Genomic DNA, 57,671 nt, shown 5'->3' on the forward strand with positions numbered 1-57,671 from the left:
TCTCATCGGCAGCCGCGACAAAATCTTTACACAATTATAGGTTAATAAGAATATTCCCATCAGAATCGACGGTTCCACTCACGATTTGACCCGATGTCATGCGCACGCGCGCATTTTGCGCGACGGCGGCATTATTCATCGCCTGACCTTCCGCATTGACGCTAAACCCCTCGCCATTGGCGATGACCTGTACTCGTTGCCCCGCTTTGACGCGCCAGGCCTGACGTATCATCGTAAGCTGTACCGGCTGCCCAGGAGCGAGATCGCGCAAACTGACGGCATCCTGAATCTGACGGATATCCAGTACCGTCCGCGGCGGTAACTGATCCAGCCTGCCACGTTTTAGCGTGACGTTGGCCGGCGTCAATTTTCCGCCGCGCGCGACGGGCGCGGCAACGGCGACATAATTGCCGGTCGCTTGCACATTCACCTGCAAATAACGTTTTTCATTGGCGCAGCGCGCCACCACATTGACGTTGCCCCACAGCTTCGCGCTGCCCGTCATGCTGAAGGCTGGCTGCTCGCAGCTCGGCAGCAGATTAGGCGATGAACGGAGCGTGACAACCACCTCATCGCTGAAGCCAGCCAGACGCTGGGAAAACCACGTGGTCAATTGGGCGTTGATGTCCTGCGCCATTGTCAGGGGGCTGAACAGCAAAGCCGCCACGGCGAATCCTCGTTTTAACGTTTGCATGGTACTTCCCCCTGGTTGATGTCATGACAGGATTCTACCCGTGTGAAGCAAGCATCAACGCAATAAATAGCGACGCATTTTGCGTTTATTCCGGCGATAACGCGCGCGTGAAGGCATTTAAGCTGTCGGCTGAATTTTGCCATTTGCGGAGGAGATATGCTCGACAGGCTCGATGCCGCCTTACGATTTCAGCAGGAAGCGCTAAATCTGCGCGCGCAACGTCAGGAAATATTAGCGGCGAATATCGCCAATGCCGATACGCCGGGGTATCAGGCGCGCGATATTGATTTTGCCAGTGAGTTAAAAAAGGTGATGGTGCGTGGACGGGAAGAAACCGGCGGCGTCGCGTTAACGTTGACTTCCTCTCACCATATTCCCGCTCAGGCGGTCTCTTCTCCCGCAGTGGATCTGCTTTACCGCGTACCCGATCAGCCTTCTTTGGATGGTAACACCGTAGATATGGACAGGGAACGTACGCAGTTTGCGGATAACAGTCTCAAATATCAGATGGGGCTTACCGTTCTGGGTAGCCAACTCAAAGGCATGATGAATGTGCTACAGGGAGGAAACTAATTCGTGGCGCTGTTAAACATTTTTGATATTGCCGGATCGGCGCTTGCCGCACAGTCCAAGCGGTTGAACGTTGCGGCCAGTAACCTGGCGAATGCGGATAGCGTCACCGGCCCGGACGGACAGCCTTATCGCGCCAAACAGGTGGTTTTTCAGGTGGACGCCGCGCCGGGTCAAGCCACTGGCGGGGTAAAGGTCGCCAGCGTGATTGAAAGTCAGGCACCGGAAAAGCTGGTTTATGAGCCAGGCAATCCGCTGGCGGACGCTAATGGTTACGTCAAAATGCCCAACGTCGATGTGGTCGGCGAAATGGTTAACACGATGTCAGCCTCGCGCAGCTATCAGGCAAATATCGAAGTCCTGAATACCGTAAAAAGCATGATGCTTAAAACGCTGACATTAGGCCAGTAAAGGAGGCGCGTATGTCTATTGCCGTAAATATGAATGACCCGACCAACACGGGCGTCAAAACGACGACCGGCAGCGGGTCGATGACCGGAAGCAACGCTGCCGATCTGCAAAGCAGTTTCCTGACCTTACTGGTCGCGCAATTGAAGAACCAGGACCCGACTAACCCATTACAAAATAATGAGTTAACGACACAGTTGGCGCAAATCAGTACCGTGAGCGGCATTGAAAAACTGAATACGACGCTGGGGGCTATTTCCGGGCAAATCGATAATAGTCAGTCCCTACAGGCGACCACGCTGATTGGGCATGGCGTTATGGTGCCTGGCACCACAATTCTGGCGGGTAAAGGCGCGGAAGAAGGGGCCGTGACGTCCACGACGCCGTTTGGCGTGGAATTGCAACAGCCTGCGGACAAAGTGACGGCAACCATTACCGATAAAGATGGCCGGGTGGTACGGACGCTGGAGATCGGTGAGTTGCGAGCCGGGGTACACACCTTTACCTGGGATGGTAAGCAAACGGACGGAACAACGGTACCGAATGGTTCTTACAACATTGCGATTACCGCCAGCAATGGCGGGACGCAACTGGTGGCGCAGCCGCTGCAATTCGCTCTGGTACAGGGCGTGACGAAGGGCAGTAACGGCAACCTGTTGGATCTGGGTACCTACGGCACCACCACACTCGACGAAGTTCGGCAAATAATCTAAGCCCTTACACTTATCAGGAGTCAGTCATGTCTTTTTCTCAAGCGGTTAGCGGCCTGAACGCTGCGGCCACCAACCTTGATGTTATCGGTAATAACATCGCCAACTCCGCCACCTATGGCTTTAAGTCCGGTACGGCATCATTTGCCGATATGTTTGCCGGTTCCAAAGTGGGGCTGGGCGTAAAAGTGGCGGGGATTACCCAGGATTTTACCGACGGTACGACAACGAACACCGGGCGCGGGCTGGATGTCGCGATTAGCCAGAACGGTTTTTTCCGCCTGGTAGACAGCAACGGTTCCGTGTTCTATAGCCGCAACGGCCAGTTCAAACTGGACGAGAACCGTAACCTGGTCAATATGCAGGGGATGCAGTTGACCGGCTATCCGGCCACCGGTACGCCGCCGACCATTCAGCAGGGGGCGAATCCTGCGCCGATCACCATTCCGAACACGCTGATGGCGGCGAAATCGACCACCACCGCGTCAATGCAGATCAACCTGAACTCGACGGACCCTGTACCGTCTAAAACGCCCTTTAGCGTGAGTGATGCGGATTCGTATAACAAAAAAGGCACCGTCACCGTTTATGACAGCCAGGGTAATGCCCATGACATGAACGTCTATTTTGTGAAAACCAAAGATAATGAATGGGCCGTGTACACCCATGACAGCAGCGATCCTGCAGCCACAGCGCCAACAACGGCGTCCACTACGCTGAAATTCAATGAAAACGGGATTCTGGAGTCTGGCGGTACGGTGAACATCACCACCGGTACGATTAATGGCGCGACAGCGGCCACCTTCTCCCTCAGCTTCCTTAACTCCATGCAGCAGAACACCGGGGCTAACAACATCGTCGCCACCAATCAAAACGGCTATAAGCCTGGCGACCTGGTGAGCTACCAGATTAACAACGATGGCACCGTAGTTGGCAACTATTCCAACGAGCAGGAGCAGGTGCTGGGGCAGATTGTGCTGGCTAACTTCGCCAACAACGAAGGTCTGGCATCCCAGGGCGATAACGTCTGGGCGGCGACGCAGGCTTCCGGGGTAGCGCTGCTGGGGACTGCCGGTTCCGGCAACTTCGGTAAGCTGACGAACGGCGCGCTGGAAGCCTCTAACGTGGATTTGAGTAAAGAGCTGGTGAATATGATCGTCGCGCAGCGTAACTACCAGTCGAATGCGCAGACCATCAAAACCCAGGACCAGATCCTCAATACGCTGGTTAACCTGCGCTAAGCGCCTGACGGGATAGCTTAATGGATCACGCAATTTATACCGCCATGGGGGCGGCCAGCCAGACGCTTAACCAGCAGGCGGTAACGGCCAGCAACCTGGCTAATGCCTCAACGCCGGGCTTTCGTGCACAGCTTAACGCGCTACGCGCGGTGCCCGTTGATGGCCTCTCTTTAGCGACGCGTACGCTGGTTACGGCATCGACGCCGGGGGCGGATATGACCCCGGGTCAGTTGGACTACACTTCACGCCCGCTGGATGTTGCGTTACAGCAGGACGGCTGGCTGGTAGTGCAAGCGGCGGATGGCGCTGAAGGATATACCCGTAACGGGAATATCCAGGTGGGCCCGACCGGGCAGTTAACCATTCAGGGACATCCGGTTATCGGCGAAGGCGGCCCGATTACCGTTCCTGAAGGGTCGGAAATCACCATTGCGGCAGACGGCACGATCTCCGCGCTCAATCCCGGCGACCCGCCAAACACGGTGGCGCCCGTTGGGCGACTGAAGCTGGTCAAAGCGGAAGGCAATGAGGTGCAGCGGAGCGATGACGGTTTATTCCGCCTTACCGCCGAGGCACAGGCTGAACGCGGGGCGGTACTGGCCGCCGACCCGTCAATTCGCATTATGTCGGGCGTGCTGGAGGGCAGTAACGTCAAGCCGGTTGAAGCCATGACCGACATGATCGCCAACGCACGTCGTTTTGAAATGCAGATGAAGGTTATCACCAGCGTAGATGAGAACGAAGGGCGAGCTAACCAACTGCTGTCGATGAGTTAATACAGGACATTTTATGATCAGTTCATTATGGATCGCCAAAACCGGTCTGGACGCGCAGCAAACCAATATGGATGTGATTGCCAATAACCTGGCAAACGTCAGCACCAATGGTTTTAAGCGTCAGCGCGCGGTATTTGAAGATCTGTTGTATCAGACCATCCGCCAGCCGGGCGCGCAGTCGTCCGAGCAGACGACGCTGCCTTCCGGGCTGCAAATCGGTACCGGCGTGCGTCCGGTCGCCACGGAGCGTCTGCACAGTCAGGGTAACCTGTCGCAGACCAACAACAGTAAAGATGTGGCGATTAAAGGGCAGGGCTTTTTCCAGGTCATGCTGCCGGACGGTACGTCTGCCTATACCCGCGACGGCTCTTTCCAGGTGGATCAGAATGGTCAACTGGTGACGGCGGGCGGTTTTCAGGTGCAGCCGGCAATCACCATTCCGGCCAACGCGTTAAGTATCACCATTGGCCGCGACGGCGTGGTCAGCGTTACCCAGCAGGGGCAGGCCGCGCCGGTTCAGGTCGGGCAGCTTAACCTAACCACCTTTATGAACGACACCGGTCTGGAAAGCATCGGCGAGAACCTCTATATCGAAACGCAATCGTCCGGCGCGCCGAACGAAAGCACGCCGGGGCTCAACGGCGCGGGGTTGTTGTATCAAGGGTATGTCGAAACGTCGAACGTTAACGTGGCGGAAGAGCTGGTGAACATGATTCAGGTTCAACGCGCCTATGAAATTAACAGTAAAGCAGTATCGACGACCGATCAGATGCTGCAGAAACTGACGCAACTCTAAGGGGCCGCCGGTGGGGGATACGCCACCGGCTCCCTGATTTTGAAGATGAAGGTAATGCAAAAATACGCGCTTCACGCTTACCCAGTTATGGCCCTGATGGTCGCGACGCTGACAGGATGCGCCTGGATACCCGCTAAACCGCTCGTGCAGGGGGCGACCACGGCGCAGCCGATACCTGGCCCGGTACCGGTGGCGAATGGCTCCATATTTCAGTCTGCGCAGCCGATTAATTATGGCTATCAGCCGCTTTTTGAAGATCGTCGACCGCGTAATATCGGCGATACGCTCACGATTGTGTTACAGGAAAACGTCAGCGCCAGTAAAAGCTCGTCGGCAAATGCCAGTCGCGACGGCAAAACCAGTTTTGGTTTTGATACGGTACCGCGTTATCTGCAGGGATTATTCGGTAATTCCCGCGCGGATATGGAGGCCTCCGGCGGCAACTCTTTTAACGGTAAAGGCGGCGCGAATGCCAGCAATACCTTTAGCGGCACGCTAACCGTGACCGTCGATCAGGTTCTGGCCAATGGCAATTTACACGTCGTGGGGGAAAAACAGATCGCGATTAATCAGGGAACGGAATTCATCCGCTTCTCCGGCGTGGTAAATCCACGCACCATCAGCGGCAGCAACTCTGTTCCCTCGACACAGGTGGCGGATGCGCGGATTGAATATGTCGGGAACGGCTATATTAACGAAGCGCAAAATATGGGCTGGCTGCAACGTTTCTTCCTTAATTTGTCGCCGATGTAAGCGAGGTGTATGTGTTTAAAGCTCTTGCAGGAATCGTTCTGGCACTGGTTGCCACTCTGGCGCACGCCGAGCGTATCCGGGATCTGACCAGTGTCCAGGGAGTACGGGAAAACTCGCTGATCGGCTACGGGCTGGTGGTCGGGCTGGACGGTACGGGCGACCAGACGACCCAGACGCCATTTACCACCCAGACGCTGAATAACATGCTGTCACAACTGGGGATTACGGTCCCCACTGGCACCAACATGCAGTTGAAAAACGTGGCGGCGGTGATGGTGACGGCGTCGTATCCGCCTTTTGCGCGACAGGGACAAACGATCGATGTCGTCGTTTCCTCAATGGGGAACGCTAAAAGTCTGCGTGGCGGGACGTTATTAATGACGCCGTTAAAAGGGGTGGACAGCCAGGTGTATGCTCTGGCGCAGGGCAATATTCTGGTCGGCGGCGCGGGCGCTTCCGCAGGCGGCAGTAGCGTGCAGGTTAACCAGCTTAATGGCGGGCGCATCACTAATGGCGCGATTATCGAACGCGAGTTGCCGACTCAGTTCGGCGCTGGCAACACCATTAATCTGCAATTGAACGACGAAGATTTTACGATGGCGCAGCAAATTACCGATGCCATCAACCGCGCCCGCGGTTACGGCAGCGCCACTGCGCTTGATGCGCGAACGGTACAGGTACGCGTGCCCAGCGGCAACAGCTCGCAGGTGCGTTTTCTGGCGGACATTCAAAATATGGAAGTCAACGTGACGCCGCAGGATGCAAAAGTCGTGATCAACTCGCGTACCGGTTCGGTGGTCATGAATCGGGAAGTCACGCTGGATAGCTGCGCTGTGGCGCAGGGCAATTTGTCAGTGACAGTCAATCGCCAGCTCAACGTCAACCAGCCGAATACGCCATTTGGCGGCGGGCAGACCGTGGTGACGCCACAGACTCAGATAGATTTGCGTCAGAGCGGCGGATCGCTACAGAGCGTGCGTTCCAGCGCCAATCTGAACAGCGTAGTGCGCGCGCTGAATGCGCTTGGCGCGACGCCGATGGACCTGATGTCGATTTTGCAGTCCATGCAGAGCGCGGGCTGTCTACGCGCCAAACTGGAAATCATCTGATGATCGGAGACGGTAAATTGCTGGCCAGCGCGGCCTGGGATGCGCAATCTCTGAACGAACTGAAAGCGAAAGCGGGCCAGGACCCGGCGGCGAATATCCGTCCTGTGGCCCGTCAGGTGGAAGGGATGTTTGTTCAGATGATGCTGAAAAGTATGCGCGAGGCTTTACCCAAAGATGGTTTATTCAGCAGCGATCAGACGCGTCTGTATACCAGCATGTATGACCAGCAGATCGCCCAGCAGATGACCGCCGGTAAGGGACTGGGGCTGGCGGATATGATGGTTAAACAGATGACCAGCGGGCAGACGATGCCTGCGGATGACGCGCCGCAAGTACCGCTTAAATTCTCCCTGGAGACGGTAAACAGCTATCAAAATCAGGCGCTGACCCAACTGGTGCGCAAAGCCATCCCGAAAACGCCGGAGAGCAGCGATGCGCCACTCTCCGGCGACAGTAAAGACTTTCTGGCCCAGCTTTCGCTCCCGGCGAGGCTGGCCAGCGAACAAAGCGGGGTGCCGCATCATCTGATTCTGGCGCAGGCGGCGCTGGAGTCGGGCTGGGGGCAACGGCAAATCCTGCGGGAGAATGGCGAACCCAGCTATAACGTATTTGGCGTGAAAGCGACCGCCAGTTGGAAAGGGCCGGTGACGGAAATCACCACCACTGAATACGAAAATGGCGAAGCGAAAAAAGTGAAAGCGAAATTCCGCGTCTATAGCTCGTATCTGGAGGCGTTATCGGATTATGTCGCGCTGTTAACGCGTAACCCACGCTACGCTGCCGTGACCACTGCCGCCACGGCAGAGCAGGGCGCAGTGGCCCTGCAAAACGCCGGATACGCCACTGACCCGAATTACGCGCGTAAATTGACCAGCATGATTCAGCAGTTGAAAGCGATGAGTGAAAAGGTCAGCAAAACCTACAGCGCGAATCTCGACAATCTCTTTTAAATTGCTCAAGTCCACGTAGTCGCTGCCGATAACAACGAGTATTGAAGGATTAAAAGGAACCATCATGTCCAGCTTGATTAATCACGCCATGAGCGGACTTAACGCCGCGCAGGCCGCGTTAAATACGGTCAGTAATAACATCAACAATTATAACGTTGCGGGTTATACCCGGCAGACAACTATTCTGGCGCAGGCAAACAGTACGTTAGGGGCTGGCGGCTGGATAGGTAATGGCGTTTACGTTTCAGGCGTACAGCGCGAATATGATGCGTTTATCACTAATCAGCTACGCGGCGCGCAAAATCAGAGCAGCGGCTTAACCACGCGCTATGAACAAATGTCGAAAATCGACAACCTGCTGGCCGATAAATCCAGCTCACTGTCTGGTTCGTTGCAGAGTTTTTTTACCAGCCTGCAAACGTTAGTCAGTAATGCGGAAGATCCTGCGGCGCGTCAGGCGCTGATTGGTAAAGCGGAAGGGCTGGTAAACCAGTTCAAAACCACCGATCAGTATCTGCGCGATCAGGATAAACAGGTCAATATCGCGATTGGCTCCAGCGTGGCGCAAATCAACAATTACGCGAAGCAGATAGCTAACCTGAACGATCAAATCTCCCGTATGACGGGCGTAGGCGCGGGCGCATCGCCGAACGACCTGCTCGATCAGCGTGATCAGTTGGTCAGCGAGCTTAACAAGATCGTTGGCGTCGAGGTGAGTGTACAGGACGGCGGCACCTATAACCTGACGATGGCCAATGGCTATACGCTGGTGCAGGGGTCGACGGCGCGTCAGTTGGCGGCGGTTCCCTCCAGCGCCGACCCGACGCGAACGACTGTCGCTTATGTCGATGAGGCCGCCGGTAACATCGAAATTCCGGAAAAGTTGCTGAACACAGGTTCGCTCGGCGGGCTACTGACGTTCCGTTCTCAGGATCTGGATCAGACTCGTAATACGCTGGGCCAGTTGGCGTTGGCGTTTGCCGATGCGTTTAACGCGCAGCATACCAAAGGTTATGACGCCGACGGCAATAAAGGGAAAGACTTCTTTAGCATTGGCTCGCCGGTGGTATATAGCAACAGTAATAATGCCGATAAAACGGTATCGCTAACCGCTAAGGTGGTCGACAGCACGAAGGTTCAGGCAACGGATTATAAGATTGTTTTTGACGGTACAGACTGGCAGGTTACTCGCACTGCGGATAACACCACCTTCACGGCGACAAAAGATGCTGACGGAAAACTGGAGATTGACGGTCTGAAAGTGACGGTAGGGACCGGCGCACAGAAAAACGACAGTTTTCTTCTCAAGCCGGTCAGCAATGCTATCGTCGACATGAACGTTAAAGTGACGAATGAAGCCGAGATTGCGATGGCGTCTGAGTCAAAACTCGATCCTGACGTGGATACCGGCGACAGCGATAACCGCAATGGTCAGGCATTGCTGGACTTACAAAACAGCAATGTAGTGGGCGGCAACAAAACTTTTAACGATGCTTACGCCACGTTGGTCAGCGATGTGGGTAACAAAACGTCAACGCTGAAAACCAGCAGCACCACGCAGGCGAATGTGGTTAAACAGCTTTATAAACAGCAACAGTCGGTTTCCGGCGTTAACCTCGACGAAGAGTACGGCAATTTGCAGCGTTATCAGCAGTATTATCTGGCGAATGCGCAAGTATTGCAGACCGCGAATGCGCTGTTTGATGCGTTACTGAATATTCGCTAAAGGAGAAGGATGACATGCGTATCAGTACCCAGATGATGTACGAACAAAATATGAGCGGCATCACTAATTCTCAGGCCGAATGGATGAAGCTGGGCGAGCAGATGTCTACCGGTAAGCGCGTTACCAACCCATCTGACGATCCGATCGCCGCGTCGCAGGCGGTAGTACTCTCTCAGGCGCAGGCGCAGAATAGCCAGTACGCCCTGGCGCGTACGTTTGCCACCCAAAAAGTGTCGCTGGAAGAAAGCGTACTCAGTCAGGTGACGACGGCGATTCAAACCGCGCAGGAAAAAATCGTCTATGCCGGAAACGGCACGTTAAGCGACGATGACCGCGCGTCGCTGGCGACGGATTTACAGGGGATCCGCGATCAGCTGATGAACCTGGCAAACAGCACTGACGGCAATGGTCGCTATATCTTTGCCGGGTATAAAACGGAAGCGGCGCCATTCGACCAGGCAACAGGTGGTTATCATGGCGGCGAGAAAAGTGTTACCCAGCAGGTGGATTCCGCACGCACGATGGTAATTGGTCATACGGGAGCGCAAATTTTTAATAGCATCACCAGCAATGCGGTGCCGGAACCGGATGGCTCGGACTCCGAAAAGAATCTGTTTGTCATGCTCGATACGGCAATTGCCGCACTCAAGACCCCGGTGGAAGGCAATGACGTGGAAAAAGAAAAGGCCGCTGCCGCCATTGATAAAACCAATCGCGGCTTAAAAAATTCGCTCAATAACGTCCTGACCGTTCGTGCGGAACTGGGAACGCAACTGAGCGAACTCAGTACGCTGGATTCACTGGGAAGCGACCGTGCGCTGGGACAGAAGCTGCAGATGAGCAACCTGGTAGATGTGGACTGGAACTCGGTCATTTCCTCCTACGTCATGCAACAGGCGGCATTACAGGCGTCCTATAAAACGTTTACCGACATGCAGGGAATGTCGCTTTTCCAGTTGAACCGGTAACGCCTCTTTTTGAAACATATCACGAAACTGGATATGTTTTGTCTGCCCGCGCCATCCACCCCGGCGCGGGCATTTTTTTAGTCGTCATTGAGTTAGTGGTCATATTGTCGCGCCCGTAGCGACGCCATCCGTACGTATTATCCCGCCCGATCTCATAAACGCCTGGAGTGACTAAAAGACGCCATGGGGTGAAGCATCGCCCTGTAAGGGGCATAAAAAAGCCGACCTGGCGGTCGGCTTTGTATCAGCATTTACATCATTCTACCGGCTGTGGGCGTGTCGCCGGGGCGCTGGCGACACGTGTGGCGCTGTGTCCGCCTGCTGCGCCTTTACCTTCAAAGTGGAAGGAAGGGCGCTGCCAGTCGCTATGGTGCGGGGTTTCCGGCACATATTCCGGCGCTGGCGCACGCGTCATCGGCGCGCTGGCGTGGTTATGATCGTCGTCAACGCAGACAACGTCCTGCGGCTTTTCCACCACCTGGGCCGGTGCGATAACGGTTTCTTCTGCCGTGTGCTCCACAACAGCCGCTTCCGCTTTTGTCTCTTCTTCTGGCTCGACAACGACAACATCAGCCACGTTTTCAGCCACCGTAATGGACGCGTCGGCGGTTTCTGCTACCGGTTCGGCGTCAGCAATAACCTCTTGCGCTTCCGGCGTATCGCTTTCGGCAATCAGTTGCGGCTGTTCATCAACCGGCGCGGCAATCACTTCCGGATGCGTTGTCTCGACCTCGACGACTTCCGGCGCCTGTGGTTCGGCGACGGTCTGCGGCTCAACGGCAACGTTTTCTACCGCCTGTACCGACGCTTGTGGTTCTAACGCTACGGTCGCAGCGATAACCTGCGGTTCAGCGACAACCGGTTGTGGCAGCGCCAGATCTGCTTCACGCTGCTCTTCAACAACCTGCGTTTCCTGAGGACGGACAATCGGGTAGCGGATCCAGACTTTACCGGACGCCATTTCCGGCGACGCGCAGGCGACGGTTAGCGGCATCGGCGATTGTGTCGGGTAGCGCTCGTCACGATAGCGACGACGACGCTGACCGCTTACGCGCAGGTGGCGCGGAGAACGGCGGGAGCGACGCGGCATACCGGTATTATCGCGAGGTTCTACGCTATCATCCTGCTCCGGCGTGATATCGGCAACGACAGGTAAATCAACTTTCGCCAATTCGGTACGCGGCGCTGGAACGGGCTGTTCAACGTTTTCAACCGGGCGCGGTTCGTCGACGACGACCGGCGTGTCAACCGTTTCAACCACTGCGCTGTTGGTAAAGCGGACTTTCTGATTAAGCTGACGCTGCTTGCGGCGCGGCTGAACCTGCTGAACGCGTTCTTCCTGCTCGGTCTCCTGGACAGGCAGTTCTTCGCGGTTAAGCGCTTTTACTTCCTGCTGCGCCTGGCGTTTGTCATCATTGCGGCGGCGGCTGCGTTCGCGACGCGGCGTCTGTTGCTGCTCATCGCCGGTTTTCACTTTTTCCGCCGTTTCCTGCTGGCGGATATCGCGCGTTTCCGCATTTTGCTGCTGCGCCTGGCGACGGTTACGACGATTATCGTCGCGGCTCTCACCGCCGTCACGTCCGGCACGGTTATCACGGGTGTCGCGGCGTTCGTTACGATCGCGACGGTTGTTCTGCCGTGGCTTGCGACGATCCTGCTGACGCTCCGCTTTTTCTTCCGCTTTCGGCGCGGCTGTTTCGACGGTTTTCGTTTCTTCACCGCTGAACAGTTGTTTCAGCGCGTTAAGGAAGCGGCTAAACAGACCCGGCTGGGCAGGCTGCGCGGCGGCAACATTATCCTTTTTCGCCGTGGCGACGCTAACCGCCGGTTCGACAGGCGTCGGCGCCGGAGGCACATCTGGCATAGCGAATGTCGCCAGCGCAGGCTGTTCCGGGCGTTTACGCTCGGCGTACTCTTCTTCAGAAGGCAGCGCCATCGCTTCTTCGTGCAGCTTCGGCAGCATGTAGCTCAGGGTCGGCGTTTCTTCCCCTTTGCGTACGCGCAGCACGGAATAGTGCGGCGTTTCCATCTGATCGTTCGGGACGATGACACAGCGGACGCCATCCTGACGCGTCTCAATAGCGTTAACTGCCGTCCGTTTTTCGTTAAGCAGATAAGAGGCGATCGGCACCGGAACAATGGCATGGACTTCCTGCGTATTCTCTTTCAGCGCTTCTTCTTCAATCAGGCGCAGAATGGACAGCGACAGAGATTCGTTATCGCGCACGGTGCCGGTACCGCTACAGCGCGGACACACGTGATGGCTGGATTCGCCCAGCGACGGGCTCAGGCGCTGACGCGACATTTCGAGCAGGCCGAAGCGGGAAATATGGCTAATCTGAATACGCGCCCGGTCCTGACGCACCGCTTCACGCAGACGGTTTTCTACCGCGCGCTGGTGACGTACCGGCGTCATATCGATAAAGTCGATAACGATCAGGCCGCCCAGGTCGCGCAGACGCAGCTGGCGGGCAATCTCGTCGGCCGCTTCGAGATTAGTGTTGAACGCGGTTTCTTCGATATCGCCGCCGCGAGTCGCGCGGGCGGAGTTGATATCGATGGCGGTTAACGCTTCGGTACTGTCAATGACAATGGAGCCGCCGGAGGGCAGGCGCACTTCACGCTGGAACGCTGACTCGATCTGCGATTCGATCTGGTAATGGCTGAACAACGGGATTTCACCGGTGTACAGCTTAATTTTGCTGCTAAAATCCGGGCGGCCCAACGCGGCGATATGCTGACGCGCCATTTCCATCACTTTTGGATTGTCGATCAGGATTTCACCGATATCCTGACGCAGATAGTCGCGAAACGCGCGTACGATGACGTTGCTTTCCTGATGGATCAGGAACGGCGCGGGACGGCTTTCAGCGGCTTTCTGAATGGCTTCCCAGTGTTTCAGGCGGAAGCTTAAATCCCACTGCAACGCTTCGGCGGATTTACCCACGCCCGCGGTACGTACGATAAGCCCCATCCCTTCAGGAAGTTCCAGACTGGCCAACGCTTCTTTTAACTCGGTACGATCGTCGCCTTCAATGCGACGGGAAATACCACCCGCGCGCGGGTTATTCGGCATCAGTACCAGGTAGCTGCCCGCCAGACTGATAAAGGTGGTTAACGCCGCGCCTTTGTTGCCGCGCTCTTCTTTATCGATTTGAACAATGACTTCCTGGCCTTCGCGTAACACGTCTTTAATGTTCGGGCGACCATGAGCGCTGTAGTTAGCGGGGAAATATTCGCGGGCAATTTCTTTTAACGGGAGGAAACCGTGGCGTTCTGCGCCGTAATCAACAAAAGCCGCTTCCAGGCTCGGTTCAATACGGGTAATTTTGCCTTTATAGATGTTCGCTTTTTTCTGCTCGTGTCCGGGGCTTTCTATATCCAGATCGTACAGACGCTGCCCATCTACAAGGGCGACGCGCAACTCTTCCTGCTGAGTCGCGTTGATTAACATTCTTTTCATCGTAACTTACTCATTATTCTTACGTTGACGACTAAGCTGCGGGCATGGTGACGCCTTACCGGGCATGAACCGATGGCCTCGTGACTATTTCGCGTCGCCAACCTCACGGTTATCGTCAGCTCAAAGAGGCGCAGAGTGTCGGTTGCCTGTATTTCATACGGAAACACAGCGCAATTATCAGGGAAGCAGCCTGGGCATTACTCTCCAGAGAAGATCCTATCTACCGGTAAGGACTGCAACCCGCAGCCCGCTAACTGTCTGAAAAATCAATACGTCTTACGCCATTGCTGCGTTGATGATCGGTCAGACAAAATGGGTTATTCCGCTAAACTTTTTGTTTTAACAAGTTTCGGTGCGGAAACCGCATCATTATTCCACTGCTAACCTTGTTATAGCAAGATGACTTTTACCATTTATCACCCGCTTACTCACAGTTTTTTCACCAGCGTGAGCCAATCGCTTTAATAACCAGCAAAACCGCAGTGAAAAATGTTCATCCACTGGCGTAGACGTCTCTATAAGCATAGAAAAATGTGTGGCGCGAATCTCACAGGCTATTTAGAATCGCCCCCCATGAAAACAGAAACGCCATCCGTAAAAATTGTTGCTATCGCCGCTGACGAAGCGGGGCAACGCATTGATAACTTTTTGCGCACCCAACTGAAAGGGGTACCAAAAAGTATGATTTATCGCATCTTGCGTAAAGGCGAGGTGCGGGTGAACAAAAAACGCATTAAACCGGAATACAAACTGGAAGCGGGCGATGAAGTCCGCATTCCGCCGGTTCGCGTTGCTGAACGCGAAGAAGAGGCCGTGTCGCCGCATTTGCAAAAAGTGGCGGCGTTGGCGGACGTCATTTTGTATGAAGACGACCATATTCTGGTGCTGAATAAGCCTTCCGGCACCGCCGTACACGGCGGGAGCGGGTTAAGTTTTGGCGTCATCGAAGGGCTGCGGGCGTTGCGTCCGGAAGCGCGATTCCTGGAACTGGTGCATCGTCTTGACCGCGATACCTCCGGCGTGCTGTTGGTGGCGAAAAAACGCTCCGCGCTGCGTTCGCTGCATGAGCAACTGCGCGAAAAGGGAATGCAGAAAGATTATCTGGCGCTGGTGCGCGGCCAGTGGCAATCGCACGTTAAAACCGTACAGGCGCCATTATTAAAGAACATTCTGCAAAGCGGCGAACGCATTGTTCGCGTGAGCCAGGAAGGCAAACCGTCAGAAACGCGCTTCAAGGTGGAAGAGCGCTATGCCTTCGCCACGCTGGTGCGCTGTAGCCCGGTCACGGGCCGTACGCATCAGATTCGCGTCCATACCCAATATGCCGGTCACCCTATTGCGTTCGACGATCGCTACGGCGACCGTGAGTTCGATAAGCAACTGGCGGATACGGGGTTGAACCGACTTTTCCTGCACGCAGCAGCGTTGAAATTTACCCACCCGGGAACGGGTGAAGTGATGCGTATTGAAGCGCCGATGGATAAGCAATTGAAGCGCTGCCTTGAGGTATTACGTAGTAAAGCCTGATGCGCGTTGCTTATCAGGCCTACAATCGTGTGATGCACCGTAGGCCTGATAAGACGCATCGCGTCGCCATCAGGCAGATTAATCAGGCATTCAGCGGGTTCATCTCTTCCCGCCGCAGCATTTGACACAACGCGATCAGCGGCAAACCGATCAAGGTATTTGGGTCACGACCTTCCAGGCGTTCAAATAATGCAATGCCTAAACCTTCGCTTTTAAAACTTCCCGCGCAATGCAGCGGATGCTCTTTACGGACATAGTCGTCTATTTCCGCTTCGCTTAAATGGCGAAAATGAACGTCAAAAGGCTCCACTTCGGTTTGTAAGTGCCCGGAGGCGGAGTTATACAGCGCCAGTCCGGTATAAAACGTCACAATATTTCCGCTGGCTTTGGCTAATTGCTGACGCGCTTTTTCTTCCGTCAGCGGTTTGCCGGTGATTTCGCCGTCCAGAACACAAATTTGGTCGGAGCCAATAATCAAATGATTCGGGAAACGCGCGGCGAGCGATTGCGCCTTCGCCTGCGCCAGCCGCAACACCAATTGGCGCGGCGCTTCGCCCGGCATGGGGGTTTCATCAACATCCGGCGCGGCGCATTCGAAAGGAATCGTCAGCTTTTCCAGCAGCGCGCGACGCCAGGGAGAGGTAGACGCAAGGATGAGACGGGGCATATTTTTTCCCTCAGATATAGCGTAATGATGAGAGCCATCTTAAACTATGCTCTTCGGTCTTCAAGCCTGTCATACTGACTCGTCTTGAGCGAAAATAAGTCTGTAACCCGCAATGTGTGCGAATTATTGGCAAAAGGCAACCGCAGGCTGCCTTTTTCTTTGACTATATGACGTTACGAAGTTAATATGCGCGCCCTATGCAAAAGGTAAAATTACCCCTGACTCTTGATCCGGTTCGTACCGCTCAAAAACGCCTTGATTACCAGGGTATCTATACCCCCGATCAGGTTGAGCGCGTTGCCGAGTCTGTAGTCAGTGTGGACAGTGATGTGGAATGCTCCATGTCGTTCGCTATCGATAACCAGCGTCTCGCCGTTTTGACTGGCGATGCGGTCGTTACGGTGTCGCTCGAATGCCAGCGTTGCGGGAAACCGTTTACCCATCAGGTTCACACAACGTATTGTTTTAGCCCTGTCCGTTCCGACGAGCAGGCTGAAGCACTGCCGGAAGCGTATGAGCCGATTGAGGTAAACGAATTCGGCGAAATCGATCTGCTGGCGACGGTTGAAGATGAAATCATCCTCGCCTTGCCGGTAGTTCCGGTGCATGATTCTGAACACTGTGAAGTGTCCGAGGCGGACATGGTCTTTGGCGAACTGCCTGATGAAGCGCAAAAGCCAAACCCATTTGCCGTATTAGCCAGCTTAAAGCGTAAGTAATAGGTCTTCCCCGCGGACGCAGGGATAAACCGTAATTGAGGAGTAAGGTCCATGGCCGTACAACAGAATAAACCAACCCGTTCCAAACGTGGCATGCGTCGTTCCCATGACGCTCTGACCGCAGTCACCAGCCTGTCTGTAGACAAAACTTCTGGTGAAAAACACCTGCGTCACCACATCACTGCCGACGGTTACTACCGCGGCCGTAAGGTCATCGCTAAGTAATCGCGCGATACTCGATGCCTTTTGCATCACAGGCGTGCCTGTGGTGTAAAAGCCGAAGAGTACAAGCGTGATAAAGCTTAGTGAGGATTTCTCCGCGTAAGCGGAGAACACCGAACCAGGCAGCGACGATACCTTGACACGTCTAACCCTGGCGTTAGATGTCATGGGGGGCGATTTTGGTCCTTCCGTGACGGTGCCTGCAGCATTGCAGGCACTGAACGCTAATTCGCAGCTCACTCTTCTTTTAGTCGGGAATCCCGATATTATCACGCCATTACTTGCCAAAGCTGACTTTGAACAACGTTCGCGTCTGCAGATTATCCCTGCACAGTCAGTTATTGCCAGTGATGCCCGGCCTTCGCAGGCGATCCGCGCCAGTCGCGGGACATCCATGCGTGTGGCCCTGGAGCTTGTGAAAGAAGGCCGAGCCGAAGCTTGCGTTAGCGCCGGTAATACCGGGGCGCTGATGGGGCTGGCGAAATTATTACTCAAGCCTCTTGAGGGGATTGAGCGTCCGGCGTTGGTGACGGTATTACCGCACCAGCAAAAGGGCAAAACGGTAGTGCTTGATTTGGGTGCCAACGTCGACTGCGACAGTACCATGCTGGTGCAGTTTGCCGTGATGGGCGCCGTTTTGGCGGAAGAGGTCGTCGGGATCAAAAATCCCCGCGTGGCGCTACTCAATATCGGGGAAGAAGAAACCAAAGGCCTCGACAGTATTCGCGAAGCCTCTTTAATGTTAAAAACAGTTCCAACCATCAATTACATCGGCTACCTTGAGGCGAATGAGTTACTGACGGGAAAAACCGATGTACTGGTGTGTGACGGCTTTACAGGCAATGTCACACTTAAAACGATGGAGGGGGTTGTCAGAATGTTCCTTTCACTGCTGAAATCACAGGGCGAAGGGAAAAAACGGTCGTGGTGGCTGCTGTTATTAAAACGTTGGTTACAAAAAAGCCTGACGAGGCGATTCAGTCACCTCAACCCCGACCAGTATAATGGCGCCTGTCTGTTAGGATTGCGCGGCACGGTGATAAAAAGTCATGGTGCGGCCAATCAGCGAGCATTTGCAGTCGCGATTGAACAGGCAGTGCAGGCGGTGCAGCGACAAGTTCCTCAGCGAATTGCCGCTCGCCTGGAATCTGTATACCCAGCCGGATTTGAACCGCTGGACGATGGCAAAGGCGTAAACCTGCGGGCGCACAGATAATATCGCTGTCTCCCCGGCGCCGCCAGCGTGCCAGACGTTTACAGGTAACGGTATATAACCGAAAAGTGACTGAGCGTACATGTATACGAAGATTATTGGTACTGGCAGCTATCTGCCCGAACAAGTGCGGACTAACGCCGATCTGGAAAAAATGGTTGAGACCTCTGACGAGTGGATTGTCACTCGTACAGGTATTCGTGAACGCCATATCGCCGCGCCGAATGAAACTGTCGCGACGATGGGCTTTACCGCTGCGAATCGCGCGATTGAGATGGCGGGGATCGATAAAGACCAAATTGGCTTGATTGTGGTGGCTACCACATCAGCAACGCATGCATTTCCAAGCGCGGCATGTCAGATTCAAAGTATGCTCGGTATTAAAGGTTGCCCGGCGTTTGATGTCGCGGCAGCGTGCGCAGGTTTCACCTACGCGTTAAGCATCGCCGACCAGTACGTTAAATCCGGCGCGGTTAAACACGCGCTGGTGGTCGGTTCCGATGTATTAGCCCGCACTTGCGATCCTGGCGATCGCGGTACGATCATTATTTTCGGCGATGGCGCAGGCGCGGCCGTACTGAGCGCTTCTGAAGAACCGGGTATTATCTCCACTCATCTTCATGCCGATGGCCGTTACGGTGAATTACTGACCCTGCCGAATGCCGATCGCGTAAATCCGGATAACCCGATTTACCTGACGATGGCGGGCAATGAAGTCTTTAAAGTGGCGGTCACTGAACTGGCGCATATTGTCGATGAGACGCTGGCGGCTAATAACCTGGATCGCTCAGAACTCGATTGGCTGGTGCCGCATCAGGCTAACCTGCGTATCATTAGCGCGACAGCGAAAAAACTCGGCATGTCGATGGACAATGTCGTCGTCACGCTGGACAGGCACGGCAATACCTCCGCGGCTTCTGTGCCGTGCGCGCTGGATGAAGCCGTGCGTGACGGGCGAATTAAAGCCGGTCAGCTGGTATTGCTTGAAGCCTTCGGGGGTGGATTCACCTGGGGCTCCGCGCTGATTCGTTTCTAGTATAAGGATTTAAACATGACGCAATTTGCATTTGTGTTCCCCGGTCAGGGTTCTCAGAGCGTTGGGATGTTGGCCGAGATGGCGGCAAATTACCCTATCGTAGAAGAAACGTTTGCTGAAGCTTCTGCGGCTCTGGGATATGATCTGTGGGCGCTCACTCAGCAAGGTCCAGCGGAAGAACTGAATAAAACCTGGCAGACGCAGCCGGCGTTATTAACCGCTTCCGTCGCGCTTTGGCGCGTTTGGCAGCAGCAGGGCGGTAAAATGCCTGCGTTAATGGCAGGTCACAGCCTGGGCGAATATTCCGCGCTGGTTTGCGCTGGCGTCATCAACTTTGCTGATGCCGTTCGTCTGGTGGAAATGCGCGGTAAATTCATGCAGGAAGCGGTTCCGGAAGGTACTGGCGGCATGTCTGCGATCATCGGTCTGGATGATGCCTCTATTGCTAAAGCCTGTGAAGAATCTGCCGAAGGGCAGGTTGTTTCGCCGGTTAACTTTAACTCGCCGGGACAGGTGGTTATCGCCGGGCATAAAGAGGCAGTAGAACGCGCGGGCGCAGCCTGTAAAGCCGCTGGCGCGAAACGCGCGCTGCCGCTGCCGGTGAGCGTACCGTCGCACTGCGCGCTGATGAAACCAGCGGCAGATAAGCTGGCGGTTGAATTAGCCAAAATTACCTTTAGCGCGCCAACGGTGCCGGTAGTAAACAACGTTGACGTGAAATGTGAAACCGATGCCGCCGCTATCCGCGATGCGCTGGTTCGCCAGTTGTACAATCCGGTACAGTGGACGAAGAGCGTGGAATTTATCGCGGCGCAGGGCGTTGAACATCTTTATGAAGTGGGTCCAGGTAAAGTCCTCACTGGTCTGACGAAACGTATTGTCGACACCCTGACAGCGTCGGCGCTGAACGAGCCGGCGGCGCTGTCTGCGGCACTTACGCAATAAAAGAGGAAAACCATGAGCTTTGAAGGAAAGATTGCGCTGGTGACTGGTGCAAGCCGTGGCATAGGCCGCGCAATTGCAGAGACTCTCGTTGCCCGCGGCGCGAAAGTTATCGGGACTGCGACCAGTGAAAATGGTGCGAAGAACATTAGCGACTATTTAGGTGCTAACGGGAAAGGTTTGATGTTGAATGTGACCGATCCTGCATCTATTGAATCTGTTCTGGAAAATATTCGCGCAGAATTTGGTGAAGTGGATATCCTGGTTAATAATGCCGGTATCACTCGTGATAATCTGTTGATGCGAATGAAAGATGATGAGTGGAACGATATTATCGAAACCAATTTATCATCCGTTTTCCGCCTGTCAAAAGCGGTAATGCGCGCTATGATGAAAAAGCGTTGTGGTCGCATTATCACTATTGGTTCTGTGGTTGGTACCATGGGAAATGCAGGTCAGGCAAACTACGCTGCGGCGAAAGCGGGCCTGATCGGTTTCAGTAAATCACTGGCGCGTGAAGTTGCGTCCCGTGGTATTACTGTCAATGTTGTGGCTCCGGGTTTTATTGAAACGGACATGACGCGTGCGCTGTCTGACGATCAGCGTGCGGGTATCCTGGCGCAGGTGCCTGCGGGTCGCCTCGGCGGCGCTCAGGAAATCGCCAGTGCGGTTGCATTTTTAGCCTCTGACGAAGCGAGTTACATCACTGGTGAGACTCTGCACGTCAACGGCGGAATGTACATGGTTTAATCACGATTGAAAAATATTTGCGTTATTAGGGCGAAAGGCCGCAAAATAACGTAAAATCGTGGTAAGACCTGCCGGGATTTAGTTGCAAATTTTTCAACATTTTATACACTACGAAAACCATCGCGAAAGCGAGTTTTGATAGGAAATTTAAGAGTATGAGCACTATCGAAGAACGCGTTAAGAAAATTATCGGCGAACAGCTGGGCGTTAAGCAGGAAGAAGTAACCAACAATGCTTCTTTCGTTGAAGACCTGGGCGCAGATTCTCTTGACACCGTTGAGCTGGTAATGGCTCTGGAAGAAGAGTTTGATACTGAGATTCCGGACGAAGAAGCTGAGAAAATCACCACCGTTCAGGCTGCCATTGATTACATCAACGGCCACCAGGCGTAAGTGAACATCTCCAGGCGGTCATTCGACCGCCTGAGTTTTATCTTTTTGTCCCACTAGAATCATTTTCCCTCCCTGGAGGACAACCGTGTCTAAGCGTCGTGTAGTTGTGACCGGACTGGGCATGTTGTCTCCTGTCGGCAATACCGTAGAGTCTACCTGGAAAGCTCTCCTTGCCGGTCAGAGTGGCATCAGCCTGATCGACCATTTCGATACTAGCGCCTATGCAACGAAATTTGCTGGCTTAGTAAAGGATTTTAACTGTGATGACATTATCTCGCGCAAAGAACAGCGCAAGATGGATGCCTTCATTCAATATGGAATTGTCGCTGGCGTACAGGCCATGCAGGATTCTGGCCTTGAAGTGACGGAAGAGAACGCAAGCCGTATTGGCGCCGCTATCGGCTCCGGTATCGGTGGTCTCGGTCTGATCGAAGAAAACCACAGTTCGCTGGTAAAAGGCGGACCGCGTAAGATTAGCCCGTTCTTTGTCCCGTCGACGATTGTTAACATGGTAGCAGGCCATCTGACTATCATGTATGGCCTGCGTGGGCCAAGCATCTCTATTGCGACTGCCTGTACTTCAGGCGTGCATAACATCGGCCATGCCGCGCGTATCATCGCCTATGGCGATGCGGACGCGATGGTGGCAGGTGGCGCAGAAAAAGCCAGTACGCCGCTGGGCGTAGGTGGTTTTGGCGCAGCGCGCGCGCTGTCGACCCGCAACGATAACCCACAGGCGGCGAGCCGTCCGTGGGATAAAGAACGCGATGGTTTTGTACTGGGCGACGGTGCCGGTATGTTGGTGCTTGAAGAGTACGAACATGCAAAAGCGCGTGGTGCGAAAATCTATGCTGAAATCGTCGGCTTTGGTATGAGCAGCGATGCTTACCATATGACGTCGCCGCCGGAAAATGGCGCAGGCGCTGCGCTGGCGATGGTTAACGCGTTGCGTGATGCCGCGATTGAGCCTGCTCAGATTGGCTACGTCAACGCACACGGCACGTCGACGCCTGCCGGCGACAAAGCTGAGACGCAGGCGGTTAAGTCAGTCTTTGGCGATGCCGCAAGCCGAGTGATGGTGAGCTCGACCAAATCGATGACCGGCCATCTGTTGGGCGCCGCAGGCGCAGTAGAGTCTATTTTCTCTATTCTGGCGCTGCGCGATCAGGCCATTCCGCCAACCATTAATCTGGATAACCCGGATGAAGGTTGCGATCTGGACTTCGTGCCGCATGAAGCGCGCCAGGTCAGCGATCTGGAGTACGCTCTGTGTAACTCCTTTGGCTTTGGCGGTACTAACGGTTCGTTGATTTTCAAACGTATCTAGTCAGTACTGTTATGAATAAAAAAGCGGAGCGCCTGGCGCTCCGCTTTTTTATGTATTCTTGATCTGAAGGCTACTGGTACGTAAAGTTCAGTTGAACGACAGTCTTGAATTCCCCTGGCGTTACGCGACCCGTCGGTGTGTACATGCGCGCAGAGAGCGGGAAAACGGCCCGGTGGTCATTGCCGTTCACTTTCACGGCCAGCGTATCCGCCGGTGAGATTTCCGTCTGATGATCGCGGGTCATAATTTCCAGTGCCATACCGGTAGCGCTGCCCTGGCTGTTAGCGAATTTGGTGGCATCGTCAGTGTCGGCATCACCGCTGAACAGGGCAGTCACCTGAGTAGTTGATGGCGGGCAGGAGGAGAGGGTCAGTTCAAAATCCTGCCACTCACTGGTATCGCCCACCTTAAGGTAATCAACGGCGCGTGCCTGCTGGAACGTGACCGTCTGTTCCTTTGTGCCCGTATCCACGATGCAGGCAGAAGCAATTACTATACCGCTCAGGTTAATATCGGTTGCCTGCACGGAATAAATACTGCTTACCGCCCATAGACAGGCCAACGCGGGGAGCAGTTTATTTATCTGTTGCGCCATTGTCCCGTCCTGGATTACTGGTAGGTGAAGGTTGCCTGTACTTGGCCCTCGATGGTGCCTGGCATCACGAGGCCTGTTGCCACTGCACGGGAGCGCAGTTTCAGGTCATAGGCATGCGTGTCGGATGGGATTGCGATGTCCTTCAGAGCAGCGCCATTTTTATAGGCGTGCTCGCTTTTGTCATCCGTTAACTCAAGCTTCAGGTTGGTGGCAGTGCCGGTATTTTTGTAGAAGTCTGTATCCGTGTCGGCGGTGCCAGCAAAGGCTACGCTAAATGAGGTGGTGGAGGCTGGGCAATCGGTGAGCGTCAATGTCTTTTCAACCCATGGGGTAGTGCTGCCACTTGTTTCCAGAGTATTGGCCTGAATCCCGGTCCCCAGATTAATAGCGAGAGACTCATCGCCGCCGTTAACCACACAAGGTGAGGCGATAACGGTACCGCTGATATCAATATTGACAGCCTGACTGGATGAAGAAAATAACCAACCAAGCGCAATGATGAATGCCACTGTCTTTTTCCTGTTTGTAACAATCATATATAATCCCTATTAGTTGTAAGTAACTTTAAGCTCAATGGCTGTTTTGACATTACCCGCAGTTACGCTTTCAGCATCATCTATAAAATAAGACACTTTAAAGTCAGGCAACACATAATCCCCGGAGCCGTTATAATTCTGGAGCGCGATCGCTGAATTAATTGTATGAGGCGTACCATCGGTATTCTGTATCTGCACATAAACATTTTTCGCGTAGGTATCACCCGTCACAGTATTAAGAACCCCATTGGCCTCGTCGTGGGCTCCATAGACTGCGGAAAAATTATAAGAGATACCATTGATGGCCCCCGGGCAGTTTGTGAGCGTTATCGTCGGCGCCTGAATACTATTTTGTGCGCCCGTTTTTAGGCTATTCCCATAAAGTGGGTTGAGTTTAATTTCTGTTGGTGCGTTAATTCCACAAGCCGTATACTTTGGCTGACTAGCCACACCAGAACGGGCCACGAAAGTCACATCTCCATACCCGCTATCCGCTGGGTTATGATAAGAAACAGTAACGCTTGGCACCTCAGTAATGGGGCCCGCCGGTAGTTCATCCGTTAAACGCACCAGCATGTAGCGAATAATCAGGTCGCCGGATGCGTTGACATTACTATCGACGTCTAAACGAAATGGAGCCGTATAATCTTTATCCGGGGTTACTACGCCCGCTGGGGTGTAAGTCATTTGATAGGCAATGCCTACACCCGGGTTATTGGTTTTATACACCGTTGCGTCATTAGTAGTCGTTCCCCCTGTCGGTTCGCCATTCACAGTAAAATCAATATAACCTTTTTGGCTGCTAGCTATTATTGGCAATTTCCAGTGTTCCCCCCAGTCGTCAAACCAGGTTGTCCCTCCGGCCGAACTCGGCATAGTAAAGGAGCTGAATTTATAAGGTAAAGTTGATGTATTCGCACTGCTTGTATTTATGATACCTGCAAGAGCATCAACGGACGTTATCAACGGGCACACAGATATTAACAACGCAAGGCCGACTGTTTTTTTCACGAATACGTTTTCCTTATGACGATTATGGTCATCGTTATTAACGACAAGATTCTTGCGTTTCCATCACACCATCAGTCGCATTCAATTCTGTTAAATTGAATGTTACGTGACAGGTGTCATTCGCTGTACGGCCCCACGTTACCTTTAAGGTTCCGCGTTCGGGCGCACCGGTAAGATAGACTTGCCCGTGGTCACCCACGATGAAGCTCTTATCCGCAGGTTGACCTTCTATCGTTGCCAGCGCCCCAAATGGCACCATCCCCGTAGGGGTACGCGACAAATTCATGAGTACCCTTTTACCGATACGGGTATCAAAATGTGCGCGTACAATTGCGCCGCGCGTGGGAGTAATCATCTGGCTGGTCAGGTCGACGTCAGCACCATCAGGCAGCGTTTCGGTATCCAGTGAGACGGCGGTTTCACGGTACGGCGTTACGTAAGGCACCACGGTGTAACCGCGGAAGTCGGTTTTTACACCCGTCTGGTTGCTTATCGTAACACCATTCGCCCCGGGGGCTTCTACCAGTGCTGAGGTTTCGCCCAACGACTGGCTGAGCGTGACACCATGCGCGTGCGCGACAATGCCGCCTTCCATGCCGTAGTTAACGCGTTTCTGGTCGTTGTCATAGCTGTAGGCACCATTCATTCGTGCGTAGGCCCCCTGATAATCGAGGCTGGCGTAACCGCCATTCCCTTCGCCGTGATTCGTTTCGCTCTGCTGGAGACTCCAGTTCAGGTTATTGTCTTCTAATGCTGACCCGTTTAGCCCGACGGTATGGTTGGTATTGCCCCGTTTGCTGGTATTCAGGTTGTAGGTGGCGTAACTGTGACTTAACCAGCGGTCGAGCGGGATGTTTATGCTCAGTGAGAAGACCTGATCTTCATCGTAGATTTTGTCGCTATTGTCACTGTCGGTGGTATTGCGGTTATAGCTGTAATTGATGTTGTACGTCACGCCGCCCCAGCTATTACTGTAACCCACACCGAGAGAGCGCATCTTCCGGTCACTGTTCCAGTAATCTTCGCTAATAGCATTGAGCGACAGTGACCCCAGGTTCTCACCGATACTCTGGTTAAGCTGAAGTTCAGCACGGTTGCGGCGGCGGTCGTTATTATTTTGCGACTCGTCGTCACGCCAGGTATCCAGTACTTCCGGGAGAGTGTAATAACCTGATGTTGAATACCTATAACCGGAAATGGATATATTGGTGCCGGTTTCGAGAATATTTTTACTGTAACGGATGCGCCAGGACTGGCCGCTCTCTTTATCCTGATCTTTTTGCGTTGACCATGCCTGAGTGCCATCCACCGAGACGGCACCCAACTCGCCGAGGTTTTTTCCAAGCCCGGTGAGCAGGGACTTGTAGTGCTGTGAGAACTGGCCCCCGCTATATACCGTAAACCCGGCTGGCAGGCCATAAATCAAGGTGGCCTGGGTAAACATTTTTTTGTCAATATCGCTCTCATAGGGGCGATACTGGCCGCTGGTCACGCTGTACTTCAGCCGCCCTTCGCGCTGCAGAATAGGCAGAGAGGCGAAGGCCACCGTCTGATGCTGTTCGCTACCGTCGGCCTCTTTAATTGTGACGTCAAGATCGCCGCTGCTGCCGGTTGGGTACATATCGGTAATCTCAAATGCGCCCGGCGAAACATAGCTTTGATAAATGGTGTAACCATTCTGTTTGATAATTACCTGCGCGTTAGTACGGGCGATGCCGCGCACCACCGGCGCGTAGCCACGCAGGCTATCGGGCAACATATCATCGTCGGAGGCCAGCTGTGCGCCGCGGAACGGCACACTATCAAACAGCTCGGAGGGCGCGGTGCTGTCGCCGAATGTTAGCTGACTTTTCAGCGCGATAATATTGCGTTGGGCGTAGGTGTAGAGCGAATCCCAGCTTTCATCGGCGCTATCGCCGTTGACGTTGCGATTCCAGGTGCTGTAGTTGCGAATGCGCCAGGGGCCAATATTCAGGCCCGGACGCAGGCTCAGATAATAGCTGTCGGAGTCGGTCATATCGCCGCGGCGCGCTTCGGTGTTGGCGCCGGAAAAGCTATAGTTGAGCAGCAGGGCGTTAATGCCCTCATCGAGCCGTTCCGGGGCGACGTAGCCGCGGGCATGGCTGTCTACGGCGGCCTGCGGAATAGACAGCCGTAGCTGCTGGCGTTCAAAGGCGAACTCGGCGCTGGCCTGCGGGATCGCCGCCAGGTTAGCGCAGTCGCCGTGACCAGCAAGATTTGGAAACGCGTCGGTACGAATACCGAACTCGCGCAGCGAGTCAACGCTGAAGCAGGGCTGCAGAGTGGTGTTGCCTGCCGTATCTTTTTGCATAACAAAATTAACGTCATGCACGCCAGCGGACGATTTATTCACAATGACGTCAACACGATAGGTGCCAGGCATTTGGCCGATGCCTTCTTCAAAAGCGGAAAGATCGGTAAGCTCTTTTCCCGGCCCGTCGATCCCCAGCAGCGCTGGGTTAAAATATTCGCGGGCAAACGCAGTGTTACCGGCTGGCAGTGCGCACTGCAGGGCGATAAAGCAGGCGATTCGACTGAGCGTCATTATTTTTTTGTATGCGTCTGCATTCATCCCGATATCCTTTCGGTGTGGTCTCACAGGCGTGTGTGGTGTTCAGACCCGATAGAGCCGAAATCGTTAATAAGTGTCCAGGTTACGTCGCCGCTGGCCTCGGCGGGCGCGGTAAAGCTGGCGGAACTCATCGGCGCGACATAGGTAGCGTCTTTCACGGTGCTGGTTCCTATCTTCACCGTGCTGAAGTTCATATAGTAGGCAGTGGGATTGGTCACGGTAAGACGGTTACCGCTGTGCTGCCAGGTCAGCTTCGCGGTGACGTTTTCCGGTTGCTCCGTCAACGCCTGCGGGCGGTAAATTAATTTAATGCGGGTTTTCACCGCAATTTGCAGAGTGTTAACGTTATCCTGCTTTTCCGTCGTCGATGGGATCGACTTAATATTCATCCAGTAGAGGGATTCACGATCTTCCGGCAGATTGCCGCCAGTACGGAGAATTCGCAGATTATTTTCCTGCCCTGCGCCTAAACGAAAAAGCGGCGGCGTGACCATAAACGGCGATTTATCGCTGCTTTTTTCCCCGGCGTCACTCCATGACTGAATGAGATAAGAAGATTGGTCCGGATTTTTAACGCTAATCGACGTTTCTTTTTTATCGCCGTTATAAATAATACGGGTTCCGCCGATAATAACACCGGCCTGTACGGTTGCCGTAGTGAATATAAGCGTGGCGGCAGTGAGTAAATTATATTTATTCATGGAGTATCTCCAAAGCAAAGCCGGGTCCATCCGGCTTTATTGGTTTACTGAAACGAGAGAATAAATTCCGCGCGATTAGTTGTAGGTCAGGGTAAAGTTAACGACGCCGTTGGCATCGCCGCCTGATACGCTATCTTCTGTCGCGATATAACGGGCGAAAAAGTCGAGGTTCGTTTCTTCTGCCGCATCGGAGGCAATGGTAACGGATTTAGACTCAGTACCCAGCGGCAGTTCGCTGGTATCGCTATTCAACAACTGGATAGCGACACCTTTAGCGACGCCGGTAGTACCGTAACCGGTAATTTGCAGATAGTCGTTATTCAGGGTGTCCGGCATACCGTCATATTTTACGGAAACCGGTTTCCCCAGCAGATCTGCAGGGCAGGCGGTTAATACCAATGAAAACTTGGTGGTTGCTGCCGTTGAGCCAGCGGCGGTAAACGCTGTTTTAGAGACCTCGCCCAGCTTGACATCCTGAGAGCTGGTAACACTGCCGTTAATTTTGCAACCTGCTTCGATGATTTTGCCGGTAAAATTAACCTGGCCATCCTGAGCCATTGCAGTCGAAGCAAGCCCCATTGCGGTGAATAATACGGCAGCGGCAAATTTTCCTTTCATTAAAAATGTCCTTTCATGGTCGACTCGATACGTAGATATTACTCAGCGCACGATAAATAGGCTTTGAGTAATAAATATATTAATTATGACTTTCTAATTGCAGTATTAAATATGATAGGGTAACGTCAGACGATACCCAATTACATTTTGACCATATGTGAAAGTTATGACTATAAATAATATCTAATTAATGCTTTTTGTTTTGCTAAATATATTCGCTAAATAAATTAATTCCGTCATTTAAGGTGCTGTGATTAATATTATTGCTATAATTTATTTGTTATGGTTGACATAAATATGCCTTTTCTTATTAAAATAAGGAAAACCTGATAAATAACGTGTTATCTTGCTGGCAAAGTCCTTGCGCGCAGGCCATTCCCCTGACACTCTGATGGGCGGTTATCTGGAGGATGAATGTATCTGATTAACGGCCAATCCACTGAACGACTCGCGGTGAATGACCGGGGGGTGCAGTTCGGAGACGGTTGCTTTACCACTGCGCGGATCGCGGCGGGGGAGATTGCCTTGTTTTCCCGTCATCTGGCTCGCCTGGAAGAAACGTGCTCTCGTTTGGCGATCCCCTTTAACGATTGGGATGTATTAGTAAAAGAGATGCGCTGCCTGGCACAACCGCATCGGGAAGGCGTGCTGAAAGTGATGATTACCCGCGGCGCAGGCGGACGCGGTTACAGCGCCGCCAGTTGTCAATTACCCACACGGATTCTTAGCGTGTCGCCTTATCCTGCCCACTACGCCCGCTGGAAAGACGAGGGCATCACTCTTACCCTTAGTCCCATACCGCTTGGGCGCAATCCTTATCTTGCCGGATTAAAACATCTGAACCGCCTCGAACAGGTGTTGATTCGCTCTCATCTTGAGCAGACGGACGCCGATGAGGCGCTGGTTCTTGACAGCGAGGGATGGGTTACGGAATGCTGTGCGGCTAATTTGTTCTGGCGTACAGGCGACATTGTTTTTACGCCGCGTCTGGATCAGGCCGGGGTGAACGGCATTATGCGACAATTTTGTTTACGCCAACTGGCGCAATCTCCTTTCCAGGTCCTTGAAGTTCAGGCGAGAGAGGAGGCGGTCAGGCAGGCGGATGAGGTTATCATCTGCAACGCGCTAATGCCGATTATTCCCATACGCGCCTATCACGGGACGTCGTATTCTTCGCGAACACTGTTTCAATTTTTAGCCCCATTTTGTGAGCATCCGAATTAGTTATGAAAAAATTGTCAGGCGTTTTCCTTCTGCTGTTGGTTGTGCTGGGTATTGCCGCGGGCGTGGGGATGTGGAAAGTTCGCCATCTGGCGAACAGCACATTACTTATTAAAAACGAGACTATCTTTACGCTCAAGGCGGGAACGGGGCGGCTGGCGCTTGGCGACCAGCTTTATGATGAAAAAATCATTAATCGCCCCCGGGTATTTCAGTGGCTGCTGCGCGTGGAGCCTGAGTTATCGCACTTTAAAGCGGGAACTTACCGTTTTACGCCGGGGATGACCGTACGGGAGATGCTTGAGTTGTTGGAGAGCGGCAAAGAAGCGCAATTCCCGTTGCGGTTTGTGGAAGGGATGCGCCTTAGCGATTACCTGAAACAGCTACGAGAGGCGCCGTATATTCGCCATACATTGCCGGATGATGACTACGCCACTGTCGCTCAGGCATTAAAGCTTGCGCATCCTGAATGGGTAGAAGGGTGGTTCTGGCCCGATACCTGGATGTATACCGCCAACACCAGCGATGTCGCTATTCTCAAGCGAGCGCATCAAAAGATGGTGAAAACTGTCGATACTGTCTGGAAAGGCCGGGCCGAGGGGCTGCCTTATAAAGATCAGAACCAACTGGTGACAATGGCCTCGATTATTGAAAAAGAGACGGCTGTCGCCAGCGAACGCGATCAGGTGGCCTCAGTCTTTATTAATCGCCTGAGAATCGGTATGCGCCTTCAGACCGATCCCACCGTGATTTACGGGATGGGGACGAGTTATAATGGTAACTTGTCGCGTGCGGATCTGGAAAAGCCGACGGCTTATAACACGTATACCATAACCGGGCTGCCGCCAGGACCGATTGCATCGCCCAGCGAAGCGTCATTGCAGGCGGCGGCGCATCCGGCGAAAACGCCGTATCTCTATTTTGTGGCCGACGGTAAAGGCGGTCACACATTTAACACCAATCTTGCCAGCCATAATCGGTCAGTGCAGGAGTACCTGAAAGTGCTTAAGGAAAAAAATGGGCAGTAATTATATCGTCATCGAGGGCCTGGAAGGCGCCGGAAAAACCACTGCGCGCGACGTGGTGGTGGAGACCCTTGAGCAACTGGGTATTCGTAACATGATTTTTACCCGTGAGCCGGGCGGTACGCAGCTTGCCGAAAAACTAAGAAGTCTGGTGCTGGATATTCGATCGGTAGGCGACGAAGTGATTACCGATAAAGCGGAAGTGCTGATGTTTTATGCCGCTCGCGTACAGCTCGTCGAAACGGTAATCAAACCCGCGCTGGCGCAAGGCGTATGGGTGATCGGCGATCGACACGATCTCTCGACCCAGGCGTATCAGGGGGGAGGGCGCGGCATTGATCAAACCATGCTGGCGACACTACGCGATGCCGTGCTGGGCGATTTTCGCCCTGACCTGACGCTGTATCTGGATGTCACGCCGGAAGTCGGGCTAAAACGCGCCAGAGCGCGCGGCGATTTGGATCGCATTGAGCAGGAATCTTTTGATTTCTTTAACCGGACTCGCGCGCGCTATCTGGAACTGGCGGCGCAAGACTCGCGTATCCGCACCATTGACGCGACCCAGCCGCTGGATGCCGTCATGCGCGACATTCGCGCCACGGTGACGAAGTGGGTGCAGGAGCAAGCGGCATGAAATGGTATCCATGGTTACGGCCCGCCTATGAAAAACTGGTAGAAAGTTACCAGGCGGGACGTGGGCACCATGCGCTACTGATTCAGGCCTTACCTGGCATGGGCGACGAGGCGCTGTGCTATGCGCTGAGCCGTTATCTGTTATGCCAGCAGCCTGAGGGCCACAAAAGCTGTGGGCATTGCCGTGGCTGTCAGCTTATGCAGGCTGGCACGCATCCGGACTATTACACGCTGATGCCGGATAAAGGCAAAAGCAGCCTCGGCGTAGATGCGGTACGCGAGGTCAGCGAGAAATTGTACGAGCACTCCCGTCTGGGCGGCGCGAAGGTGGTGTGGATTGCGGATGCGGCGCTATTAACCGACGCCGCCGCCAATGCGTTGCTCAAAACGCTGGAAGAGCCGCCGGAGCAAACCTGGTTTTTCCTTGCCAGCCCGGAGCCTGCTCGTCTGTTGGCGACATTACGCAGCCGCTGCCGGCTGCATCATCTGGCGCCGCCGTCCGAATCGTATGCGATGTCATGGCTGTCGCGAGAAGTGACAGCGTCACAAGAGGCATTGCTCACGGCGCTACGCCTGAATGCGGGGTCGCCCGGCGCAGCGCTGGCGCTGTTGCAGTCTGAACGCTGGGCGCAGCGTGAGGCGCTGTGTCAGGCGTTAATGGACAGTTTACATACGGGCGACTGGTATGCGTTATTAACGGCGCTCAATCATGAGCAAGCCCCGGCGCGCCTGCACTGGCTGGCGACGCTGCTGGTTGATGCGCTGAAACGTCAGCACGGCGCGTCGTACCTGACAAACGTTGATGCGGACGCGGTTGTTGCCGCGCTGGCGGGGCCGCTATCCCCGGCGCGTATTCAGGCAATCCTGAACGATGTTTGCCATTGTCGTGATCAATTACTTCATGTGACCGGATTAAACCGCGAACTGGTATTAACCGATCTCATTCTCCGCATCGAGCATTACCTGCAACCAGGCACCTTGTTGCCTGTTCCTCATCTTTGAGAGAGACATTATGTTTTTAGTCGACTCACACTGCCATCTTGATGGTCTGGATTATCAATCTTTGCATAAGGACGTGGACGATGTGCTGGCGAAAGCCGCCGCGCGCGATGTGAAGTTCTGTTTAGCGGTGGCGACGACGCTGCCGGGGTATCGCCATATGCGCGAGCTGGTGGGCAAGCGCGATAATGTGGTCTTTTCCTGCGGCGTGCATCCGTTAAATCAGGATGAAGCGTATGACGTAGAAGAACTGCGCCTCCTTGCTGCAGAAGACGATGTGGTGGCGATGGGCGAGACCGGGCTTGATTATTTTTACACGCCTGAGACCAAAATCCGCCAGCAGGCGTCTTTTATTCATCATATCCAGATTGGCCGCGAATTGCATAAACCGGTGATTGTCCATACTCGCGACGCGCGTGCCGATACGCTGGCTATCCTGCGCGAAGAAAAAGTGACGGATTGCGGCGGCGTACTACACTGTTTTACAGAAGACAGAGAAACGGCCGGCAAATTGTTGGATCTGGGGTTTTATATCTCTTTTTCCGGCATCGTAACGTTCCGTAACGCTGAACAGTTGCGTGATGCGGCGCGCTATGTGCCGCTGGATCGGTTGTTAGTCGAGACCGATTCTCCTTATCTGGCGCCGGTGCCGCATCGCGGTAAAGAGAACCAGCCTGCGATGGTACGCGACGTCGCAGAATATATGGCGGTATTGAAAGGGGTTGCCGTTGAAGAACTGGCGCAGATCACCACCGATAACTTTGCTCGCCTGTTCCATATTGACGCGTCTCGCCTGTCATCAATCCGTTAAACGAGTTTTTTTAAAGCTCGTAATTAATAAGCAAAGCGCGTAAAGTTCACCGCCACAAAAGGGGCGGTGAGCGAGCTTATGGAAACATTCGGAAACTCATTTTGGCAGAATGTGATACTTTTTAGGCTATCTGGCGCTGAAACGTGATAGCCGTCAAACAAAATCAGACGTATTTATTTTACTCTGTGTAATAAATAAAAGGGCACTTAGATGTCCTGTCCACGGCGGGGTTCTCCCCCCTCGCCAATGCGTGAGAACGTAGAAAAGCACAAATACTCAGGAGCACTCTCAATTATGTTTAAGAATGCATTTGCTAACCTGCAAAAGGTCGGTAAATCGCTGATGCTGCCGGTATCCGTACTCCCTATCGCAGGTATCCTGCTGGGTGTCGGTTCCGCTAACTTCAGCTGGCTGCCAGCCGTTGTATCGCACGTTATGGCAGAAGCGGGCGGATCTGTTTTTGCCAATATGCCGCTGATTTTCGCTATCGGCGTGGCGTTGGGCTTCACCAACAACGACGGCGTTTCGGCTCTGGCGGCGGTAGTAGCGTATGGCATCATGGTGAAAACCATGGCTGTGGTTGCGCCGCTGGTTCTGCATTTACCTGCTGAAGAGATCGCCGCTAAACACCTTGCTGATACGGGTGTTCTCGGGGGGATTATCTCCGGTGCGATCGCAGCGTATATGTTTAACCGCTTCTACCGTATCAAACTGCCTGAGTATCTGGGCTTCTTTGCGGGCAAACGCTTCGTGCCGATCATTTCGGGTCTGGCCGCTATTTTTACCGGTGTGGTGCTGTCTTTCGTATGGCCGCCAATCGGTACGGCTATCCAGGCGTTCTCGCAGTGGGCGGCTTATCAGAACCCGGTTGTCGCGTTTGGTATTTACGGTTTTATCGAGCGTTGCCTGGTGCCGTTTGGTCTGCATCATATCTGGAACGTTCCTTTCCAGATGCAGATCGGCGAATACACCAACGCAGCGGGTCAGGTATTCCACGGCGACATTCCGCGTTATATGGCGGGCGACCCGACGGCGGGTATGTTGTCTGGCGGCTTCCTGTTCAAAATGTACGGTCTGCCGGCTGCGGCCATTGCTATCTGGCACTCTGCTAAACCGGAAAACCGCGCAAAAGTGGGCGGTATCATGATTTCCGCCGCGCTGACCTCGTTTTTGACGGGTATTACCGAGCCTATCGAGTTCTCCTTCATGTTCGTGGCGCCGATTCTGTACATTATTCACGCGATTCTGGCTGGTCTGGCATTCCCGATCTGTATCCTGCTGGGGATGCGTGACGGTACGTCATTCTCCCACGGTCTGATCGACTTTATCGTGCTGTCCGGTAACAGCAGCAAATTGTGGCTGTTCCCGATTGTTGGCGCCGGTTATGCGATTGTGTACTACACCGTGTTCCGCGTGCTGATCAAAGCGCTGGATCTGAAAACGCCGGGTCGTGAAGACACTACTGATGACGCAAAAGCGGGCGCGACCAGCGAAATGGCGCCGGCTTTGGTTGCGGCGTTTGGCGGTAAAGAGAACATCACTAACCTGGATGCCTGTATCACGCGTCTGCGCGTGAGCGTAGCCGATGTAGCGAAAGTGGATCAGGCTGGCCTGAAGAAACTGGGCGCGGCAGGCGTTGTCGTCGCGGGTTCCGGCGTTCAGGCTATTTTCGGTACGAAATCCGATAACCTGAAAACGGAAATGGATGAGTACATCCGTAACAGCTAAGCAGTAATGATGTTGGGGAGAATTAAGGCAGCCATTCGGCTGCCTTTTTTAATGGCGCTTTATATGCCGCTCTCCGACAGTCTGTCAGAACTGATAATTGGCGGTGAGGCTGACGTTACGCGGCGCGCCGTAAACAATGGAACCATCAATATTGGTGTCGTAGGTTTTATCGAACAGGTTGTTGATGTTTCCCTGTACGGAGAAATTTTTCGTCACCTGATAGCGGGTAAACAGATCGACCAGCGCATAGCTGCCCTGTTCGGCGCGAAAAGTGCCGTACGGCGTCGTGGTATCTTTGTAAACCCGATTCTGCCAGTTCACACCGCCGCCGACCGTCAGCTCCGGTATCGCCGGCAGACGATAGCGGGTGAATAACTTCACGCTGGTGCGCGGGAGATTAGGGTTCACGGCGTTACCTTCATTGTCCTCGGCAACATATCGGGTAGCCCCGAAAGTCATCTGCCAGTTATCGGTAATTGCGCCGTTCACTTCGAATTCGACGCCTTTGCTCACCGTTCCGTCAGTAGACTTCCAGGCAAACTCCCCATTATTGCCAGGGATGGGAATAGTGGTTGCCTGAGCGACGTTATCCTGCTCAATGCGGAACACGGACAACGTGGTGGTGAGGCGGCTGTTCATCCAGTCGGACTTCAGGCCCGCTTCATAGTTATTACCGGTAATCGGAGCCAGATATTGACCCGCTTTGTCGCGTTTATTCTGCGGCTGAAAGATAGAGGTATAACTGGCATAAGCGGACCAGTTGTCGTTGATATCATAAATCAGCCCGGCATACGGCGTGGTATGGTTTTTCTCCATGCTGTAGGTCAGTGTATCAACACGCCAGTTGGTATAACGAGCGCCAAGAATCAGATGCAGCGGGTCGGCCAGCGAAATGCGCGTAGCGGCATACAGCGATTTCATATGCGTGGTATCGTCCTGCGCCAGATTTTGTGGCGCCCAGTGGGTTTGGGGGAAATTACCGTTAAAGGCGCTGAAGTTGCCAATGTCGTCCGGAAAGACGTTCGCCCAGGCGCTAAAATAGCGGTTATTCTGCTTACTATAACTGCCGCCAAACATCATATTGTGCTGACGGCCAAACAGCTCATAAGCGCCATCGGCAAAGAGATCTATGGCATCTACTTTGCGCTTGCCGCTGTTCCAGCCCGTACCGCCGACCACGGGGTAGCTTGCGCCATAAGGACTCACTAGCGTACCTGTCTCTTTATCGACTAACGCATCGATATACATCATTTTACTGTCGAATTTGACCTCAGTATGGGTCGCATTCAGGGTCGCCTGCCAGCTTTCGGCAAAACGCTGCTTAAGCGTGACGAAGAATTTATTTATCTCTTTGTTGTTATAAGCCCAGTCCGGGGCGGTACTACGCGCGCGGTCATAGCTATTTTTGCTGCCATCGGTGTTCCAGCGCGGCAGACCGCCCCAGGTCGGGCTATTGACATCAATTTTTTGATATTCATAACCGGCTGAAAGGCCAGTGGTTGCACCCAGATCGGCATCGACAATTCCGGAAAAGAACGCTTTCTCACTGTTATAGCGGTCCAGCCAGGAATCATTATTCTGATAACCCGCCACGATGCGCCCACGGACATTGCCGTCTGCGGTGAGCGGACTTTGCAGATCCATGACGTAACGCTGCTTATTCCAGCTACCGTATTCTGTGGAGACGTTACCTTTGAACTCCCGACTGGTGGCGTGTTTACGAATCATATTTATTGAGGCAGAAGGATTACCGGTTCCGGTCATCAGCCCATTCGCGCCGCGAACCACCTCCACGCGCTCATACAGCGCGGTATCCGTTAGCGCATCGCCCAGATTCCAGCGGGACTCAAAATACGTTGGAATACCGTCAACCATATAGTTGTCAATTTCAAACCCGCGCGAGTAATAGCTGATGCGATCGGAGTCAGCCTGGCTTCCGCTGATCCCCAGCGTATTGGTCATCACCTCGCCCAGGGTTTGCAACTGCTGGTCTTCCATACGCTGTTGGCTGACAATACTGACCGACTGCGGGATATCGCGCTGAGTCATCGGCATTTTGATGCCCGCTGCGGTCGTTTTCACGCTGTAATCCTGTTCTTCGCGGTTTACGGCGTCAGCGGTCGTCGCGCCCTCGACAATAACGGTATCCTCAGCCGCGAAGGCGACAGGCATAAATGCCATCGCCATACCCATAGCTAACAGCGACGGTGCGGCGGTGGACTGAAGGTGTTTGTCCCGGCGGTATTGAATGAAAGACATCTGAAAATCCTTGCTTGTTATTGGGGTAAGTTCAGGACGTATGACGTTGAACCTTTTCATTCTTTGCTAGTTAATGCGCATAAAAATGCAAATGAGAAATATACGCATTTGTATTAAATGTGTAAAACGGTATAAACAGGCAAACTAAAAATATTTTTTAAGCGTACAAAGGCGTCATGGCAGGGGGATATGACGGTAAGTCCAGCATGTAGTCATTTTTCGCTTAATAAATCGTGGGTTAAAGTTGAAAGAGCGTCGGTAACTCGCTCATACTCTATACTCGCAGTATGGCTCGGCGTAGCATGTGCGCTGCAAGGGCTATTATGAAAAAGGAAAACGTCGTGGCAGAAGAAACTATATTCAGCAAAATTATTCGTCGTGAAATCCCTTCGGATATCGTTTATCAGGATGAGCTGGTCACCGCCTTTCGTGATATTTCACCGCAGGCGCCGACGCATATCTTGATTATTCCCAATATTCTGATCCCAACCGTCAATGACGTGACGGCGGAACATGAACAGGCGTTAGGTCGGATGATCACCGTGGCGGCGAAAATCGCCGAACAGGAAGGCATTGCCGAAGATGGGTATCGTTTAATCATGAATACCAACCGTCATGGGGGCCAGGAGGTTTATCATATCCATATGCACCTACTGGGCGGCCGCCCGCTAGGCCCGATGCTGGCGCATAAAGGCTTGTAAATATGATCAAAGGATGCATCGCGGTTTCTCTGGGCTTGCTGCTGCTTACCGGCTGCCGGTCACACCCTGAAATTCCGGTAAGCGACGCGCAGTCGCTGGTGATGGAGTCCACGGTTCTGGCGGCGGGGGTCACCGCAGAGCCGCCTGAACTGACGGCGTCTGATATCCAGCCATCAGCTTCTTCCCGCGTCTATAACGAAAGGCAAGAGCCCATAACCGTTCATTATCGGTTTTACTGGTATGACGCGCGGGGGCTGGAGATGCATCCGCTGGAGGCGCCGCGTAGCGTAACCATACCCGCGCGTTCGTCGGTAACGCTATTTGGCAGCGCCAATTATCTGGGGGCGCATAAGGTCAGGCTTTATCTTTATTTGTGAGGAGTGAATTTTGATGACAAAAATGCATCGCTACGCTGCCATTGCTGCGCTGGCGATATTTCTCTCCGGGTGTATGGCGCAACGTCAACCTGCGCCAGTTGAAGAGGTAAAACCAGCGCCAGAACAACCCGCGCAGCCACCACAGCCTCCTGTTGTGCCGTCTGTGCCAACCATTCCACAGCAACCGGGGCCGATCGAACATGAAGATCAAACGGGCCAGCCAGCGCCTAAGGTGCGCCACTATGACTGGAACGGCGCGATGCAACCGCTGGTCAGCAAAATGTTGCAGGCTGATGGCGTGACGGCCGGAAGCGTATTGCTTGTCGACAGCGTGAATAACCGGACAAATGGGTCGTTAAATGCGAACGAGGCAACGGAAACGTTACGTAATGCGCTGGCGAACAACGGTAAATTTACGCTGGTCTCCGTACAGCAACTCTCGATGGCAAAACAACAGTTAGGGTTGTCTCCGCAGGATAGTCTGGGAACGCGCAGTAAAGCTATTGGCATTGCGCGCAATGTCGGGGCGCAATATGTACTTTACTCCAGCGCATCCGGTAACGTTAACGCGCCTGCATTACAGATGCAGTTAATGCTGGTGCAAACGGGCGAGATAATCTGGTCAGGTAAAGGTGCGGTCCAACAACAATAATCCCTTAACGCGCGACGAGATCCTGTCGCGCTATTTTCCCCAGTATCGTCCCGCCGTCGCCGCATCGCAGGGGCTAAGCGGCGGGAGCTGTATTATTGACCACGATACTCACCGTGTCGTGCTGCGTCGTCATCACGACCCCGACGCTCCACCAGCCCATTTTTTACGTCATTACCGCGCCTTATCCCAATTGCCGGCCAGTCTTGCGCCGCGAGCGCTTTTTTATACGCCAGGCTGGATGGCGGTAGAATATCTGCATGGTGTGGTAAATTCCGCTCTGCCAGATGCCGACGAACTGGCGGCCTTACTGTATCATTTGCATCAACAGCCGCGTTTTGGCTGGCGTATCGCGCTATCGCCACTATTGGCGCAGTACTGGTCGTGTTGCGATCCGGCAAGGCGTACGCCGTTTTGGTTGCGGCGGCTCAAACAGTTGCAAAAAAACGGAGAACCTCGCCCGCTGCGGCTCGCGCCTTTGCATATGGATGTCCATGGCGACAATATAGTATTAACGCCCGCCGGGTTGAGACTGATTGACTGGGAGTATGCCGGAGACGGCGATATTGCGTTGGAGCTGGCGGCAGTATGGGTTGAGGATGAACGCCAGCACCGGCAACTGGCAGACGCTTATGCCGCGCGCGCGCGAATCGACGCTCGGCAGCTATGGCGACAGATACGATTATGGCACCCGTGGGTCATTATGCTAAAAGCAGGGTGGTTCGAATACCGCTGGCGACAAACCGGCGAGCAACAATTTATCAGGCTGGCCGATGAAACCTGGCGCCAGCTACGTATGAAAGGATAAGGAGAGCAGTGTGGGCCCAGTAATGTTGAATGTCGAAGGATGTGAGCTGGATGCGGAGGAGCGCGAGATACTGGCGCATCCGCTGGTTGGCGGGCTTATTCTGTTCACGCGTAATTACCATGACCCGGAACAGCTGCGCGAATTAGTGCGCCAGATTCGGGCGGCATCGCGTAACCATCTGGTGGTGGCCGTCGATCAGGAAGGCGGGCGCGTACAGCGTTTCCGTGACGGGTTTACCTGCCTGCCCGCGGCGCAATCTTTTTTTGCGCTGCATGGACTGCAAGAGGGGGGACGACTGGCGCAGGAGGCAGGGTGGCTGATGGCCAGCGAAATGATCGCGATGGATATTGATATCAGTTTTGCGCCAGTGCTGGACGTCGGGCATATCAGCGCGGCAATTGGCGAGCGCTCCTATCATGCCGATCCCGCAAAAGCGTTGGCAATGGCAACGCGCTTTATTGACGGCATGCATGACGCCGGGATGAAAACGACCGGTAAGCATTTCCCCGGCCACGGCGCGGTCACGGCGGACTCCCACAAAGAGACGCCGTGCGATCCACGTCCTGAAACGGATATCCGTGGCAAAGATATGTCGGTGTTCCGCACGCTGATTAGCGAGAATAAACTGGATGCGATTATGCCTGCCCACGTGATCTACCGCGCTATCGATCCACGCCCGGCAAGCGGTTCGCCGTACTGGCTGAAAACGGTGCTGCGTCAGGAGTTAGGCTTTGACGGCGTCATTTTCTCCGACGATCTGTCGATGGAGGGCGCGGCGATTATGGGCAGCTATGCTGAGCGCGCTCAGGCGTCGCTGGATGCGGGTTGCGATATGATTCTGGTCTGCAATAATCGTAAAGGCGCAGTCAGCGTGTTGGATAATCTGTCGCCGATCAAAGCAGAACGTGTTACACGTTTGTATCATAAAGGTTCATTTTCACGCCGGGAGCTCATGGACTCAGCACGCTGGAAAACAGCCAGCGCCCAGCTCAACCAGTTACATGAACGCTGGCAGGAAGAAAAAGCAGGTCATTAACTCGAGTTTTCGTGAGGGTGCCAGATGATTATTTATTTACACGGTTTTGATTCAAATAGTCCGGGCAACCATGAAAAAGTGTTGCAATTACAGTTTATCGACCCGGATGTTCGGCTGGTAAGCTACAGTACGCGGCATCCTAAGCACGATATGCAGCATCTGCTGAAAGAAGTGGACAAAATGTTGCAGTTGAATGTGGACGAGCGCCCTTTAATCTGTGGCGTGGGGCTTGGCGGTTACTGGGCGGAGCGGATTGGCTTTTTGTGCGATATCCGTCAGGTGGTTTTTAACCCGAACCTGTTCCCCTATGAAAACATGGAGGGGAAAATCGATCGCCCGGAAGAATATGCGGACATCGCCACAAAGTGCGTGACCAACTTTCGCGAAAAAAATCGCGATCGTTGTCTGGTGATCCTCTCGCGTCATGACGAAGCGCTGGACAGCCAACGCTCAGCGCAAGCTCTTCACCCGTATTATGAAATTGTGTGGGATGAGGAACAGACTCACAAATTCAAAAATATTTCGCCGCATTTGCAACGTATCAAAGCGTTTAAAACGCTGGGATAACGCCATCCGGCAATATGGCGTTATCAGTGACCGGATAACCAGCCTTGCGGCTGGTTTTTTTATGCTCAATTCTCGCAAACTGTCTATCTTTTCAGCATGAAAACTTGATGCACATCAATTTTGGTATGACCAATGCACCGTTCATGCTATTCTCATATCAGAAGCTTATTCTCATTAACGTAACTTGTTGTTAATTAAAGGCTATGCTAATAACTTTTAATTAACAATTGGTTAATAAATTTAAGGGGGTCACGTTGACTACACCATTAAAAAAGATCGTGATTGTCGGCGGCGGCGCTGGCGGGCTGGAAATGGCGACGCAGTTAGGCCATAAACTGGGGCGCAAGAAAAAAGCGAAAATCACGCTGGTAGACAGAAATCACAGCCATCTGTGGAAACCATTGCTGCACGAAGTGGCGACTGGCTCTCTGGACGAAGGCGTGGATGCGCTGAGCTATCTGGCTCATGCGCGTAATCATGGTTTCCAGTTCCAACTGGGGTCGGTGATGGATATCGATCGCGAAGCGAAAACCATCACCATTGCCGAGCTGCGTGATGAAAAGGGCGAACTGCTGGTGCCGGAGCGCAAAATCGCGTATGACACGCTGGTGATGGCGCTGGGCAGCACCTCTAATGATTTCAACACGCCGGGCGTGAAAGAGCACTGTATCTTCCTCGATAACCCGCATCAGGCGCGCCGTTTTCACCAGGAGATGCTGAACCTGTTCCTCAAGTATTCGGCTAATCTGGGCGCGAACGGTAAGGTCAATATCGCCATCGTTGGCGGCGGTGCGACGGGGGTTGAGCTGTCGGCTGAACTGCATAATGCGGTAAAACAGCTGCATAGCTATGGTTATAAGGGTCTGACCAACGACGCGCTGAACGTGACGTTGGTTGAGGCTGGCGAGCGTATTCTGCCTGCGTTGCCACCGCGTATCTCCAGCGCCGCGCATAATGAACTGACCAAACTGGGCGTTCGCGTGCTGACGCAAACTATGGTCACCAGCGCCGACGAAGGCGGTCTGCATACGAAAGAAGGTGAATATATTCAGGCCGATCTGATGGTGTGGGCGGCGGGTATCAAAGCGCCAGATTTTATGAAAGAGATTGGTGGTCTGGAAACGAACCGCATTAACCAACTGGTGGTGGAACCGACGCTGCAAACCACGCGCGATCCTGATATTTATGCGATTGGCGACTGCGCTTCCTGCGCACGTCCGGAGGGAGGTTTTGTGCCGCCTCGCGCTCAGGCGGCGCATCAGATGGCTACCTGCGCGATGAATAACATTCTGGCGCAGATGAATGGCAAGCCGCTGAAAGCTTACCAGTATAAAGATCATGGATCGCTGGTCTCTCTGTCCAACTTCTCTACCGTGGGTAGTCTGATGGGGAACCTGACCCGCGGTTCAATGATGATTGAAGGACGTATCGCCCGCTTCGTGTATATCTCGCTATACCGTATGCACCAGATAGCGCTGCATGGATACTTTAAAACCGGCCTGATGATGCTGGTGGGCAGTATTAACCGCGTCATTCGTCCGCGCCTGAAACTGCATTAATTTCTCTGCGCCTCACCGGCTGCTCGCGCCGGTGAGCGCTTCTCCATCACTCGCTTCGGAGTTGTCCGAATCCTTCAGCTTTACCGCCTCATCCCGCATTTTTCATCCTCATTCCGATTGGCTTTGTTCGCATACTGGTTGCAAAATTGTTACCAATAGCAACGAAGGAGGAACTCCCGTGAATAAATCAATGTTGGCGGGTATAGGGATTGGCGTAGCGGCTGCGCTGGGTGTGGCGGCAGTGGCCAGTCTCAACGTATTTGATCGTGGTCCGCAATATGCGCAGGTGATATCGGCTAAACCGATTAAAGAGACGGTAAAAACGCCGCGTCAGGAGTGCCGTAATGTCACGGTCACGCATCGCAGACCGGTTCAGGACGAAAACCGTATTGCCGGCTCGGTGCTTGGCGCAGTAGCAGGCGGCGTGATTGGACATCAATTTGGCGGCGGTCGTGGTAAAGATGTGGCGACGGTCGTCGGGGCGCTGGGCGGCGGTTATGCTGGCAATCAAATCCAGGGATCAATGCAGGAAAGTGATACTTATACTACCACGCAGCAACGCTGTAAGACGGTGTATGACAAATCTGAAAAGATGCTTGGCTACGACGTGACCTATAAAATTGGCGATCAGCAGGGCAAAATCCGCATGGATAAAGACCCCGGAACGCAAATTCCCCTCGACGGCAATGGTCAACTGGTTCTGAATAACAAAGCATAAAAAAGCTGTACTCTGCAAGTTAGCCCCTCATTCGCTCAGGCTGAGGGGCTTTTTTTATCCGAAGCTGCGTCGTTCAGGACTTGAGCAGTTCAGGCCAGATGCGCAGGGTCGTACGCGTAATTTGCATCAGTTGTTCGAAGGTGGCTCCCTCGCGGGCGCTGATCGACATTCCCTGTAAAATACAGTTGATATATTCCGCGAGCGCCTGCGGGTTACAGTGCGCCGGAATTTCACCGCGCTCCTGACGTTGGCGCAAAAACTGGATGAGCGTCTGTTCCTGCATGGCGTGGCGTGATTTTACCGTGCGAGCGATATCGCGCGAGGAGGCGGCGAGGGTGGCGGACGTATTAATCATAAAGCAGCCAGCCGGCGTGTCCGTACTGGTAAAGCAGGCGGCAATTTCTGTGAAGTAATCTTCCAGCGCCGATTCCACGCTTTTCTCTTCACAAAAGAGCTGGGCTTCGTGCTTTGAGGCAAAGCGAGTGATGTAGCGATCCAGGACAGCGCGAAATAATCCTTCTTTGTTAGTGAATTCCGCATAGAGAGTAGGCGCTTTCGCCCCGGTAGCCTCTACGAGATCGGCAAGCGAAGTTGCTTCATAGCCGTGCTGCCAGAAGAGAGTCATGGCCTTATCAAGCGCAGCTTCCCTGTCGAACACTTTTGGTCGGCCACGGCTTTTCTTCGCGCAACTCGTGGTATCCGTTGTCATGATGCCGTTGTACCTGTTTAAAGAGCGGTCTCTCTATTATAAAAACAAACCACTTCTGGCTCCAGAGTATTCATTAGAAAAATAAATCAATTCTATTCACATGAAAAATAACATCTTTATAAATTATATAACGATCATTATAAAAAGAAGTTGACGTGTGATGTAGATCACATCTATGATTAACTTATCGATCGTTAAGTTAATGCTTACGACACCCATTCATCTGCTAAAGGTCATCACTATGAAAAACGTAAAAACCCTCATCGCTGCTGTGGTACTGAGTTCGCTCTCATTCGCCAGCTTCGCCGCCGTTGAAGTTCAGGCAACGCCAGAAGGTCAACAGAAGTTTGGCACCATTTCCGCGAATGGCGGCACGAATCTGGGCTCGCTGGAAGATCAGCTGGCGCAAAAAGCGCAGGAGATGGGGGCGAAGTCTTTCCGTATTACCTCTGTTACCGGCCCGAATACCCTTCACGGTACGGCGGTAATCTATAAGTAAGCATTAACCCTCATTAATGCCGCTGCGATTGCCACAATAAAAAGAGAAAGCCTCGCGATGCATCGCGAGGCTTTTTTGTCGGTCAGCTATTCACGCTTACAGCGACTGCGGTTTCGCCTCTGATTGACGGGTTACATCCACCGGCATTCCGGAGCGCACTTCCATAACATGTTCCATCACCGCGGCGTCGGTCTGCGGCGCGTCCTTAAAGGTCTGCATCGGGCCATTCAGCACAATCGGCAGCACCTGCGGATCGTCGCCTATATTTTTAGACAGCGGCTGATGAACTTCCACCAGTCGCACGCCGCCTGGCTCCACCGAGGCTTTAATCGGCGTATTGATAATATTCACTTTGGTTCCCGGCGTGACCTGACGGAACAATGTCTCTATATCACCGTCGCGCAGACGGATACAGCCGGAGCTGACGCGCATACCAATGCCAAAATCGGCATTCGTGCCATGTAACAGATAGACGCCGCCGTAGGCCGCTAAACGAATCGCGTGATGCCCCATTGGGTTATCGGGACCGGCAGGCACCACGGCGGGGAGATCGATGCCTTGCGCTTTATAACGGGCGCGAATATTGGCGGTCGGCGTCCAGGTTGGATTGGCGCGTTTATCCGAAATGGTCGTCACCATCGTTGGCGTCAGGGTATCGCCGCCCAGTTGGCCAATCCCGATAGGGTAGACCGTGACCGTATTTTTCCCCGGTTGATAATAGTAAAGCCGTAATTCCGCGAGGTTAATGACGATACCTTCACGTGGCGCGTCCGGTAGCAGCGTTTGCAGCGGAATCGTCAGCACGCTGCCTGCGCGTGGCACGTAAGGATCAATGCCGGGGTTGGCCTGTAACAGGGCTAAAAAGCCCACGTTATATTTTTTGGCGATCGCCTCCAGCGAGCCGCCGTCGTCTTCAACGACATGGAATTTATTTTCTCCCACCAGTCGACTGCCGGGGGGCGGAAGAGGCCACGTATTTGCCTGCGCGGGAAGGGCAAGCATGATGGTCGCGGTAAGCGCAAACAACGCCCACCAGCGAGAGAGTCGCGTATTGTTGAACATTATAATAAACCCATGATTATTATGTGGTTATTTTTATAAAAGAGGAAATAAGAATTATGGCGGCTGGCTGTGTCTGAAACTGCAGGGAAGTGCAAAGAATTTGTAAAGATTAGGCCGGACGCAGAGTAATGACGCCCGGCCTGACGCTTATGCAATAGCGTTTTCTTCCAGTTGCTGCATGAACTGGCGTACCCAGTCTATACGCGTTTTACGTTCGCTTAAATCCTGAATAAACTTGAGGCGCGTCGGACCATCCAGACGAAAATGCTGCGGTTGTTTTTGCAGCAACCCGATAAGCCAGGCAGGGTCAACGTGGTTTTTCTCGGCGAACTCAATCGTTCCGCCTTTCTCGTTACCCTCCAGTTTTCGGATGCCGAGCTTTTGCGCCTGTTGGCGCAGGCGGGCGATATCCAGCAGATTACGCGCTGGATCGGGCAGCAGGCCGAAGCGATCGATCAATTCCACTTTGATCTCTTCCAGCTCGTTTTCGTTCTTCGCGCTGGCAATGCGTTTATAGAATGACAGTCGGGTATTAACATCCGGAATAAAATCATCCGGCAGTAACGACGGCATTCGCAGCTCGACTTCCGTTTGCTGACTGGTGAGATCTTCCAGCGAGGGTTCGCGGCCTGCTTTCAGCGCATCGACGGCGTTTTCCAGCAGTTCCATGTAGAGTGAGAAGCCGATGGTTTCCATTGAGCCGCTTTGCTCTTCGCCAAGCAGTTCGCCCGCGCCGCGGATCTCCAGATCGTGGGTCGCCAGCGCAAACCCGGCGCCTAAATCCTCCAGCGACGCAATCGCCTCCAGCCGTTTTTGCGCATCGGTGGTCATGGCCTTAGGATGTGGCGTCAATAGCCAGGCGTAGGCCTGGTGGTGCGAGCGCCCTACGCGGCCACGCAACTGGTGCAACTGCGCGAGGCCGAAATGATCCGCGCGTTCAATGATGATCGTGTTAGCGGTGGGAATGTCGATCCCCGTTTCGATAATGGTAGTACACACCAGCACGTTAAAACGTTGATGGTGGAAATCGTTCATGACCCGTTCCAGCTCACGTTCGCGCATCTGCCCGTGGCCTATAGCGATTCGCGCTTCCGGCACCAGTTCCGCCAGCCGCTCTGCGGCTTTCTGAATATTTTCGACGTCATTGTACAAATAGTAAACCTGACCGCCGCGCAGGATTTCACGCAGAATCGCTTCCCTTACTACCAGGCTATCATACTCGCGGACAAAGGTTTTTACCGCCAGACGACGGGCAGGGGGGGTGGCGATAATGGAGAGATCGCGCATACCGCTCATCGCCATATTCAGCGTCCGCGGGATCGGCGTCGCCGTGAGCGTCAGAATATCGACATCGGCGCGCATCGCCTTAATTCGCTCTTTGTGGCGCACGCCGAAACGGTGCTCTTCATCGACAATCAGCAGGCCGAGGTCGCGCAGCTTCACATCGCTTTGTAGCAGTTTATGCGTACCGATCAGAATATCGATCTTACCCTCGGCGGCTTCCGCCAGGATTTGCGTCTGCTCTTTGGCGCTGCGAAAGCGGGACAGCATCTCAATGCGTACCGGCCAGTTGGCGAAACGGTCGCGGAAGTTGTCATAGTGTTGCTGCGCCAGCAGCGTAGTCGGCACCAGTACCGCCACCTGTTTATGGTTTTCCACCGCCAGGAACGCGGCGCGCATCGCCACTTCGGTTTTGCCGAAGCCGACGTCGCCGCACACCAGCCTGTCCATCGCCAGCGGTTGGCACATATCGCTCAATACGGCGTTAATCGCCTGTGCCTGATCGGGCGTCGTTTCAAACGGGAAGCTGTCGCAGAATAACTGATATTGCTCACGATCATGCTTAAAGGCAAAACCCTCTTTTGCCGCCCGTTGCGCATAAATATCCAACAGTTCCGCTGCGACATCGCGCACTTTTTCCGCCGCTTTCTGCCGGGCGCGCGACCAGGCGTCGCCGCCCAGTTTATGCAGCGGCGCACTTTCTTCCGCGCCGCCGGCATAGCGGCTAATCAGATGCAACGAGGAGACCGGCACATACAGTTTGGCGTCATTGGCGTAGGTGAGCATCAGATACTCACCCTTGATGCCGCCAGCCTCCAGCGTGGTCATGCCGGCATAACGCCCGACGCCGTGCTCCAGATGCACTACCGGTTGACCGACGTGGAGCTCCGCCAGGTTACGAATCAACGTATCCGGGTTGATCGTACGACGGGAATCCAGGCGGCGACGTGCAACCCGCTCACCCAAGAGATCGCTTTCACAAATCAGCGCCAGATTGCGTTGGGTGTCGATAAAGCCATGTTCTGCGGCGCCAATCATCAGATAGCGTCCCGCATCCTGCGCCTCGTCCAGGCGTAATATTCGCTTCGGCGCGATTTTTATGCGAGCCAGGAGCTCTCCCAGCGCTTCGCGGCGTCCTTCGCTTTCCACCGAAAAAATCACCGGACCGCTGAAAGATTCGAGGAATTTACGCAGCGCGTCCAGCGGCGCTTTCTGCTGCGCCTGGATAGCCAAATCCGGTAATTTCTGGAAACCAAGATTGGTATTGGCGGCTTTTTCCGGCAGATGGTCGGTTTTAAGCTGGAGGCGAGGCCAGCGTTTAAGCTCGGAAAAGAGCTCATCTACCCGTAGCCAGAGGGCTTCCGGCGGCAAAAGCGGGCGCATAGGATCGACGCCGCGATTTTCAAAACGCGCCAGCGTATCGGCCTGAAAGCGTTCGGCGCTGGTTTCCAGCGAGCCAGTATTCACCACCAGAGTATTGGCGGGGAAATAGCTAAATAATGGCGGTAACGGTTCGCTGAAAAAGAGCGGCTGCCAGTATTCGATCCCGGCGGGCAGGGTGCCTTTGCTGACCTGCTGATAGATGTGCTCGGCGTCGCGTTTTACCTCAAAGGTATCGCGCCACTGGCTACGGAAAAGCTCAATAGCGGCTTTGTCGGTAGGAAATTCGTGCGCGGGCAACAAATTGATGGCCTCGACCTCCTCCAGCGTACGTTGGGTATCCGCGTCAAACAGACGCAGGCTGTCGATTTCATCATCAAAAAAGTCGAGGCGATAAGGTTGTTCGCTGCCCATCGGAAAGAGATCCAACAGCGCGCCGCGCGTCGCGTATTCGCCATGCTCCATCACCTGATCGACATGCCGATAACCGGCGCTGTCAAGCTGCGCGCGCAGAGCGTCGCGGGACAGCCGCTGGCCTTTTTTCATCACCAGCGCATGACCATGCAGATAGCTATGCGGACAAACGCGCTGCATCAGGGTGTTTACCGGTACAATCAAGACGCCGCGCTGCATCGATGGCAACTGGTAGAGCGTGGACAGGCGCGAAGAGATAATTTCCTGATGCGGGGAGAAGCTGTCATACGGTAGCGTTTCCCAGTCCGCTAGGTTCATGACCATCTGATCGGTAAACTGGCGGATTTCATCATGCAATCGCAGAGCATTTTGCATGTCAGGCGCTATGAGTACCACCGGACCGGCATGGCGTTCAGCTATCTCCGCCACCAGCGTAGCGCAGGCGGCACCGGTAAGTTCGCCCAACTGGCGCTGATCGCCCGCTTTTGTCGGCAGCGTGTAACGTTGTTTTTCAGGCATAACGGTTGTCAGTATCTCTTTTTGTTTTACGCCGCACTCTACGCGTCACCCTTCAGGCTGCTTCATGGTTGGCTGCACGCCAGGACAGCATGAAGGACTCAGGTATTCAGGGGCATATGACTGATAAGCAATGTTCTTTATTATCCGCGATCGTTGTTTATTAGCAAATTGAATCCGCCGCATAACACGCCGAACAGGTAAAGTATGAACATGTAAGTGACTTGATTTGTCGGCCTTTTTCAGAATAACGCTGACGAACTCTTACGGTTCAGACATTTACGCATTCCGCTTTCGCTTATATACTCGGGACTTTGCTAACAGCAACCAGACGGATTACATGTATCAACCTGTCGCTCTATTCATCGGCCTGCGTTACATGCGCGGGCGTGCAGCAGATCGCTTCGGTCGCTTCGTTTCTTGGCTTTCCACTATCGGCATTACCCTGGGGGTGATGGCGCTGGTCACGGTATTGTCGGTGATGAACGGTTTTGAGCGCGAACTGCAAAATAACATTCTTGGTTTGATGCCTCAGGCCATCCTCTCTGCTGAACATGGTTCTCTTAACCCGAATCAGATGCCGGAAAAAGCGGTGAATCTGCAAGGCGTTAACCGTATTGCGCCGCTGACGACGGGCGATGTCGTACTGCAAAGCGCGCGTAGCGTTGCGGTTGGCGTGATGTTGGGTATCGATCCGGCGCAAAAAGATCCGTTAACGCCGTATCTGGTCAATGTGAAGCAAAGCGAATTACAGCCGGGTAAGTATAATGTCATCCTCGGCGAGCAGCTAGCCGGACAGTTAGGGGTCAACCGCGGCGATCAGATTCGGCTAATGGTGCCATCTGCCAGCCAGTTTACGCCAATGGGACGTCTGCCCAGCCAGCGTCTGTTTACGGTGATTGGCACATTTGCCGCCAATAGCGAGGTCGATGGCTATGAAATGCTGGTCAATATTCAGGACGCATCGCGTTTAATGCGCTATCCGGCAGGCAATATTACCGGCTGGCGTCTGTGGCTGGATGAACCGCTGCAAGTCGATACCCTCAGCCAACAGACGCTGCCGCAAGGCACTAAGTGGCAGGACTGGCGCGAACGTAAAGGCGAGTTGTTCCAGGCTGTGCGCATGGAAAAGAACATGATGGGATTGTTGCTGAGCCTCATCGTGGCGGTCGCGGCTTTTAACATTATTACTTCGTTGGGTCTGATGGTCATGGAGAAGCAGGGCGAAGTGGCGATTTTACAAACTCAAGGGCTGACGCCGCGACAAATTATGATGGTCTTTATGGTGCAGGGCGCCAGCGCCGGGATTATCGGCGCGCTGTTGGGCGCCGTGCTGGGCGCATTGCTTGCCAGCCAACTGAATAACCTGATGCCGATCATCGGCGCGTTTCTGGATGGCGCTGCGTTGCCCGTGGCGATAGAGCCGTTACAGGTGATCGTTATCGCGCTGGTGGCAATGGCCATCGCGCTGCTTTCTACGCTTTATCCTTCCTGGCGCGCTGCCGCCACTCAACCCGCTGAGGCTTTACGTTATGAATAAGATCCTGTTGCAATGCGACAACCTGTGCAAACGCTATCAGGAAGGCACCGTACAAACCGACGTGTTGCACGATGTCAGCTTCAGTATCGGCGAAGGCGAAATGATGGCGATCGTCGGCAGTTCCGGCTCGGGTAAAAGTACGTTGCTGCATCTGTTAGGCGGGCTGGATACGCCTACCTCTGGCGATGTGATTTTTAGCGGCCAGCCGATGAGCAAACTCTCTTCTGCGGCAAAAGCGGAATTACGTAACCAGAAACTGGGGTTTATCTATCAGTTTCATCATCTCCTGCCGGATTTTACGGCGCTGGAAAACGTGGCGATGCCATTATTGATTGGCAAAAAGAAACCGGCGGAGATTGACGCTCGGGCGCGAGAAATGCTGCACGCCGTAGGGCTGGAGCATCGCGCAACCCATCGACCTTCGGAACTTTCCGGCGGTGAGCGCCAGCGTGTCGCGATAGCGCGCGCGTTGGTGAATAACCCGCGTCTGGTACTGGCGGATGAGCCGACCGGTAATCTGGATGCGCGTAATGCCGACAGTATTTTTGAGCTTCTGGGCGAGTTAAATCGTCTGCAGGGAACCGCGTTTCTGGTGGTGACTCACGATTTGCAACTGGCGAAACGTATGAGCCGCCAGCTTGAGATGCGCGATGGTCGCCTGACGGCGGAACTGAGCCTGATGGGGGCTGAGTAATGGCGTCGCCTTTATCATTATTAATTGGGTTGCGTTTCAGCCGTGGACGGCGGCGCGGCGGTATGGTTTCGCTCATTTCCGTCATTTCTACCATCGGTATCGCGCTGGGCGTGGCGGTGTTGATTGTCGGTTTAAGCGCGATGAACGGTTTCGAACGCGAGTTGAATAACCGTATTCTGGCGGTGGTTCCGCACGGGGAGATTGAAGCGGTCAATCAGCCGTGGACCAACTGGCGTGAAGCGCTGGCAAAAGTGCAGAAGGTGCCGGGCATTGCCGCCGCCGCGCCGTATATCAATTTTACCGGCCTGGTAGAGAGCGGGGCGAATTTGCGCGCCATTCAGGTTAAAGGCGTCGACCCTAAGCAAGAGCAGCAGCTTAGCGCGTTACCGTCATTTGTGCAAAATCACGCCTGGGATCATTTCAAAGCGGGCGAGCAGCAGATCATTATCGGCAAAGGCGTCGCCGATGCGCTGAACGTGAAACAGGGCGACTGGGTGTCCATCATGATCCCCAATGCGAATGCCGACCATAAGCTGCTCCAGCCCAAACGCGTGCGTTTGCATGTCATCGGGATTCTGCAACTGAGCGGCCAGTTCGATCACAGCTTCGCCATGATCCCGCTTGAGGATGCGCAGCAGTATCTGGATATGGGGTCCAGCGTTTCCGGTATCGCGCTTAAAGTCCATGACGTGTTTAATGCGAACAAACTGGTGCGTGACGCGGGTGAGGTGACTAACAGCTATGTCTACATTAAGAGCTGGATCGGCACCTACGGCTATATGTATCGCGATATCCAGATGATTCGCGCCATTATGTATCTGGCGATGATTCTGGTGATCGGCGTGGCCTGTTTTAATATCGTTTCCACCTTAGTGATGGCGGTAAAAGACAAAAGCGGCGACATTGCGGTATTAAGAACGCTGGGGGCGAAAGATGGTTTGATTCGTGCCATTTTCGTCTGGTACGGACTACTGGCGGGCTTGCTGGGCAGTTTGATTGGCGTGGCGATCGGCGTTGTTGTTTCGCTTCAGCTTACCGCCATTATTAATGGGATTGAAAAGGCGATCGGGCATCAGTTTTTGTCCGGCGATATCTATTTTATCGACTTCCTGCCATCCGAATTACATTGGCTGGACGTTGTTTACGTACTGGTCACGGCGTTGTTGTTAAGCTTACTGGCGAGCTGGTATCCGGCGCGGCGGGCGAGCAACATTGACCCTGCGCGAGTATTGAGCGGCCAGTAATCGCGGAATATAAAAACAAGGAGCGGTGATGTATTACGGGTTTGACATTGGCGGAACAAAGATTGCGTTAGGCGTATTTGACTCAACGCGGCGGCTGCAGTGGGAAAAACGGGTTCCCACGCCCCATACCAGCTATAGCGCCTTTTTAGACGCCGTGTGCGAACTGGTCGCGGAAGCCGACCAGCGATTTGGCGTAAAAGGGTCGGTAGGGATTGGCATACCCGGTATGCCGGAAACCGAAGACGGCACGCTGTACGCCGCGAATGTCCCGGCAGCCAGCGGTAAGCCGTTGCGCGCCGATCTCAGCGCCCGACTGGATCGCGATGTGCGTCTGGACAATGACGCTAACTGTTTTGCCTTGTCCGAAGCCTGGGATGATGAATTCACGCAATATCCTTTGGTTATGGGGCTTATCCTCGGCACCGGCGTCGGCGGTGGCCTGGTGCTAAACGGGAAGCCGATTACCGGTCAGAGCTATATCACCGGCGAGTTTGGCCATATGCGTTTGCCGGTTGACGCGCTAACGTTGATGGGGTTTGATTTTCCTCTCCGCCGTTGTGGATGCGGCCAGATGGGCTGCATTGAGAATTATCTGTCCGGGCGCGGGTTTGCGTGGCTATATCAGCATTATTATCATCAATCGCTGCAGGCGCCGGAGATTATCGCGTTGTGGGAGCAGGGCGATGAGCAGGCGCACGCGCATGTTGAGCGCTATCTGGATTTACTGGCGGTTTGTCTGGGGAATATACTGACGATTGTCGATCCCGATTTATTGGTGATCGGCGGCGGACTATCGAACTTTACGGCAATAACAACGCAACTGGCGGAAAGACTGCCGCGCCATCTCCTCCCTGTTGCCCGCGCGCCGCGCATTGAGCGTGCGCGGCATGGGGATGCAGGTGGGATGCGCGGTGCTGCTTTTTTACATCTTACCGACTAATCAAAAAAAGAGGTTGTTATGCAGTCGCGTCGGTTTCATCGATTAAGCCGCTTTCGTAAAAATAAACGTCTGTTGCGTGAACGTCTGCGCCAGCGGATCTTTTTCAGAGACAGAGTGGTGCCGGAAATGATGGAAAACCCAAGAGTATTAGTCCTTACAGGTGCAGGAATTTCTGCAGAGTCTGGTATTCGTACGTTTCGCGCGGCGGATGGCCTTTGGGAAGAGCATCGGGTTGAAGATGTGGCCACGCCGGAAGGATTCGCCCGTAATCCGGGGCTGGTGCAGACATTTTATAATGCCCGCCGTCAGCAGCTTCAACAGCCGGAAATACAACCCAATGCGGCGCATCTGGCGTTAGCGAAGCTTGAAGAAGCGCTTGGCGATCGCTTTTTGCTGGTGACGCAAAACATCGACAATTTGCATGAACGCGCGGGCAATCGCAACATCATTCATATGCATGGCGAGCTGTTGAAGGTGCGTTGTTCGCAAAGTGGCCAGATTCTGGAATGGAACGGTGATGTGATGCCGGAAGATAAATGTCACTGCTGTCAGTTCCCGGCGCCGCTACGTCCGCACGTGGTGTGGTTTGGCGAGATGCCGCTTGGCATGGATGAAATTTATATGGCGCTGTCGATGGCGGATATTTTTATCGCCATTGGCACATCCGGTCATGTCTATCCGGCTGCGGGTTTTGTGCATGAAGCAAAACTGCACGGCGCACATACGGTGGAACTGAATCTTGAGCCAAGCCAGGTCGGCAGCGAGTTTGAAGAGAAGCACTACGGCCCGGCAAGCCAGGTTGTGCCGGAATTTGTTGATAAATTCCTGAAAGGGCTGTAGTGCTGTTTGCCCGGTAACGCCTTATCCGGCCTACATTTCACGTTACGTTCATCTGTAGGCCCGACAGGCGCTTTGGCTGAATTAGCGTCCTGCTTTTAGCTTTTGATAATACTCTTCATAAATGGCGCTGGCGTCGCCGACATCGTTTTGCCACTCGCCTTTGCTGATGGTTTGCGCATCCGGATAGAGCGACTTATCATTGGCGACCTCCGGGCTTAACAGCTTACGCGCCGCCAGGTTGGGGGTAGGGTAGCCGATGGTTTCTGCCACCTCTTTCGCGACGTCAGGACGCAGCAGGAAGTTGATTAGCTTCAGCGCGCCCTCTTTATTTTTCGCGTTCGCCGGAATAGCCAGGCTGTCCATCCAGAAAATACCGCCTTCCTTCGGCCAGACGACCTCCAGCGGCGTGCCAGCCTGACGAGCAACGAAGGCCGAACCGTTCCACACCATCCCCAGGTTGACTTCCCCTTCCATATACGGATTCGCCGGATTATCGGAGTTGAAGGCCGCTACGTTCGGCATCAGTTTTTTCAACTCTTCATATGCCGCTTCGATCTCTTTCGGATCGGTAGTGTTACCGGAATAACCTAGCTTGCGCAGCGCCATCTGGAAGACTTCTCGCGCATCGTCGGTTAAAAGCAGGCTGTTTTTATATTCCGGTTTCCACAAGTCAGCCCAGCTGGTAATGGTTTTTGGATCGATAGCATCGCTGTTCACGCCAATTGCCGTTGCGCCCCAGATATATGGAACGGAATAATCGTTGTTGGGGTCAAACGGTTTGTTGAGCATTTCCGGATCGAGGTTGTGGAAATTGGTTAATTTCGACTTATCGATCTTCTGGATCATGCCTTCTTTGCGCATTTTGTCGACATAGTATGTAGAAGGAACAACCAGGTCATACGCGCCATCTTTATAGGTTTTGAGTTTGGCATACATGGTTTCGTTCGACTCGTAGGTCGAATAAATCACCTTAATGCCAGTCTCTTTAGTGAACTGTTCCAGCAGGCCCGGCGGCACATACTCAGTCCAGTTATAGAAATAGAGCGTGTCGTTGTCGGAGGCATGAGCGGCACTCATACCCAGCGCCAGGGCGCCCGCCGCGAGCAGGTGGCGTGACCATTTTTTCATTTAACGTCCCCTGAATTACGGGCCTTATCGGCCCTTGGTTTTATCACGAGCAATAAGCTGGCTGGCAATGACCATTACCAGAGACAGCACCAATAAAACGGTCGCCAGCGCGTTCACTTCTGGTGAAACGCCGACTTTTACCATGGAATAAATCTTTAAGGGTAAAATTTCATAGCCCGGCCCGGTGACAAACGACGAGACCACGACATCGTCCATCGACAACGTAAAGCTCAGCAACCAGCCCGCCGCCACCGCCGGCATCGCCAGCGGCAGAATGATTTTGCGTAAAATCGTTACCTCACTGGCCCCCAGGTCTTTTGCGGCTTCCAGCATTCTGACATCAAAGCCTTTCAGGCGCGAATAGACCGTGACGACCACAAACGGCAGGCTAAAGGTGATGTGCGAGAACAGCAACGACCAAAAGCCCAGTTGAATGCCGAGTAACATAAACAGCACCAGCAGGGAGATCGCCATCACGATATCCGGCGACATCATTACTACAAACAGCATCCCGCTGACGAATGGCTTCCCGCGAAAGCGGTAGCGATAAAGCGCCACCGCGGTTAACGAGCCAATCAACGTGGCGAAGGTCGCTGAAAAAATCGCCATCGTCAGTGAATGTTGAGCGGCCTGCAACAGACTGTCGTTATTGACCAGTAGTTCGTACCATTTAGTGGTAAAGCCCTGCCAGTTAATGCCGAACCGCGAACTGTTGAAGGAGTTCACGATCAGAATAATGATGGGAATATACAGATACGCATAGATGGCAGTCATGAAACCGCCACGGAGCAGCCGACCGATCATTCAAGTTCCACCTTCTTATTCAGAGGATGGGGTGCTTTTAGAGTATTGAAAATGATCAATTTTTTCTCTTCTCCAAAATCTCTCCAAAACGTCTCGCGGTTATCAGCAGCCAGGAAGAAGCAAGCTGCCGCTTGAAGCCGCGAATTTTACAACAAATTGCCAGACGAGCGGGAAAAAAAGGCCATTTAAATGACTATTCTCATCCGATCCGGTCATATGCGGCATTATTGCGCCAGGCAAGAGGTTACTCTGTAGGCAAACATGGAGTACGTGAGTAAACCCTGAACGTGACGTTTGAGAAAGCGTCGTCTGATTTTATAAAAAACAACATAAACAGCCGCTTTGTTGTTCTGAGCGAACGTGTAGCGTGGTTAACTGTTCTTCCGCCATTTTTTGTATAGCCTGGGGGTCTATTCTAAAAATGGCGTGAAAAACCTGATCAGAGAGGGTTTCGATTATCTCACCTAACATGCTTAGGCTGGCGCTGGGATCCGTTACGAGGAACGCCTGAAACGT

56 protein-coding genes (1 of these 56 cut by a window edge) are annotated in these 57,671 nt (G+C 53.7%); 40 read left to right on the top strand and 16 right to left on the bottom strand.

The genetic code is table 11. The annotated features are described in order from the left end of the window. Positions 1–34: 34 nt before the first annotated feature. On the bottom strand, positions 35–694 hold the full coding sequence (gene flgA, locus NA624_RS00590; RefSeq protein ID WP_001194086.1) for a flagellar basal body P-ring formation chaperone FlgA: 660 nt from the start codon (positions 692–694) through the stop codon (positions 35–37). A 156-nt stretch (positions 695–850) separates the two neighbouring features. Here flgA and flgB point away from each other — a divergent pair, with 156 nt between their 5' ends. The 11 genes from flgB to flgL all read left to right on the top strand — a co-directional run bounded on the left by flgB (position 851) and on the right by flgL (position 10,701). After that, positions 851–1,267 carry a flagellar basal body rod protein FlgB gene (gene flgB, locus NA624_RS00595; protein WP_000887043.1) on the top strand — a complete coding sequence of 139 codons (417 nt, stop codon included), beginning with the start codon at positions 851–853 and terminating at the stop codon, positions 1,265–1,267. Positions 1,268–1,270: 3 nt separating this feature from the next. Then, on the top strand, positions 1,271–1,675 hold the full coding sequence (gene flgC, locus NA624_RS00600) for a flagellar basal body rod protein FlgC (RefSeq protein ID WP_001196448.1): 405 nt from the start codon (positions 1,271–1,273) through the stop codon (positions 1,673–1,675). Between the two features lie 11 nt (positions 1,676–1,686). Continuing rightward, the gene (flgD, locus tag NA624_RS00605) at positions 1,687–2,385 is read left to right on the top strand and encodes a flagellar hook assembly protein FlgD (protein ID WP_000020450.1); all 699 of its coding nucleotides are present in this window, start codon (positions 1,687–1,689) and stop codon (positions 2,383–2,385) included. A 26-nt stretch (positions 2,386–2,411) separates the two neighbouring features. After that, positions 2,412–3,623 carry a flagellar hook protein FlgE gene (gene flgE, locus NA624_RS00610; protein WP_000010567.1) on the top strand — a complete coding sequence of 404 codons (1,212 nt, stop codon included), beginning with the start codon at positions 2,412–2,414 and terminating at the stop codon, positions 3,621–3,623. Between the two features lie 20 nt (positions 3,624–3,643). Further along, positions 3,644–4,399, top strand: a complete 756-nt coding sequence (locus NA624_RS00615; protein ID WP_000349278.1) for a flagellar basal body rod protein FlgF — start codon at positions 3,644–3,646, stop codon at positions 4,397–4,399. 13 nt (positions 4,400–4,412) lie between these two features. Continuing rightward, positions 4,413–5,195, top strand: a complete 783-nt coding sequence (gene flgG, locus NA624_RS00620; protein WP_000625851.1) for a flagellar basal-body rod protein FlgG — start codon at positions 4,413–4,415, stop codon at positions 5,193–5,195. A gap of 54 nt (positions 5,196–5,249) precedes the next feature. After that, positions 5,250–5,948, top strand: coding sequence for a flagellar basal body L-ring protein FlgH (gene flgH / locus NA624_RS00625; protein ID WP_001174897.1), 699 nt, complete (start codon positions 5,250–5,252; stop codon positions 5,946–5,948). 11 nt (positions 5,949–5,959) lie between these two features. Then, positions 5,960–7,057: a flagellar basal body P-ring protein FlgI gene (locus NA624_RS00630; protein WP_001518955.1), complete on the top strand. Its 1,098-nt coding sequence runs from the start codon at positions 5,960–5,962 to the stop codon at positions 7,055–7,057. After that, entirely contained in the window at positions 7,057–8,007 is a 951-nt protein-coding gene (gene flgJ, locus NA624_RS00635; RefSeq protein WP_000578693.1) for a flagellar assembly peptidoglycan hydrolase FlgJ, read from the top strand. Before NA624_RS00630 ends, flgJ begins: the two co-directional genes overlap by 1 nt. Positions 8,008–8,071: 64 nt before the next feature. Continuing rightward, positions 8,072–9,733 carry a flagellar hook-associated protein FlgK gene (gene flgK / locus NA624_RS00640; RefSeq protein ID WP_000096425.1) on the top strand — a complete coding sequence of 554 codons (1,662 nt, stop codon included), beginning with the start codon at positions 8,072–8,074 and terminating at the stop codon, positions 9,731–9,733. 14 nt (positions 9,734–9,747) lie between these two features. Next, positions 9,748–10,701, top strand: coding sequence for a flagellar hook-associated protein FlgL (gene flgL / locus NA624_RS00645; RefSeq protein ID WP_001223032.1), 954 nt, complete (start codon positions 9,748–9,750; stop codon positions 10,699–10,701). Positions 10,702–10,957: 256 nt separating this feature from the next. Here the strand turns inward: flgL and rne are convergent, their stop codons facing one another. Then, the gene (gene rne / locus NA624_RS00650; RefSeq protein ID WP_000827466.1) at positions 10,958–14,164 is read right to left on the bottom strand and encodes a ribonuclease E; all 3,207 of its coding nucleotides are present in this window, start codon (positions 14,162–14,164) and stop codon (positions 10,958–10,960) included. Positions 14,165–14,737: 573 nt separating this feature from the next. Here rne and rluC point away from each other — a divergent pair. Then, on the top strand, positions 14,738–15,691 hold the full coding sequence (gene rluC, locus NA624_RS00655) for a 23S rRNA pseudouridine(955/2504/2580) synthase RluC (RefSeq protein ID WP_000846310.1): 954 nt from the start codon (positions 14,738–14,740) through the stop codon (positions 15,689–15,691). Between the two features lie 82 nt (positions 15,692–15,773). On the opposite strand, the gene NA624_RS00660 is transcribed toward rluC, so the two are convergent. Beyond that, positions 15,774–16,358: a Maf family protein gene (locus tag NA624_RS00660; RefSeq protein ID WP_001137603.1), complete on the bottom strand. Its 585-nt coding sequence runs from the start codon at positions 16,356–16,358 to the stop codon at positions 15,774–15,776. Positions 16,359–16,555: 197 nt separating this feature from the next. Here NA624_RS00660 and yceD point away from each other — a divergent pair, with 197 nt between their 5' ends. The 8 genes from yceD to fabF all read left to right on the top strand — a co-directional run bounded on the left by yceD (position 16,556) and on the right by fabF (position 22,959). Next, on the top strand, positions 16,556–17,077 hold the full coding sequence (yceD, locus tag NA624_RS00665; protein WP_001174492.1) for a 23S rRNA accumulation protein YceD: 522 nt from the start codon (positions 16,556–16,558) through the stop codon (positions 17,075–17,077). Positions 17,078–17,128: 51 nt separating this feature from the next. Beyond that, on the top strand, positions 17,129–17,302 hold the full coding sequence (gene rpmF, locus NA624_RS00670) for a 50S ribosomal protein L32 (RefSeq protein ID WP_000290727.1): 174 nt from the start codon (positions 17,129–17,131) through the stop codon (positions 17,300–17,302). A gap of 133 nt (positions 17,303–17,435) precedes the next feature. Continuing rightward, the gene (gene plsX, locus NA624_RS00675; RefSeq protein WP_001518286.1) at positions 17,436–18,515 is read left to right on the top strand and encodes a phosphate acyltransferase PlsX; all 1,080 of its coding nucleotides are present in this window, start codon (positions 17,436–17,438) and stop codon (positions 18,513–18,515) included. Positions 18,516–18,594: 79 nt separating this feature from the next. After that, positions 18,595–19,548 carry a beta-ketoacyl-ACP synthase III gene (gene fabH / locus NA624_RS00680; protein ID WP_000288148.1) on the top strand — a complete coding sequence of 318 codons (954 nt, stop codon included), beginning with the start codon at positions 18,595–18,597 and terminating at the stop codon, positions 19,546–19,548. Between the two features lie 15 nt (positions 19,549–19,563). Then, complete coding sequence (fabD, locus tag NA624_RS00685; protein WP_000191343.1) at positions 19,564–20,493, top strand: ACP S-malonyltransferase; 930 nt, start codon at positions 19,564–19,566, stop codon at positions 20,491–20,493. Positions 20,494–20,505: 12 nt separating this feature from the next. After that, complete coding sequence (gene fabG, locus NA624_RS00690) at positions 20,506–21,240, top strand: 3-oxoacyl-ACP reductase FabG (protein ID WP_000007236.1); 735 nt, start codon at positions 20,506–20,508, stop codon at positions 21,238–21,240. 155 nt (positions 21,241–21,395) lie between these two features. After that, positions 21,396–21,632, top strand: a complete 237-nt coding sequence (gene acpP / locus NA624_RS00695) for an acyl carrier protein (protein ID WP_000103754.1) — start codon at positions 21,396–21,398, stop codon at positions 21,630–21,632. 85 nt (positions 21,633–21,717) lie between these two features. After that, positions 21,718–22,959: a beta-ketoacyl-ACP synthase II gene (fabF, locus tag NA624_RS00700; protein ID WP_000044666.1), complete on the top strand. Its 1,242-nt coding sequence runs from the start codon at positions 21,718–21,720 to the stop codon at positions 22,957–22,959. A gap of 70 nt (positions 22,960–23,029) precedes the next feature. Here fabF and NA624_RS00705 read toward each other — a convergent pair whose 3' ends face one another. From NA624_RS00705 to NA624_RS00730, 6 genes are all read right to left on the bottom strand, one after another. Beyond that, positions 23,030–23,554, bottom strand: a complete 525-nt coding sequence (locus tag NA624_RS00705) for a fimbrial protein (protein WP_000068580.1) — start codon at positions 23,552–23,554, stop codon at positions 23,030–23,032. Between the two features lie 14 nt (positions 23,555–23,568). Next, a complete protein-coding gene (locus NA624_RS00710) occupies positions 23,569–24,090 on the bottom strand; it encodes a fimbrial protein (protein WP_012513009.1) in 522 nt (173 codons plus the stop codon). Between the two features lie 12 nt (positions 24,091–24,102). Then, positions 24,103–25,101 carry a fimbrial protein gene (locus NA624_RS00715; protein WP_000754357.1) on the bottom strand — a complete coding sequence of 333 codons (999 nt, stop codon included), beginning with the start codon at positions 25,099–25,101 and terminating at the stop codon, positions 24,103–24,105. A 37-nt stretch (positions 25,102–25,138) separates the two neighbouring features. Continuing rightward, positions 25,139–27,694, bottom strand: a complete 2,556-nt coding sequence (locus tag NA624_RS00720; protein WP_000990586.1) for a fimbria/pilus outer membrane usher protein — start codon at positions 27,692–27,694, stop codon at positions 25,139–25,141. A gap of 23 nt (positions 27,695–27,717) precedes the next feature. Beyond that, positions 27,718–28,395, bottom strand: a complete 678-nt coding sequence (locus NA624_RS00725; protein ID WP_001046274.1) for a fimbrial biogenesis chaperone — start codon at positions 28,393–28,395, stop codon at positions 27,718–27,720. Between the two features lie 75 nt (positions 28,396–28,470). Further along, positions 28,471–29,013: a fimbrial protein gene (locus NA624_RS00730; protein ID WP_000676517.1), complete on the bottom strand. Its 543-nt coding sequence runs from the start codon at positions 29,011–29,013 to the stop codon at positions 28,471–28,473. Between the two features lie 414 nt (positions 29,014–29,427). Here NA624_RS00730 and pabC point away from each other — a divergent pair, with 414 nt between their 5' ends. The 6 genes from pabC (at position 29,428) to ptsG (ending at position 35,430) form a co-directional block, all read left to right on the top strand. Beyond that, complete coding sequence (gene pabC / locus NA624_RS00735; protein ID WP_000280842.1) at positions 29,428–30,237, top strand: aminodeoxychorismate lyase; 810 nt, start codon at positions 29,428–29,430, stop codon at positions 30,235–30,237. Between the two features lie 2 nt (positions 30,238–30,239). Then, positions 30,240–31,262, top strand: coding sequence for a cell division protein YceG (gene yceG, locus NA624_RS00740; RefSeq protein WP_000736461.1), 1,023 nt, complete (start codon positions 30,240–30,242; stop codon positions 31,260–31,262). Further along, on the top strand, positions 31,252–31,893 hold the full coding sequence (gene tmk, locus NA624_RS00745; RefSeq protein WP_000535399.1) for a dTMP kinase: 642 nt from the start codon (positions 31,252–31,254) through the stop codon (positions 31,891–31,893). The genes yceG and tmk overlap by 11 nt, the downstream gene beginning before the upstream one ends. Then, the gene (gene holB / locus NA624_RS00750) at positions 31,890–32,894 is read left to right on the top strand and encodes a DNA polymerase III subunit delta' (RefSeq protein ID WP_000872440.1); all 1,005 of its coding nucleotides are present in this window, start codon (positions 31,890–31,892) and stop codon (positions 32,892–32,894) included. The genes tmk and holB overlap by 4 nt, the downstream gene beginning before the upstream one ends. Before the next feature lie 10 nt (positions 32,895–32,904). After that, entirely contained in the window at positions 32,905–33,702 is a 798-nt protein-coding gene (locus NA624_RS00755; RefSeq protein ID WP_000480268.1) for a metal-dependent hydrolase, read from the top strand. 294 nt (positions 33,703–33,996) lie between these two features. Beyond that, positions 33,997–35,430, top strand: coding sequence for a PTS glucose transporter subunit IIBC (ptsG, locus tag NA624_RS00760; RefSeq protein ID WP_000475705.1), 1,434 nt, complete (start codon positions 33,997–33,999; stop codon positions 35,428–35,430). A gap of 84 nt (positions 35,431–35,514) precedes the next feature. Here the strand turns inward: ptsG and fhuE are convergent, their stop codons facing one another. Then, positions 35,515–37,689 (bottom strand): ferric-rhodotorulic acid/ferric-coprogen receptor FhuE, encoded by a 2,175-nt coding sequence (gene fhuE / locus NA624_RS00765; RefSeq protein WP_000008422.1) that lies wholly within the window; start codon positions 37,687–37,689, stop codon positions 35,515–35,517. 341 nt (positions 37,690–38,030) lie between these two features. On the opposite strand from fhuE, the gene hinT reads away from it, so the two are divergent. The 8 genes from hinT to NA624_RS00805 all read left to right on the top strand — a co-directional run bounded on the left by hinT (position 38,031) and on the right by NA624_RS00805 (position 44,104). Continuing rightward, positions 38,031–38,390, top strand: a complete 360-nt coding sequence (hinT, locus tag NA624_RS00770) for a purine nucleoside phosphoramidase (RefSeq protein ID WP_001532068.1) — start codon at positions 38,031–38,033, stop codon at positions 38,388–38,390. 2 nt (positions 38,391–38,392) lie between these two features. Next, positions 38,393–38,767, top strand: a complete 375-nt coding sequence (locus NA624_RS00775; RefSeq protein ID WP_000589563.1) for a YcfL family protein — start codon at positions 38,393–38,395, stop codon at positions 38,765–38,767. Positions 38,768–38,780: 13 nt separating this feature from the next. Further along, positions 38,781–39,419 carry a penicillin-binding protein activator LpoB gene (lpoB, locus tag NA624_RS00780; protein WP_000164359.1) on the top strand — a complete coding sequence of 213 codons (639 nt, stop codon included), beginning with the start codon at positions 38,781–38,783 and terminating at the stop codon, positions 39,417–39,419. Next, positions 39,400–40,224, top strand: a complete 825-nt coding sequence (thiK, locus tag NA624_RS00785; RefSeq protein ID WP_001257338.1) for a thiamine kinase — start codon at positions 39,400–39,402, stop codon at positions 40,222–40,224. The genes lpoB and thiK overlap by 20 nt, the downstream gene beginning before the upstream one ends. Positions 40,225–40,234: 10 nt before the next feature. Continuing rightward, positions 40,235–41,260 carry a beta-N-acetylhexosaminidase gene (gene nagZ / locus NA624_RS00790; RefSeq protein WP_000529336.1) on the top strand — a complete coding sequence of 342 codons (1,026 nt, stop codon included), beginning with the start codon at positions 40,235–40,237 and terminating at the stop codon, positions 41,258–41,260. 24 nt (positions 41,261–41,284) lie between these two features. After that, the gene (gene ycfP / locus NA624_RS00795) at positions 41,285–41,827 is read left to right on the top strand and encodes an alpha/beta hydrolase YcfP (RefSeq protein WP_000587945.1); all 543 of its coding nucleotides are present in this window, start codon (positions 41,285–41,287) and stop codon (positions 41,825–41,827) included. A 254-nt stretch (positions 41,828–42,081) separates the two neighbouring features. Then, complete coding sequence (gene ndh / locus NA624_RS00800) at positions 42,082–43,386, top strand: NADH-quinone dehydrogenase (RefSeq protein ID WP_000211053.1); 1,305 nt, start codon at positions 42,082–42,084, stop codon at positions 43,384–43,386. 178 nt (positions 43,387–43,564) lie between these two features. Then, positions 43,565–44,104, top strand: coding sequence for a glycine zipper 2TM domain-containing protein (locus NA624_RS00805; RefSeq protein WP_001043449.1), 540 nt, complete (start codon positions 43,565–43,567; stop codon positions 44,102–44,104). A gap of 73 nt (positions 44,105–44,177) precedes the next feature. Here the strand turns inward: NA624_RS00805 and comR are convergent, their stop codons facing one another. Beyond that, entirely contained in the window at positions 44,178–44,813 is a 636-nt protein-coding gene (comR, locus tag NA624_RS00810; RefSeq protein WP_000205986.1) for a TetR family copper-responsive transcriptional repressor ComR, read from the bottom strand. A gap of 241 nt (positions 44,814–45,054) precedes the next feature. Here comR and bhsA point away from each other — a divergent pair, with 241 nt between their 5' ends. Beyond that, positions 45,055–45,312 (top strand): multiple stress resistance protein BhsA, encoded by a 258-nt coding sequence (gene bhsA, locus NA624_RS00815; protein WP_000800161.1) that lies wholly within the window; start codon positions 45,055–45,057, stop codon positions 45,310–45,312. Positions 45,313–45,408: 96 nt separating this feature from the next. Here the strand turns inward: bhsA and ldtC are convergent, their stop codons facing one another. Together ldtC and mfd are read right to left on the bottom strand one after the other, a co-directional pair. Beyond that, complete coding sequence (gene ldtC / locus NA624_RS00820; protein ID WP_000482962.1) at positions 45,409–46,374, bottom strand: L,D-transpeptidase LdtC; 966 nt, start codon at positions 46,372–46,374, stop codon at positions 45,409–45,411. A 147-nt stretch (positions 46,375–46,521) separates the two neighbouring features. Then, positions 46,522–49,968: a transcription-repair coupling factor gene (gene mfd / locus NA624_RS00825; RefSeq protein WP_001114323.1), complete on the bottom strand. Its 3,447-nt coding sequence runs from the start codon at positions 49,966–49,968 to the stop codon at positions 46,522–46,524. 337 nt (positions 49,969–50,305) lie between these two features. On the opposite strand from mfd, the gene lolC reads away from it, so the two are divergent. Genes lolC through cobB form a run of 5 tightly spaced genes read left to right on the top strand, consistent with a single transcriptional unit; the run spans position 50,306 to position 55,223 of the window. Beyond that, positions 50,306–51,505 carry a lipoprotein-releasing ABC transporter permease subunit LolC gene (gene lolC / locus NA624_RS00830; RefSeq protein ID WP_001549901.1) on the top strand — a complete coding sequence of 400 codons (1,200 nt, stop codon included), beginning with the start codon at positions 50,306–50,308 and terminating at the stop codon, positions 51,503–51,505. Then, the gene (gene lolD / locus NA624_RS00835) at positions 51,498–52,199 is read left to right on the top strand and encodes a lipoprotein-releasing ABC transporter ATP-binding protein LolD (RefSeq protein ID WP_001033714.1); all 702 of its coding nucleotides are present in this window, start codon (positions 51,498–51,500) and stop codon (positions 52,197–52,199) included. Before lolC ends, lolD begins: the two co-directional genes overlap by 8 nt. Next, positions 52,199–53,443: a lipoprotein-releasing ABC transporter permease subunit LolE gene (lolE, locus tag NA624_RS00840; RefSeq protein WP_000168087.1), complete on the top strand. Its 1,245-nt coding sequence runs from the start codon at positions 52,199–52,201 to the stop codon at positions 53,441–53,443. Before lolD ends, lolE begins: the two co-directional genes overlap by 1 nt. Before the next feature lie 28 nt (positions 53,444–53,471). Beyond that, positions 53,472–54,383, top strand: a complete 912-nt coding sequence (gene nagK / locus NA624_RS00845; protein WP_000291333.1) for an N-acetylglucosamine kinase — start codon at positions 53,472–53,474, stop codon at positions 54,381–54,383. An 18-nt stretch (positions 54,384–54,401) separates the two neighbouring features. Then, on the top strand, positions 54,402–55,223 hold the full coding sequence (gene cobB, locus NA624_RS00850; RefSeq protein ID WP_001191856.1) for a Sir2 family NAD+-dependent deacetylase: 822 nt from the start codon (positions 54,402–54,404) through the stop codon (positions 55,221–55,223). A gap of 81 nt (positions 55,224–55,304) precedes the next feature. Here cobB and potD read toward each other — a convergent pair whose 3' ends face one another. From potD to sifA, 3 genes are all read right to left on the bottom strand, one after another. Beyond that, positions 55,305–56,351 carry a spermidine/putrescine ABC transporter substrate-binding protein PotD gene (gene potD / locus NA624_RS00855; RefSeq protein ID WP_000759329.1) on the bottom strand — a complete coding sequence of 349 codons (1,047 nt, stop codon included), beginning with the start codon at positions 56,349–56,351 and terminating at the stop codon, positions 55,305–55,307. Between the two features lie 24 nt (positions 56,352–56,375). After that, the gene (gene potC / locus NA624_RS00860) at positions 56,376–57,155 is read right to left on the bottom strand and encodes a spermidine/putrescine ABC transporter permease PotC (protein WP_000580299.1); all 780 of its coding nucleotides are present in this window, start codon (positions 57,153–57,155) and stop codon (positions 56,376–56,378) included. A 315-nt stretch (positions 57,156–57,470) separates the two neighbouring features. Next, on the bottom strand, positions 57,471–57,671 hold the final stretch of the coding sequence (sifA, locus tag NA624_RS00865; protein ID WP_001552097.1) for an SPI-2 type III secretion system effector SifA. 810 nt of this gene lie beyond the right edge of the window; 201 of the gene's 1,011 nt are visible here — the last part of the coding sequence; the start codon falls outside the window, past its right edge; the stop codon is at positions 57,471–57,473.

The organism is Salmonella sp. NW38 (assembly GCF_051807745.1).
Lineage (GTDB): Bacteria > Pseudomonadota > Gammaproteobacteria > Enterobacterales > Enterobacteriaceae > Salmonella > Salmonella enterica.

Bases quoted from the DNA above. Each gene is read 5' to 3' on its own strand.
- NA624_RS00660 (WP_001137603.1), bottom strand. From the start codon at position 16,358: ATGCCCCGTCTCATCCTTGCGTCTACCTCTCCCTGGCGTCGCGCGCTG.
- flgA (WP_001194086.1), bottom strand. From the start codon at position 694: ATGCAAACGTTAAAACGAGGATTCGCCGTGGCGGCTTTGCTGTTCAGC.
- NA624_RS00725 (WP_001046274.1), bottom strand. From the start codon at position 28,395: ATGAATAAATATAATTTACTCACTGCCGCCACGCTTATATTCACTACG.
- nagK (WP_000291333.1), top strand. From the start codon at position 53,472: ATGTATTACGGGTTTGACATTGGCGGAACAAAGATTGCGTTAGGCGTA.
- flgD (WP_000020450.1), top strand. From the start codon at position 1,687: ATGTCTATTGCCGTAAATATGAATGACCCGACCAACACGGGCGTCAAA.
- mfd (WP_001114323.1), bottom strand. From the start codon at position 49,968: ATGCCTGAAAAACAACGTTACACGCTGCCGACAAAAGCGGGCGATCAG.
- rluC (WP_000846310.1), top strand. From the start codon at position 14,738: ATGAAAACAGAAACGCCATCCGTAAAAATTGTTGCTATCGCCGCTGAC.
- NA624_RS00755 (WP_000480268.1), top strand. From the start codon at position 32,905: ATGTTTTTAGTCGACTCACACTGCCATCTTGATGGTCTGGATTATCAA.
- fabD (WP_000191343.1), top strand. From the start codon at position 19,564: ATGACGCAATTTGCATTTGTGTTCCCCGGTCAGGGTTCTCAGAGCGTT.
- potD (WP_000759329.1), bottom strand. From the start codon at position 56,351: ATGAAAAAATGGTCACGCCACCTGCTCGCGGCGGGCGCCCTGGCGCTG.
- ldtC (WP_000482962.1), bottom strand. From the start codon at position 46,374: ATGTTCAACAATACGCGACTCTCTCGCTGGTGGGCGTTGTTTGCGCTT.
- ycfP (WP_000587945.1), top strand. From the start codon at position 41,285: ATGATTATTTATTTACACGGTTTTGATTCAAATAGTCCGGGCAACCAT.
- flgH (WP_001174897.1), top strand. From the start codon at position 5,250: ATGCAAAAATACGCGCTTCACGCTTACCCAGTTATGGCCCTGATGGTC.
- yceG (WP_000736461.1), top strand. From the start codon at position 30,240: ATGAAAAAATTGTCAGGCGTTTTCCTTCTGCTGTTGGTTGTGCTGGGT.
- flgK (WP_000096425.1), top strand. From the start codon at position 8,072: ATGTCCAGCTTGATTAATCACGCCATGAGCGGACTTAACGCCGCGCAG.
- flgB (WP_000887043.1), top strand. From the start codon at position 851: ATGCTCGACAGGCTCGATGCCGCCTTACGATTTCAGCAGGAAGCGCTA.
- tmk (WP_000535399.1), top strand. From the start codon at position 31,252: ATGGGCAGTAATTATATCGTCATCGAGGGCCTGGAAGGCGCCGGAAAA.
- fabG (WP_000007236.1), top strand. From the start codon at position 20,506: ATGAGCTTTGAAGGAAAGATTGCGCTGGTGACTGGTGCAAGCCGTGGC.
- lolE (WP_000168087.1), top strand. From the start codon at position 52,199: ATGGCGTCGCCTTTATCATTATTAATTGGGTTGCGTTTCAGCCGTGGA.
- lpoB (WP_000164359.1), top strand. From the start codon at position 38,781: ATGACAAAAATGCATCGCTACGCTGCCATTGCTGCGCTGGCGATATTT.
- flgL (WP_001223032.1), top strand. From the start codon at position 9,748: ATGCGTATCAGTACCCAGATGATGTACGAACAAAATATGAGCGGCATC.
- ptsG (WP_000475705.1), top strand. From the start codon at position 33,997: ATGTTTAAGAATGCATTTGCTAACCTGCAAAAGGTCGGTAAATCGCTG.
- holB (WP_000872440.1), top strand. From the start codon at position 31,890: ATGAAATGGTATCCATGGTTACGGCCCGCCTATGAAAAACTGGTAGAA.
- flgE (WP_000010567.1), top strand. From the start codon at position 2,412: ATGTCTTTTTCTCAAGCGGTTAGCGGCCTGAACGCTGCGGCCACCAAC.
- NA624_RS00710 (WP_012513009.1), bottom strand. From the start codon at position 24,090: ATGATTGTTACAAACAGGAAAAAGACAGTGGCATTCATCATTGCGCTT.
- NA624_RS00730 (WP_000676517.1), bottom strand. From the start codon at position 29,013: ATGAAAGGAAAATTTGCCGCTGCCGTATTATTCACCGCAATGGGGCTT.
- potC (WP_000580299.1), bottom strand. From the start codon at position 57,155: ATGATCGGTCGGCTGCTCCGTGGCGGTTTCATGACTGCCATCTATGCG.
- bhsA (WP_000800161.1), top strand. From the start codon at position 45,055: ATGAAAAACGTAAAAACCCTCATCGCTGCTGTGGTACTGAGTTCGCTC.
- NA624_RS00775 (WP_000589563.1), top strand. From the start codon at position 38,393: ATGATCAAAGGATGCATCGCGGTTTCTCTGGGCTTGCTGCTGCTTACC.
- flgJ (WP_000578693.1), top strand. From the start codon at position 7,057: ATGATCGGAGACGGTAAATTGCTGGCCAGCGCGGCCTGGGATGCGCAA.
- rne (WP_000827466.1), bottom strand. From the start codon at position 14,164: ATGAAAAGAATGTTAATCAACGCGACTCAGCAGGAAGAGTTGCGCGTC.
- lolD (WP_001033714.1), top strand. From the start codon at position 51,498: ATGAATAAGATCCTGTTGCAATGCGACAACCTGTGCAAACGCTATCAG.
- rpmF (WP_000290727.1), top strand. From the start codon at position 17,129: ATGGCCGTACAACAGAATAAACCAACCCGTTCCAAACGTGGCATGCGT.
- lolC (WP_001549901.1), top strand. From the start codon at position 50,306: ATGTATCAACCTGTCGCTCTATTCATCGGCCTGCGTTACATGCGCGGG.
- fhuE (WP_000008422.1), bottom strand. From the start codon at position 37,689: ATGTCTTTCATTCAATACCGCCGGGACAAACACCTTCAGTCCACCGCC.
- NA624_RS00705 (WP_000068580.1), bottom strand. From the start codon at position 23,554: ATGGCGCAACAGATAAATAAACTGCTCCCCGCGTTGGCCTGTCTATGG.
- cobB (WP_001191856.1), top strand. From the start codon at position 54,402: ATGCAGTCGCGTCGGTTTCATCGATTAAGCCGCTTTCGTAAAAATAAA.
- comR (WP_000205986.1), bottom strand. From the start codon at position 44,813: ATGACAACGGATACCACGAGTTGCGCGAAGAAAAGCCGTGGCCGACCA.
- flgG (WP_000625851.1), top strand. From the start codon at position 4,413: ATGATCAGTTCATTATGGATCGCCAAAACCGGTCTGGACGCGCAGCAA.
- NA624_RS00720 (WP_000990586.1), bottom strand. From the start codon at position 27,694: ATGAATGCAGACGCATACAAAAAAATAATGACGCTCAGTCGAATCGCC.
- acpP (WP_000103754.1), top strand. From the start codon at position 21,396: ATGAGCACTATCGAAGAACGCGTTAAGAAAATTATCGGCGAACAGCTG.
- pabC (WP_000280842.1), top strand. From the start codon at position 29,428: ATGTATCTGATTAACGGCCAATCCACTGAACGACTCGCGGTGAATGAC.
- NA624_RS00615 (WP_000349278.1), top strand. From the start codon at position 3,644: ATGGATCACGCAATTTATACCGCCATGGGGGCGGCCAGCCAGACGCTT.
- yceD (WP_001174492.1), top strand. From the start codon at position 16,556: ATGCAAAAGGTAAAATTACCCCTGACTCTTGATCCGGTTCGTACCGCT.
- fabH (WP_000288148.1), top strand. From the start codon at position 18,595: ATGTATACGAAGATTATTGGTACTGGCAGCTATCTGCCCGAACAAGTG.